The organism is Streptomyces sp. NPDC000348 (assembly GCF_042898795.1).
Lineage (GTDB): Bacteria > Actinomycetota > Actinomycetes > Streptomycetales > Streptomycetaceae > Streptomyces.
In genome coordinates this window covers 255,419-311,193 of sequence record NZ_JBIAZD010000004.1, presented here as the reverse complement: position 1 = coordinate 311,193, position 55,775 = coordinate 255,419, and the positions used below count along the sequence as shown (strand labels likewise).

Below are 55,775 nucleotides of genomic sequence, written 5' to 3'. Positions count from 1 at the left end.
AGCAGGATCAGCCCGTCCGGCGTTCGAGGACGAGGCCCGCAGGGCCGACGGGGGTCCGGGGGGCGCACCCCTCGGGGACGGGAAGGGAAGGGGCGGCGGGGGCGGACAACCCGGCAGCGGTCGCACCGACCGCCCCCTCGGACCGCCCCGTTGGAGTGCCCCCCTCAGACCGCCCCGTCGAAGTGCTCCCCCACCAACGACCGCACCACATCGAGGTCCCCCGCGATCAACGCGTCCAGCAGGGCCGTGTGCTCATGGGCGTCGGCCACCAGCTCCGCCCGCCCGCGCGCGCCGGGAGCACCCCCGACCAGGGGCCACTGCGCACGACGGTGCAGGTCCTCGGCGATACGGACCAACTGCTCGTTGCCGCCGAGCGCCAGCACCGCGCGGTGGAAGGCACGGTCCGCCTCGGCGTACGTCGCCCGGCACCCGGAGGACGCCGCACGGACCGTGGCCTCGGCGAGCGGCCGCAGTTCGGCCCAGCGCTCGGCCGGCACGCTCCGCGCCAGCCGCATCATCACCGGAACCTCGATCATCGCCCGGATCTCGGCGAGCTCGGCCAGTTCCCGCGCGCCCCGCTCGACGACCCGGAACCCCCGGTTGGGCACGACCTCTACCGCGCCCTCCAGCGTGAGCTGCTGCATCGCCTCCCGCACGGGCGTGGCGGAGACGCCGAACCGCTCCGCCAGCACGGGCGCGGAGTACACCTCGCCGGGCCGCAGGTCACCCGTCACCAGCGCGGTGCGCAGGGCGTCGAGGACCTGTCCCCGCACGGAGGACCGCTGGACGGCGGGCCGCGGAAGGGCCGGTTCCCCGTGCGTGTGCTCACCGCGCGCGGCGCCGCCCTCGGCACGGTCCGGCAGGTCCCGCCGGCCCCGCTCCCGCCCGGCGTCCGGCCCCGTCGGCTGGGCGGGCACCCGGAACCGGCCGGGGGCGGCCGGGCCGGTCACCGCGTCCCCCGTCGCTGCGGAGCCCTGCGTGCCCTGCTTCACCAGGTCCTCCTGCGGACGTTTCGGTACTTGAGGTCATTACGGCGGGTTGTCACCTGTCCGTCAAGCACCCTAAGCGCACAGGGGCGCCGGTTCACATCGCCACGATGTTCGGTAAGGTGAGCCTTACCTTTATTGCCCTGCTCCTCAAGATGTGAAGGGGTGGTCCCATGCCCGTGCCCGGTTCGGCCGTCGCGGACGCGTACGCCCGCCTGGCGGAGGCGTTCCCCGCCCTGGGCGTCACCGAGCTCGGCGCCGGCGAGGCGGCGCCCACGGGCGGCGGCTGGGTCGCCGCGTCGGAGCTCGCCGAGGGCGGGGCCGCGCTGGAGCGGTTCCTCGGCTGGGACGACACCCAGGTGCTGCGGGACTACGGGCAGCGGGGCCGTCCGGACGTGATCGCCAGTTTCGGTCTGCACCGCTACGCCTGGCCCGCCTGCCTGCTGATCACCGTGCCGTGGTTCCTGCACCGCCGCGTGCCGCGCTACCCCGTGACGCACGTCTCGTTCGACCGCACCGCCGCCGGCCTCGCCGTGGGCCGCATGGCCGTGCGGCCCGACGGTTTCGCCTGCCTGCCCGGCGACCCCGCCGCCGCGCTGCCCGGCGCCCGGGTGGTGCCCGACGAGGACGCGCTGCGGGCGGAGGTGCGCACGGCGGTCGCCCAGCACCTCGAACCCGTGCTGAACGGCTTCGGCCCCCGGATGCGGCGGCGCGGCCGGGCCCTGTGGGCCATGGCGACCGACGAGATCGTCGAGAGCCTGCGGTACGTCTCCCAGCTGCTCGGCGAGGAGGAGCGGGGCCTGCGGGAGCTGGAGCTGCTGCTGCCGGGCGCGACCGGGCCGTACGTCGGCGCGGCGGTCTTCCGACGGCCGACCGGGCCCGACGGGGAGCCGGCGCCCGTCACCCGGGACCGGGTCAGCTGCTGCATGTTCTACACCCTGCGTCCCGCGGACGTCTGCGCCACCTGTCCGCGCGCCTGCGCCACCGGGCGGACGGCCGAGCGGGCCACCGCCCTGGTCGCGCAGGCCGGCTGACACCACGTCTGACAGCGGCACCCCCGTCCGGCGCGTAAGATCGTCCGCTGAGCACATCGCAGAGGTCACAGGGGCTTCACGATTCTCACACCCGTCGCGGGAACTTTCCGTGGAACCACCCGTACGGGTAGTCTTATTCGAACTCAACTCCCGCCCCTCACGCGGCAGTTCGAGCAGAATGCCGCCCTGTGCACCCCCTCGCACTTCCTTGGCGGCCTCTTGCCCCGAAACCCCCTGAGGGCCGCTGGGATTGGGCCACTATGGCGGGCGTTACACGCCCTATCCCAATGCAAGGGACCCCTTAGATGAGACTGACCGACATATCGCTGAACTGGCTGCTTCCGGGCGCCGTACTGTTCCTGGGCATGCTGGCGGCGGTGGCGGTGCTGGCGCGCGGGAAGCGCTCCTCGGTCAAGAGCACGAGCGCGGACGACTCGTGGGAGCGCAGCGAGGAACGCCGCAGGCGCAAGGAGGCCGTCTACGGCACCGTCTCCTACGTCCTGCTGTTCTGCTGTGCGGCGGTGGCCGCCGCGCTCTCCTTCCACGGGCTGGTCGGCTTCGGCGAGCAGAACCTCGGCCTCTCCGGCGGCTGGCAGTACCTCGTCCCCTTCGGCCTGGACGGCGCGGCGATGTTCTGCTCGGTGCTCGCCGTGCGCGAGGCCAGCCACGGTGACGCGGCCCTCGGCTCGCGGATACTCGTGTGGACGTTCGCCTTCGCCGCCGCCTGGTTCAACTGGGTGCACGCCCCCCGGGGCCTCGGACACGACGGCGCCCCGCACTTCTTCGCGGGCATGTCCCTGTCCGCGGCGGTCCTGTTCGACCGCGCGCTGAAGCAGACCCGCCGGGCCGCCCTGCGCGAACAGGGCCTGGTGCCGCGTCCGTTGCCGCAGATCCGTATCGTCCGCTGGCTGCGCGCCCCCCGGGAGACCTACCGCGCCTGGTCGCTGATGCTGCTGGAGGGCGTGCGCAGCCTCGACGAGGCGGTCGAGGAAGTGCGCGAGGACAAGATCCGCAAGGACGAGGCGAAGCAGCGCAGGCGGGACCAGCAGCGCATGGAGCGGGCCCGGCTGAAGGCGATCAGCCGTGGCCACCGGGGTTTCGTGGGCCGGGGCGGCGGACGCGAGCTGGAGGCGCCCACGGTGGAGCGCGAATCCGACATGGCCTCCGCGGAGCCTGCCCTATCGGCGCCGGAGCCCCTGCCCGTCCGCGCGCGTCCCTCCCTGCAGCCGGTGCGCACCGGCGCTGAACCGAAGACCGTCGACCTCACCGCCGAGGACGACACCCAGGCCCTGCCGCGCCTGGACTCCCTGGAGCGCAAGCTCAAGGACCTGGAGCAGCAGTTCGGCTGACGCCCCGCCGCGGTCCGAGGGGTGCGGTGCGCACCCCTCAGGCCGCGTCCGCGCCGAGTTCGAACCAGACCGACTTGCCCACCCGGTGCTTCCTGACGCCCCATCCGTCGGCGAGGGACTCGACCAGCACCAGCCCCCTTCCGTGCGTGCCGTCGTCGGTGCTCGGTGCCCGCGGCCGGGGCTCCCGGTCCACGAAGTCCCGTACCTCCACCCGTAATCCACGCGGTCCGACGGTGGCCGTCAGGACCGCCTCGTGGTCGGTGTGGAGGAGCGCGTTGGTGACGAGTTCACTGGTGAGCAGTTCCGCCACCTCGGAGCGCTCCGGTGTCCCCCAGTGCCTGAGCAGTTCCCGCAGCGCCCTGCGGGACTCGGGTACCGCCCGCAGATCCGCCCGCCCCAGTGTGCGCCTCAGCCGATCCGCCGAAGCCTGACTCTTCATGGCCCCCGCCCGCGTGCCGATGTCGATTCCCCCTGTGTTCGAACACCTTCACGGGAATCCTTGCCCGGTCACCCACGCGCCAGTCATGGCGGACGGTCACGAACGGTAGTTGGCCGAAGTGCGACGGCCATCCGGATGCGCGGAGGCCCGGTCACGCGCCCGCGTCACGGCCGGGGCACGTTGCGCAGGTTGGAACGGGCCATCTGGAGCATCCGGCCGACGCCTCCGTCCAGCACGACCTTGGAGGCGGACAGGGCAAAACCGGTCACCATCTCCTTGCTGATCTTCGGCGGGATGGACAGCGCGTTGGGGTCGGTGACGACGTCGACGAGGGCCGGGCCCTTGTGCCGGAACGCGGACTTCAGCGCCCCGGCGAGCTCCTTCGGCTTCTCCACCCGCACCCCGTGGGCGCCGCACGCGCGGGCGACGGCGGCGAAGTCGGGGTTCCTCATGGCGGTGCCGTGCGAGGGCAGTCCGGCGACCAGCATCTCCAACTCGACCATGCTCAGCGAGGAGTTGTTGAACAGGACCACCTTCACCGGCAGGTCGTACTGCACCAGGGTGAGGAAGTCCCCCATCATCATGGTGAATCCGCCGTCGCCGGACATCGACACGACCTGCCGGCCGCGGTCGGTGAACTGCGCCCCGATCGCCATCGGCAGCGCGTTCGCCATCGAGCCGTGGGAGAAGGAACCGATCACCCGGCGGCGGCCGTTGGGCGAGATGTAGCGGGCCGCCCAGACGTTGCACATGCCGGTGTCGACGGTGAACACCGCGTCGTCGTCGGCCATCTCGTCCAGTACGGACGCCACGTACTCGGGGTGGATCGGCACGTGCTTGTCCACCTTCCGCGTGTACGCCTTCACCACCCCCTCCAGCGCGTCCGTGTGCTTCTTCAGCATCCGGTCGAGGAACTTCCGGTCGTCCTTGGTGCGGACCCGCGGCGTCAGACAGCGCAGCGTCTCCTTCACGTCGCCCCACACCGCGAGGTCCAGCCTGGAGCGCCGGCCGAGGTTCTCGGGCCGCACGTCGACCTGCACGATCCGCACGTCGTCGGGGAGGAAGGCGTTGTACGGGAAGTCGGTGCCGAGCAGGATCAGCAGATCGCACTCGTGGGTGGCCTCGTAGGCGGCCCCGTAGCCGAGCAGTCCGCTCATGCCGACGTCGTACGGGTTGTCGTACTGGATCCACTCCTTGCCGCGCAGGGCGTGCCCGACCGGGGACTTGATCTTCTGGGCGAACTCCATGACCTCGGCGTGCGCGCCCTTGGTGCCGGCGCCGCAGAACAACGTGACCTTCTCGGCCTCGTCGATCATGTCGACGAGGCGGTCGATCTCGGCGTCGCCGGGGCGGACCGTGGGCCGGGAGGTGACGAGGGCGGTCTCGAGGGGCTTCTCGGGGGCGGCGTGGTCGGCGATGTCGCCCGGGAGGGTGACGACGCTGACGCCGGAGCGGCCGACGGCGTGCTGGATGGCGGTCTGCAGCAGCCGGGGCATCTGCCGCGGGCTGGAGATCATCTCGCTGTAGTGGCTGCACTCGCGGAACAGCTGCTCGGGATGGGTCTCCTGGAAGTACCCGAGGCCGATCTCGCTGGACGGGATGTGCGAGGCGAGGGCGAGGACCGGGGCCATGGAGCGGTGGGCGTCGTACAGGCCGTTGATGAGGTGGAGGTTGCCGGGGCCGCAGGAGCCGGCGCAGGCGCCCAGCCTGCCGGTGATCTGGGCCTCGGCGCCGGCGGCGAAGGCGGCTGTCTCCTCGTGCCGGACGTGGATCCAGTCGATGGCGGCGTTGCGGCGAACGGCGTCGACGACGGGGTTGAGGCTGTCGCCGACGACGCCGTAGAGGCGTTTGACTCCCGCGCGGGTGAGGATGTCGACGAACTGTTCCGCGACGTTCTGTTTGGCCATGGATTCCGTCTGCCCCTCGGGTGTCGAAGATGCCTGACGGGTTCCATGAATTCACACGGCGTGCGCTCACGCCTCCCACACGGCGGCGGCCGTGCGGTCGTCCGCGTACCCCTTGACCCGTACCTGGGTGTCGGCGAGGAACGCGGCGAGGCCGGGCGGTTCGGGGCGGGACCACCGGTCGGCGAGGTGCGCGCGGAGCTCCCGTTCGCCGTGCAGGGGGTCGGCGAGGCCGGTGCCGCACATCAGCAGGGTGTCACCCGGGCGGGCTATGGAGGCACGGAAGCGGAAGGGCTCGCGGGGCGGTTCGGGAACGGGCTCGTACGGGCTCGGGGGCGTGGGGATGCCCAGGTCCATGGTGAGGCGGTCGCCGTCGGGGGTCTCGGGGGGCGGCGAGCCGAACCCGACCACGGGTTCGCCCCTGGCCTCGGTGGGCTCGGGTTCGATGTCCTGCCACGCGCCGTCCCGCAGCCGGAACAGTCCGCCGGGGCCGACGCCGAAGAACACCCGGGTGCGGCATTCGGGGTCGGCGGGCAGGAGGAGGCAGCGCAGGGTGGCCGCGTAGGCGTCGGGTTCGAGGCCCCGCTCGGCCGCGCCGGCCCGGAGCCTGCCGAGGGTGCGGTCGGTGAGGCGGTGCAGACCGGATTTGAGGTCACCGCGCCGGGCGGCCCTGATGTCGTCGACGAGGCGGGCGTGGCTGCGGCCCACCGCCGCGCCGATCCACCGGCAGGCCTCGGCGGCGGCCCGGTGGGTCCCGGGCGCGGTCCGGGCGCCGGTCGCCAGCGCCACGAGGACGAGGGCCCGCTCCCCCGTCCCGAACCGGGCGGTCAGCAGCGCGTCGCGGCGGGGTTCGCCCCGGTAGCGCGCGGAGTCCCCGCGCACGGAGGCGGCGCGCAGGGTGCAGGCCCCGTAGCGGGCCCCGTCCAGCACGGTGTCCGGGACCAGGCCGTCCAGTTCGTCGGGGTCGGCCGGCGGGAGGGCGGTGGGCTCGGCCTCGTAGGTGGGCGGCCGGGGTCCCACGTGGGGGCGGGACGGGAGCGGGGCCGGAAGCGGTCCGAGGCGGGAGGGGCGGGGGGCGGAAGCGTCCGCGGACCCGGGGGCGGGCGGGGCGGTGGAAGGGGGCGGGGGCGCGGTGGCGGGGGTCCAGGGACCGAAGGCCGCACCGGAGGTGGGGGCGGCCGGGGGCGGCGCCGGCCGCGGCTCGGGCGGGGGGAAGGTCACCGGGTCCGCGGCCTCGGCGGGCGGGGGTTCCCAGGGGGCGCGGGGCGGGGCGACGGCGGGCGGGGGCGGGAGGTCCGCCGGCGGGCCGGGGGCCGGACGGGGGCCCGGGACCTGAGGGGCGGCACGTGAGCCGCCCGGGGCCGGCCCGCCCGCGTCCAGCGTGCCGGACGCCGAGGCGAAGCGGTCGTCCAGGGAATCGGGCGCCGGTACGGGGCCCGTGTCGCCGGTGGTGTCGTCGTACAGCTGCCCCCACCAGTCCTCCTCGGGACCGGTGGGCCTTCCCCCCTGCTGGCTCATGCCCCCGATTGTCCACGGCGCGGGCCGGTTGGAAACCGGGCATCGGGAAAATCCCCGTCCCTCGGTGTGCCCCGGACGGCGTGTCGGGTGACCGGCGGGACGGCTGTGCGACGGGTGCCACCGGGGACGTTCCGTCCTGCGCCGTTCCCCGGCCTCCTGCACTCTGGACAGATGGGAGCGTGGGACCTCCTGCTCGCCGGACTGGTGCTCCTGCTCGGACTGTGGGGAGTGCTGCTGCCGGGAGTGCCCGGCTCGTGGCTGGTGTGGGCCGGGGTCCTGTGGTGGGCGCTGAAGGACCCGCGGCCCGTCGCCTGGTGGGTGCTGGTGGGGACGACCGTCGTGCTGTTCCTGTCCCAGGTGGTGCGCTGGGCGCTGCCGCCCCGCCGGCTGCGGGCGCGCGGCGACGACGCCCGGATGCTGGTGTACGCGGGCTGCGGCTCCTTCGCCGGCTTCGTCCTGCTGCCCGTGATCGGCGCGGTACCGGGCTTCCTCGCCGGGGTCTACCTCTTCGAGCGGCTCCGTCTGGGCCGCCGCGGCGGGGCGGTCGCGGCGTCGCGCACGGCGCTGCGCTCGGGCGGGTGGAGCGTGCTGGCGGAGCTGTTCACCTGCCAGCTGATCGTGGCCGCGTGGCTGGGCGCGGTGTTCTGGGGCTGATCCCCTCGGCTCACGGCCGCAGCACGCCCTCGTGGGTGAGCAGCCGCACCTTGCGCTCCAGCCCGCCGGCGTATCCGGTCAGCGATCCGTCGGCGCCGATCACCCGGTGGCAGGGGCGGACGATGAGCAGCGGGTTCGCGCCGATCGCGCCGCCGACGGCCCGCACGGCGGCGCGGGGCGCGCCGATCCGGGCCGCGATCTCGCCGTAGGACACGGTGGCCCCGTAGGGGACGTCGTCGAGCGCGGCCCACACCTTCTCCCGGAACGGGGTGCCGACGGCGCTCACGGCCAGCCGGAACTCCTTGAGGTCGCCGGCGAAGTACGCGGTGAGCTGCCGCTCGGCCTCGCGGAACGGTCCGGGGTCCCGCCGCCAGCCGTCCGCCGGCGTGCGCCCGCCCTTCTGCCCGGGCACGGAGACCGAGGTCAGCTCGCCGGTCGGGGCGGCGGTGAGCAGCAGCGGTCCGACGGGGCTGTCCACCCGCGTCCAGTAGGTGGTCATCATCACTCCAACTCCCCTGCGGCGCGCAGGTGGTTCAGGGCGTACGAGCGCCAGGGGCGCCAGGTGTCGGGAACGCCGGGCCCGGGCGGGGCCACGTCCGGGTCGCCGAGCGCGCGGGTGCGGATCTCGGCGATCGTACGGGCGTCGAGGCCGGGGACGGCGCCGAGGGCGTCCCGGGCGTCGTCCCGGTCGGCGCCGGGTCCGAGGCGCACGGTGCCGTCGGCGAGGGCGGCGGTGAGCGCGCCCAGGGTGCCGTCGGGCTCGGCCCCGGCGAGGACGGCGGCCTCGGGGAACAGGTGGGTGAGGGGGCCGCAGGGGGCGTCGAGCCGCTTGCCGTACCGCTGGACCAGCCGTGCGGCCTCGTCGCGGCCCACCAGCGCGCGCACCGCCAGCTCCTCCGGGTCGGCGGCTCCCGGTGAGCGCAGTCCGGGCCGGGCGGCGACCAGCGGGGCGAGCCGGGCGTCGGCGCCGAGCCGTTCGTCGACGGCGTACGGGTCGGCGTCCAGGTCGAACAGCCGCCGCAGGCGCTGTACGGCGGTGGTCAGATCGCGGAGGTCGGTGAGGTGGACCCGGGCGTCGAGCCAGCCGCCGGGGTGGGCGCCCGGTCCGGTGTGCGGGCGTTCGTCCACGGCGGCGATGCCGGTGCCGTGGGGCAGGCGCAGGGTGCGCCGGTAGGTGCGGGTGCCCGGGGCGCCGCTGATGTCCTCGACGCCGGGGACGGCCTCGCGGTGCAGCAGGTCGAAGACGGGGCCCGCCCGGTAGGGGCCGCGGTGGGCGAGCCGCAGGGGGATCCCGGCGGACGGGGTGGCGGTGCGCGCCCGGCCCCGGCGGGGCGCGGCGGCACGCAGCTCGCTGGGTGTGGTGGCGTAGACGGCCCGTACGGTGTCGTTGAACTGCCGCACGCTGGCGAATCCGGCGGCGAAGGCGATCTCGGTGACCGGCAGCCCGGTGGTCTGCAGGAGCACCCGCGCGGCGTGTGCCCGCTGGGCCCGGGCGAGCGCGACGGGCCCGGCGCCGAGTTCGCCGGTGAGCAGGCGCTGCACCTGGCGGGCGCTGTAGCCGAGCCGTGCGGCGAGTCCGGCGACGCCCTCGCGGTCGACGACGCCGTCGGCGATCAGCCGGACGGCCCGGCCGACGACGTCGGCCCGCACGTTCCACTCGGCGGAGCCGGGCACGGCGTCCGGGCGGCAGCGCCGGCAGGCGCGGAACCCGGAGCCCTGCGCGGCGGCGGCGGTCGCGAAGAACCGCACGTTGTGCCGCTTCGGGGTGACGGCGGGGCAGCTGGGCCGGCAGTAGATGCCGGTCGTCTCCACGGCGAAGAAGAACACCCCGTCGAACCGGGCGTCCCGGCTGCACACCGCCTCGTACCTGCTGTCCTCGTCCTTCACACCGTCCAGTCTCCGCCGGCCGGGGAGCCCCGGCTGGCGGAAATCGGACAGGGAGGTGCGCTACCGCAGGCGGCCCCGCTTGGCCTCCATCGCCGCCCTGCCGATGGCGCCCTTGCGCTTCCAGTCCCTGCGGATCTCCGCGCGGAGCCTGGCGTCGGTCTTGGCGACGATGTACTGGTTCTCCCGGAGCAGCTTGCGGTAGCTCTCCAGGCGGCGCTGCGGCAGGTCACCGGTCTCGATGGCGTCGAGGACGGCACAGCCCGGTTCGCTCTCGTGGGCGCAGTCCTGGAACCGGCAGCGCTCGGCGAGCTCCTCGATCTCGGCGAACACCTGGCCGACGCCGGTGGAGGCGTCCCACAGGCCGACGCCCCTGAGGCCCGGTGTGTCGATGAGGACTCCCCCGCCGGGCAGCGCCAGCAGGTTGCGGGTGGTCGTGGTGTGGCGTCCCTTGCCGTCGACGTCCCGGATGGCCCGGACGTCCATCACGTCCTCGCCGAGGAGCGCGTTGGCCAGGGTGGACTTGCCGGCGCCGGACTGCCCGAGCAGCACCGACGTGCCGCCGGCCGTGATCGCGGTGAGGACGTCGAGCCCGTCCCCGTCCCTGGCGCTGACGGTGAGCACCGGCACGCCCGGCGCGCTGGTCTCCACGTCCTGGACGAGGTGCGCGCGGGTCGCCGCGTCCGGCACCAGGTCGGCCTTGGTGAGGACGACCACCGGCTGTGCCCCGGACTCCCAGGCGAGCGCGAGGAAGCGTTCGATCCGGGCCAGGTCGAGTTCGGCGGCCAGGGAGACGGCGACGACGGCGTGGTCGACGTTGGCGGCGAGGATCTGCCCCTCGGACCGCTTGGAGGAGGTGGAGCGCACGAAGGCGGTACGGCGCGGCAGGTAGGCGCGTACGTAGCGGGGGTTCCCGCCGGGTTCGACGGCGACCCAGTCGCCCGTGCAGACGACCCGCAGGGGGTCGTGCGGGGTGACGAAGGCGGTGTCGGCGCGCAGGGTGCCGCCGGCGGTGACGACGTCGCACTGGCCGCGGTCGACCCGGATCACACGGCCGGGCAGCAGCCCTTCCGCGTCGTGGGGGGCGAACTCGTCCGCCCAGGCGTCGTCCCAGCCGTAGGGGGCGAGCGCGGAGGAGACGGAGGTGGAACTGGAGTTCAAGGGGGTGACCCTTCAGGTGGGTGGCCCCGGCGGCCGCGCGTACGCATCCGTACGCGGACGGGAAAAGGGTGAGGTCAGCCGGTGGCCACGGAGGTGGACGTGATGGATTCCTGAATGCGGGCAGCGTGCAGCGCAATGACAGCCATCGGTCGACACCTCCTCACTCCATGAACGGTCCGGTACGGCGGCGTACGGCCACCGTGTGATCCGTGGTCACAGTAGCCCGCCGCCTCCCCGGCCCGTCAACTTGTTTTCCGGACTCCCGTGTCACACGGTCGCGCAGGTGCGGCCGTTGAGCGTGAAGCCGGACGGCGGGTGGTTCGCGCCGCCGCGGGACGCGAGGAAGCCGAAGGCGAGTTTCCCGCCGGCGGCGACCGACTTGTTGTAGTCGGCGGCGGTGGCGGTGACCCGGGAGCCGTCCTGGTGCGGCGAGGCGTCCCACATCTGGGTGATCCGCTGGCCGTCGGGGAAGGCGAAACCGACGCGCCAGGAGTCGAGGGGGTCGCGTGTGGTGACGGTGACGGTGGCCTGGAAGCCGTCGGGCCACTGGTTGACCAGGTCGTAGTCGGCGTGGCAGGCGGCCGGTTCGCTGCGGGCGGTGGTCGCGGGCGCGGCGGTGGCGGAGGAGGTGCCCTGCGGTTCGGGGTCGGGGTCCTCCCGGTCCGGGGTGCGCCCGGCGGACGGCTCGACGGACGGGGACGGGGTGTCCGGGGAGGCCGTGGGCGCGGACGGCAGGGAGGGTCCGGGGTCGGCCACCGGCTGCCGGTCGGCGTCGGGGCGCGCGGTGCCCTCGTCGGCCGTGTCGCCGAACGGCATCAGGGAGACCGCGAGCGCGAGGAGGGAGACCAGGAGGGCGGCGACCAGCAGGCCGTGCCGGGCGACGCGCGCCCCGCCCGTGCCGTCCGCCGGGTCCCCGCCGTCCGTGTCGGCCCGGTCGGGGCGTCCGGCCCCGAGCCGTACCTCGGCGGCGCGGCGGCGGCGTTCCAGATAGGCGAGGCCGCCCCAGCCGATCACCCCGCCGGCCAGCGCGCCGGGCAGTCCTCCGCCGTGCAGCCGCAGACAGGCGGCGGCCTCGGCGCAGCGGTGGCAGGTGGCGAGGTGCCGGGAGAGGTCGTCGGGGGTGTCCGCGGCGGGCGACCGGGTGACGGCGTCGAGGAGCCGGGCGTAGCTGCGGCACTCGGCGGCCAGGGGCGAGTCGAGGTGGTTGCGGTGGGCGCGGTCCCGGAACAGGCGGCCGACCTGGGCGAGTTCGTCGGCCGCGGTGGCGGGGTCGAGGCCGAGCCGGCGGGCCACCAGGGGCAGCGGCAGGGCCTCCGCCTCGGCCAGCCAGAGCAGTTCGGCGTCCGCGGGCTGCAGATCGCGCAGGGCCCGCAGGGCGACCGGGCGTTCCAGCGGCGGACCGGTGTGGCGGGCGGCCTGGTCGGAGTGGAGCCACAGCCGCAGATCGGGGTCGAGCCTGTGTCCCCGCCCCGCCGCCTCCCAGGCGGCCGCGGTGCTGCGGACCGCCGTCAGCAGCAGGGGTATCCGGGGCAGCCGGGAGGGACGGCGGCCGTGTCCGCGGACGCTGCCCGACTCGGCCTCGCGCAGCTCGCGTATGCCCTGCGCGAAGGCCTCGCGGGCCAGTTCCGCCGCGGCGGCGGACCCGGCGGTGCACAGGTCGGCGTAGGAGAGCGCCGCGTCCCAGCACTCGGTGAACAGCGCCGCCTCGGTGGCGTCCTGGGGGCTCGGCAGGTCGGGCATGTGACTCCCGCATCACGAACGAGGTCAACTCGCCATAGGGGCATTGGAGTTGGGGAAACCTCGCGGCAGTGGCCGAGCTTTTCACGCCGCCGACACAACTGACAAGCGCTTCCCTCACTTTCCGTGGCGGCTTCGCGACCCCCCGCAGGGACGATGTGCGCGGAAGGCCGGAACGTCCTGGTTCCGGCCTTCCGTGTCCGGCGGGGTGCCGGGGCCCCGGCGTCTCAGACCGCCCCGGCGGACTCCTGCGCCGGGAGGCTGTCCATGAAGGAGCTGACCGAGAAGACCGCCTGGCCGGGTCCGGGCGGGCCGTAGCCGGGGGGCGAGGAGAGGCCGAAGTCCTCCATGGTCTGCCGGTACGCCTGGAGCAGCCGGATGTGGTACTCGAGCGGCGCGCCCTGCGGGTTGGCCTTGCCGAGCGGGGTGGTGGGCTCCGGGCACCAGGTGGTGAAGCGGGGCGTGATGCCGTGCGACATGAAGAAGCGCAGGCCCTCGGTGGTGGAGGCGATGGCCTCGTCGACCGTCTTGAAGCCGAAGGGCTCGGCCATCTCCACACCGGCCACGAAGTTGGGGATCACGTTGCGCGCGCCGAAGACCTCCGCCGAGTCGAGGATGCGCCGGTGCCACTCGTCGCGGCCGACGTAGCGCTCCTTGCCGGGGCAGTACATCTTGAACAGGTACTCGTCCCACACCTCGTAGTTGGGGTGGTAGATCTGCACGCCGTAGTCCTTGAAGCGCTGCACGTCGTCCCTGGGCAGCGCCTGGGCGACGACCTTGCCGATCCAGCGGCCGGGGAAGCGCTCCTCGATGGCCTTGGCGTAGTGGCCGTAGAAGTCGGCCTCGTCGCGCCCGGAGACCGTCCTGGTGATGGCGCCGCCGGTGAGGGTGTAGGCCGTGGACGCCTTCGCGGTGTCGTACCGGTCGATGATCTCGAGGGCCTCCAGGACCTCCTCGACGTCCTTCACCCCGGTGTAGGGCCGGCCGGCCGCCTTGTGCTGGCGCCAGTTGTGATTGATGTCGCAGTACTGGCACTCCTCCTTGGCGCCGAAGTACTGGCAGACCCGGAAGACGGTCAGGTAGATCAGGTAGCCCCACTGGATGGTGGGGGCGACCTCCATGACCGACTTCCCGTTGGACAGGGTGTGCCGGTAGTACTCGGGCATGGGCGGCACGCCGACGTCCGAGATCCGCCTGCCGTCGAGGTAGAGGCCGAGCACGCCGTGCTCGTCGGCGGCGACGCGGTAGGGGGAGGCCGGGTTCACGCGGACGGAGACGACCGTGCGGCGCAGGTCGTAGGGGCCGCCGGTGAGGATGATCTCCTCCGGCGGGCGGCGGAGCGCGGCCTCGCCCAGTTCGGGCAGGGTGCCGTGGTCGAAGGAGAAGATGAAGTACGACTTCGGCTTGACCTCGCCGCCCTCGTTGTCGCTGAGCGCGGACGGGTCGAAGGCCACACCGCCGCGCAGCAGGTCCTCCTTGAAGACGGCCTCGCGCGGCACGTGCGGGAACCGCTCCATCAGATCCTCGACCAGCGCGGTACGGCTGCCCATCCCGTTGTTCTCCTCCCGGTTCGGACGTACGACTCCTCACGGTATGCCCCCGCTCGGACGTCCGGGGTGCCGGGTCCCCCCACAGGGCGTGGGTCACTCCCGGGATAGGTTCCGGCCGGGGCCCCTTCCGGCCCCGCCGACCGGGAAGGACGAGGGATGACCGAGAGCGTGACCAACTGGGCGGGCAACATCACGTACACCGCCAAGGAGCTGCACCGCCCGCACGGCCTGGACGCGCTGCGCGCGCTGGTCGCCCGGAGCGCGCGGGTGCGGGCCCTGGGCAGCGGGCACTCCTTCAACGAGATCGCCGAGGCCGGTGAGGACGGCGTCCTGCTGTCCCTGGAGGCGCTGCCCCCGCAGGTGGACGTGGACACGGCGGCCCGGACGGTACGGGTGGGCGGCGGGGTGCGCTACGCCGAGCTGGCCCGGCGGGTCCACCGGCACGGGCTGGCGCTGGCGAACATGGCGTCGCTCCCGCACATCTCGGTGGCCGGCTCGGTCGCCACCGGCACCCACGGCTCCGGCGTCGGCAACGGCCCGCTCGCCTCGTCCGTGCGCGCGGTGGAACTGGTCACGGCGGACGGCTCGACGGTGACCGTGGCACGCGGCGACGAGCGGTTCGGCGGCGCGGTCACCTCGCTGGGCGCGCTCGGTGTCGTCACCGCGCTCACCCTGGACCTGGAGCCGGCCTTCGAGGTCGAGCAGTACGTGTTCACCGAGATGCCGCTGGAGGGGCTGGATTCCGCCACGTTCGAGAAGGTGATGTCGGCGGCGTACAGCGTGAGCCTGTTCACCGACTGGCGGGCGCCGGGCCTGAGGCAGGTGTGGGTGAAGCGGCGCACCGACCAGCCGCTGCCGGACTTCCCCTGGGCGACCGCGGCGACCGGGAAGATGCACCCGGTGCCGGGGATGCCGGCGGTGAACTGCACCGAGCAGTTCGGCGTGGCCGGACCCTGGCACGAGCGGCTGCCGCACTTCCGGGCGGAGTTCACCCCGAGCAGCGGGGCGGAGCTGCAGTCGGAGTACCTGATGCCGAGGGAGTCGGCCGTCGACGTGCTGCGCGCGCTGGACGGCGTCCGGGAGACGGTCGCCCCGGTGCTGCAGACCTGCGAGGTGCGGACCGTCGCCGCCGACGACCAGTGGCTCGGCCCTTCCCACGGCCGGGACACGGTGGCCGTCCACTTCACCTGGGTCGCGGACACGGCGGCGGTGCTGCCCGTGGTGCGGCGGGTGGAGGAGGCGCTGGCACCGTTCGGGGCGCGGCCGCACTGGGGGAAGGTGTTCACCATGCCGGCGGCCCGGCTGCGCGCCCGCTACCCGCGCCTGCACGACTTCCGGGCCCTGGCGCGTGCGGTGGACCCGGCGGGCAAGTTCGCCAACGCCTTCGTCCGGGACGTCCTGGGCGACTGAGGCGCGCCGGTCCGGCCCGGACTTCGTCAAACCCCTTTCCTAACCCCTTGGCGAAAGGTCCGCCTCCCCGTAGCCTTGCCGTGCGCCGGTGCCCGGCCGGCCCGGCGGGGAGGGGACAGCCGCAGGTGAAGCGCACATCGCGGGACATCCGCACGGCCAACCGCTACCAGGTGCTGCGCCGGCTCATCGCCGCGTCGCCCACCTCCCGGCAGGAGCTGGCGGCCGCCACGGGCCTCAGCCTCGCCACCGTCGCCACCCTGGTCGGGGAGCTGCTCGGCCTCGGCATGATCACCGAGGTCGGTTTCGAGGAATCGGCCGGCGGCCGTCCCCGGGGCCTGGTGGCCGTCGACGCGTCGGGGGGCGCGCTGATCGGCGTGGATCTCGCCGAGACCTACGTCCGGGTCGAGCTGTTCGACCTCGCGCTGAATATGCTGGCCCGCGCCGAGGAGGCCGTGCGCCCGGGGGAGAGCCGGCCCGAGCGGGTCGTGGGGCGGGTGGCCGCGGCGGTGGGTTCCGTGGTCGCCCGGGCCGGGGTGGAGGACGCGCGGGTGCTCGGGGTCGGGGTGAGCGTGCCGGGTCAGGTGGACCGGGACACCGGCGTCTGCGCGTACGCGCCGAACTGGGACTGGCACGACGTGCCGCTGCTCGGCCTGCTCGCGGAGCGCATCGCCCACCCCCTGTACCTGGACAACCCGTTGCGGGCCTGCGCGGTGGCCGAGCTGTGGTTCGGGGCGGCGCGCGGGCACGAGGACGCGGTGGTGGTGAACCTCGGGACCGGGGTGGGCGCCGGACTGGTGCTGGGCGGCGGGGTGCACCGGGGGGTGAGCGACAGCGCCGGCGAGTGGGGGCACACCACCCTCGTCCTGGACGGCCGCCCCTGCCACTGCGGCAACCGCGGCTGCGTGGAGACGTACACCGGCGCGCCCGGGATCATGCTGAACCTGCGGGAGCTGAGCCCGGACAGCCCGCTGCTGCGTCCCGGCGACCAGACGGCCACCGTCGACGCGCTGGCCCGGGGGGTGGGCGCGGGCGATCCCGTGGCGGTGAGGGTGCTCCAGCAGACCGCCCGCCACCTCGGTGCCGGGATCGCCGGTCTGATCAACCTCTTCAACCCGGAGGTGGTCGTGCTCAGCAGCTGGGTCGCGGCCGCGTTCGGCGAACCGCTGCTCGACGAGGTGCGGGCGGCCGTCGCCCGGCACGCGCTGCGCCGCCCGCTGGCCGCCGCCCGGATCGTCCTCTCCCCGATTCCGACCGATCCGGTGTGCCTGGGGGCGGCGACGTTCGCCCTGGAGGGCGCGTTGCGGCAGGCCGGGAAGCACACCGCCGGCGGTCGCCGGTGACCGCCGGCCGCGGTCACCCTCATCAGCCGAGCCAGGACCCGATCTAGGAGACCCATGTCATTGCGCACCCCGGAGACCGGCTATGTCGAGGACGTCTCCCCCGGCCGCGGGACCCTGCCCCCGCGCGCCTGGTACGCGTCCTCCGACGCGGCCTCCCTGTCCCTGAACGGCGGGTGGCGCCTGCGGGTGTCCGCCACCGCGGACGCCGAGGACGACTCCTTCGCCGCGCCCGGGTACGACGCCGGGGACTGGGCGGAGGTGACCGTGCCCGGCCACTGGGTGCTCCAGGGCCACGGCGCGCCGATCTACACCAACCACCTCTACCCCTTTCCCGTCGATCCGCCGCACGTCCCCACCGAGAACCCGACCGGTGACCATCTGCGCGTCTTCGACCTGCCCGGGGACTGGCCGGACGGGGGTGCGGCCGTGCTCCGCTTCGACGGGGTGGAGTCCTGCGCCCGGGTCTGGCTGAACGGCACGGAGATCGGGGAGTTCAAGGGATCGCGGCTGCCGCACGAGTTCGCGGTCGGGCACCTGCTGGAGCCGGCCGGGAACGTCCTCGCGGTCCGGGTCCACCAGTGGTCGGCGGGCTCGTACCTGGAGGACCAGGACCAGTGGTGGCTGCCCGGCATCTTCCGTGACGTGACGCTGCTGCACCGCCCGGCCGGCGGCGCGGGCGACTTCTTCGTGCACGCCTCCTACGACCACGTCACCGGCGCGGGCACCCTGCGCGTCGACTCCGACGTCGAGGGACGCCTGACGGTCGAGGAGCTGGGCATCGACGTGGCGACCGGCGAGCCGGTCACCCTCCCGGTCGAGCCGTGGACGGCCGAGACGCCCCGGCTGTACGCGGGGGCGCTGGTGACGGCGGGCGAGCGGGTGCCGCTGCGCATCGGCTTCCGCACCGTCGCCGTCGAGGACGGACTGCTCAAGGTGAACGGGACGCCCCTGCTGTTCAGGGGCGTCAACCGGCACGAGTGGCACCCGCGCCGGGGCCGCGCGCTGGACCTCGCCACCATGCGCGAGGACGTGCTGCTGATGAAGCGGCACAACGTCAACGCGGTCCGCACCTCCCACTATCCGCCGCACCCGGCCTTCCTCGACCTGTGCGACGAGTACGGGCTGTGGGTGATCGACGAGTGCGACCTGGAGACCCACGGCTTCGTCGAACAGGACTGGCGGGACAACCCCGTCGACGACGACCGCTGGACGCCGGCCCTGCTGGACCGGGCCGCGCGCATGGTCGAGCGGGACAAGAACCACCCGTCGGTCGTGATGTGGTCGCTCGGCAACGAGGCCGGCACCGGACGCGGACTGACCGCGATGGCCGACTGGATCCACCACCGGGACCCCTCCCGCCCGGTGCACTACGAGGGCGACCTCGGCTGCCGTGACACGGACGTGTACTCGCGGATGTACCCGTCGCACGAGGAGGTCGAGCGGATCGCGCGGGGCCTGGACGGCGGAACGCACCGCAGGCGGCGACTGCCGCTGGTCCTCTGCGAGTACGCGCACGCCATGGGCAACGGGCCCGGCGGACTGGCCGAGTACCAGCGGCTGTTCGAGACGCACGACCGGCTCCAGGGCGGCTTCGTCTGGGAGTGGATCGACCACGGCGTCGAGCATCCCGGGCTGGGCTACGCCTACGGCGGCGACTTCGGGGAGGAACTGCACGACGGCAACTTCGTCTGCGACGGACTGGTCTTCCCGGACCGCACGCCGTCACCGGGCCTGATCGAGTACAAGAAGGTGATCGAGCCGGTCCGGATCGAGGCGGGCGACACGGACGGCACCGTACGGGTGACCAACCGGTACGACTTCGCGGACCTGTCCCCCCTGGAGTTCGTCCTCTCCCACCAGGTGGACGGCCGGCCGGCGGGGACGCGTCCGCTCACCGTGCCGCCGCTCGCCCCCGGGGAGTCGGCGGAGGTCGGGCTGCCCGAGGCCCCGGACGGCGGGGGCGAGGAGGTGCAGTGGACGGTGCGGGCGGTGCTCGCCGAGGACACGCCGTGGGCCGGCCGGGGCCACGAAGTGGCCTGGGCGCAGCGGACGGTGGCCCGCCGCACCCCGTCACCGGCGGCGGCCGGCGTGCGGCCGTCCGTCGACGGTGACCGGATCACCCTGGGGCCGGCGGTCTTCGACGCCCGCACCGGCGCGGTGCGCACGCTCTCCGGTGTGCCGGTGCGCGATCTGCGCCTGGACGTGTGGCGGGCGACCACCGACAACGACGACGGGGCGGCCTGGGAGACGGGCACCCGGTACGGTCCGCTCTGGCGCGAGCTGGGCCTGCACCGCATGCGGCACCGGCTGGACGCGGTCGAGACCGACGGTGACGCGCTGACCGTACGGACCCGGGTGGCGCCCGCAGGCCGGGAGACGGGCCTGCGGACGGCGTACCGCTGGACGTCCGACGGCACACGGGTGCGGCTGACCGTCTCGGTCGTGCCGGAGGGCGAGTGGCGGGCGCCGCTGCCCCGGCTCGGCGTCCGCTTCGGGCTCGCGGGCACCCCCGGGGACGCCGTCTCCTGGTTCGGCGGCGGGAGCGAGTCGTACCCGGACACCAGGGCCGCGTCCAGGGACCTGCGGTGGGACGCGAGCGTCCGGGACCTCCAGACGCCCTACGTGCGCCCGCAGGAGAACGGCGCCCGTGCCGACGTGCGGTGGGCGGAGATCGGCGGTCTGCGGGTCGACGGCGACCCGGAGTTCTGGTTCACCGCCAGGCCCTGGACCACCGAACACCTGGACGCAGCCCGGCACCGCACCGACCTCGTCCCCGGCGACACGGTCTGGGTCCATCTCGACCACCGGCTGCACGGCATCGGCTCGCAGTCCTGCGGGCCGGGCCCGCTCCCCCGGTACCACCTGTGGCCCGAACCCGCGGAGTTCTCCTTCGTCTTCTCGGAGCCGCGCGGCTGACGGGGCTCAGTGGTCCGCGCAGCAGGGCGTGGGGTCCGGGACCTCGAACGGCACGAGGGTGCCGCCCCGGGCCGGGGTGGCGGCGAGGACGAGTTCGTCCCGCCGCCACTGCGGCCGCACGTGGTCACGGGTCACCATCCGCGTCCGGGGGTCGGGGGGCTCGGGCGTGCCCAGGACCGTCACGCGGGCGATCGCGGAGCCGGCCAGCAGCTCCCCGACGGTCATCGTGCCGGTGAGGGCGGAGACGCCCGGATAGAGCACCGCGCGTCCCACCTCGTCGGGCAGGCCCGGGGAGACGGCCCCGTACTCCGCGAGCCTCTCCCGGAGGGTGTCCGGGAGCGGCCGCGCGGGCAGGGCCAGGGACACGACGACGCGCGGACGGTCGCCGCGCACCAGGTGGGTGCAGCCGTACGCGTCCTCGGGGAGGGCGAGTCCGGCCGCCATCCGGTGCAGCAGGTGGTCGGCGTCGGGCAGGTCCCTGGTGCCCGCGTCCACGGTGAGGGCGTACGGCGTCACGACGGCAGGACCCACACCGGGTTGGAGTAGAACCACAAGTCGCGCCACGGGTCGGCGTCACCGACGACGTCGAGGGCGGGGCCCGCCGGGTCGACCCCGGCGCCCATCGCGCCGACGGCGGACCGGTTGCCGTCGGTGCCGCGCAGCCGGACGTACACCGGGCGGTCGACGCGGCCGAGGTCGAAGGTGACGCGGACGGTGCCGGCCGCCTTGCCGATCTCGTACGACCGGGCGACCTTGGCCGTGGGCGCGGTGAACGTGTCCTGGTCGGCGACCGGGCCGGTGACATCGCCCTGGATGACGTCGACGCGGGCGAGCCTCGGGGTGAACCCGGCCCAGTTGGGGCCGCCGGCGAGGGCGATGTCGGCGGTCAGCGTGACCTTGGTGCCCTTGCGCACGTGCAGGGCGCCGCCGAGGGTGGCCCACCGGCTGCCGCCCGAGACGCGGACGTCGAGGCCGCTGACGAGCTGACCGTGGTCGACCCAGATGCGGCCGGCGCGGATGCCGTCCATGACGGCGGCGTAGGAGAAGCCGTCGGCGCCGACGTGGGTGCGGCTGTACTGGCCGGGCCAGTAGTCGCCCTGGGTGATGTCGATCCGCCCGCCGTAGACGGGGTCGGGGTAGCGGCCGTCGGTGGCGAAGTCCCCGCCCGTGCCGCGGGCGGCGGTGTCGGCGTACACCTGGTGGGAGTCGGAGTTGGCGGTGATCCACCAGGGGCGGCCCTCGGCAAGGAGGCTGTCCCAGAGGCCGCCGACGGTGGCGGTCATCCAGTCGAAGCCGCCCCAGGTGCGGTAGCTCTCCGGCGGGTAGCCGGCGAAGGAGTTGGCGCCGGGGTTGTTGTCGTAGATGCCGCGGGCGCGGCCCATGCCGAGGGGCTGGGGCAGGCCGGCGGCCTGGTGGCCGGGGGCGCCCTCGAAGCCGACGGCGATCTGCGGGTCCGTGCCGGTGGCGTCCCGCCAGGCGCGGATCTCGTGCGGGGAGTCGACACCGCGCCGCGCCGGGTGGTTGGCGAGCATCAGGGCGTCCTTGACCTTGCGCCGCCTCACCTGGTCGGCGAGGAAGTTCAGACCGGCGACGGCGAGGGCCTCGTTGGCGGGGGTGGAGTCGGAGGCGCCCTTGACGCTGCCGTCGTAGTCGGTCTCGAACTGCTTGAGGACGGACACCTCGTTGCGCCCGGGGTGGACGAAGACGGTGCCGTGCTCGGCGGCCGGGATGTTCCACTCCAGGCCCTGGAAGACGAGGGTGTCCTCGTGGGCGGCCCGGGCCTCCTTGATGTCCGGGTTGACCTTGTCGACGCCGATCCTGGCGTGGGTGGTGCTGCCGTGGTCGGTGATGACCAGCCAGTCCATGCCGTGCCTGGCGCCCTGGCGGACCTGGTCGACGACGCGGTACTTGCCGTCGCTGCTGTACTGGGTGTGGATGTGGTGGTCACCGGCCAGCCACAGGAAACCCTTGCTCCTGCCGCGGCGGCTGTCGCCCGCCGCGTGCGCGGGCGTCGCGGCGCCGGAGCCCGCGGGGAGCACGGTGCCGGCCGCGAGACCCGCGCCCAGCAGCCCGGCCCGGCGCAGCAGCGCGCGGCGGGACTTCTGTTCGGGGTTCAGCGCCTCGTCGGGCACGGAGGTGTCGAAGGCGGCGGGCAGCGGAGCCGTCGTCCCGTGCCGGTGGTCGTGTCCGTGAGGGTGGTGATGGTGCCCGTGTGCGTGCCCGTGACCCATGAAAAGTGCCTCCTCGATGCCGCGGCGCGATCACGCCGCGTGTGGAGGATCAAGGCAGCGCATGAACGAGGAACGACGCGCGGATGAGCGGCGCATGCCCCCGACGCGGCGGCTCGCTCACGTCCGCTCGGTAAGCTGGCCGCCTTCCCCGCCCCCCGGGTTCCTTCGGAGGCATCCATCCCGCGCGCCGGACTCACCGCCGACCGTCTCGTCGCGGCCGCCGTCGACCTCGCCGACGAGGCGGGCTACGAGAACGTCACCCTGTCCGCGCTGGCCCGGCGTTTCGGCGTGAAGGACGCGAGCCTGTACGCGCATGTGCGCGGCCTGCGGGACCTGCGCACCCGGATGGCCCTGCTGGCCGGCGGGGAGATGATCGACCGGATCGCGGCGGCGGTCGCCGGCCGGACCGGCGAGGAGGCGCTGACCGCCTTCGCGAACGCCTACCGGGAGTACGCCCTGGCCCACCCGGGCCGTTACGCCGCCACCCGGCTCCCCCTGGACCGGGCCACGGTCACCGACTCCCCCGTCCTGCGCCGCACCGCCGAGATCACCTACGGCCTGCTCCGCGGGTACGGCCTGCGGGAACCCGGCCTCACCGACGCCGTGCGCCTGCTGCGCAGCACCTTCCACGGCTACTGCGCCCTGGAGTCCGCCGGCGCCTTCGGCGACCCCCGGGACGTCCGGGCGTCCTGGGACGCGGTGGTCGGGGCCCTGCACATCGCTCTGGTGAACTGGCCCGGCCGACAGGGGAGTTGACCTTCGGACGCGCGTGCCGGGTACCGTGCCGGGGTCAGCCGGAGGAGGCCGTGCCGTCGCTCCCACCGCGGTCCCGCCGGCTCAGCGACTGGATCTCCCGGTACGACGGTGCCGTGCCCTCCGGTCTCCGGCCCGCCCTGATGCCGGCCGCCGTCTCCACCGCCGCGCCCAGGGCCCGCCGGTAGAGCAGCGAGCCGAGGCTGATGCGGCGGACGCCGAGGTCGGCGAGGCGGGGGACGGAGGGGCCGGTGGGCGAGTAGAGGACGTTGAGGGGGACGCCGTCCAGGCCGCGCACCAGGGCGGCGATCTCCCGGGGATCGGTGAGGCCGGGCACGAACACGCCGTGGGCGCCCGCCCGGACGTAGGCGTCGAGCCGGCGGGTGGTGTCCTCGCCGTCGCCCAGCCAGTACGTGTCGGTGCGGGCGTTCACGAAGAGGCCGGGGACCGCCGACCGGACGGCGGCTATCTTCGCCGCATGCCGGTCGACGGGCCCGAGTCCGTCCTCCAGGTTGATGCCGGCGGCGCCCAGCGCGTACAACTCCTCTGCCAGTCGGGCCACTTCCTCGGGGTCGTCGCCGAAGCCGTTCTCCGCGTCCACGGAGAGCAGGAAGGGCCCCGGGCCGAGGGTGAGCGCGAGCCGCAGCGTCTCCTCGCGGGTGGCGGCGGCCCCGTCGGGCAGCCCGGCCGCCGCGGCGACGGCCAGGCTGGTGGTGCCGACGGCCCGGAAGCCGTGGGCGGCGAGGGCGAGGGCGGAGGCGTGGTCCCAGGCATTGGGGAGGAGCAGGGGTTCGTCCGCGTGGTGGAGGTCGGCGAAGGCGGTCACGACAGGTCTCCGACGGCGTCGGCGTAGTAGACGGACTCGTGGAGGTGGCGGGCGAGTTCGCGGAAGCTCCAGCCCTCGCCGGGCGAGTCGTCGAGCTGTTCGCCGGTGAGCGCGTCGAGGCGGTTGGCCCAGATGCGGGCGAGCCGGGTGAGGCGGCTGCGGGCCTCGTCGAGGTCCTGCGGGGTGAAGGGGGCGAGGTCGGCCTCGGTGGTGACGAGGGAGGCGTGCCAGTGGTCGGGCTGCGGTTCCTCGCCGGCGAGCCGGGCCTCCATCTCCGCGAGGTGGTCGACGAGGTGGTCGGCGACACGGCGGATCGCCTTGTGCGGGGTGTGGACGCGGCCGTCGGCGTGGACGGGTTCGCCGTCCCAGCGGGTCCAGGTGGCGGCCAGCGCGAGGACGTGGTCGACCATGCCGGTGACGGCCGTGGAGGGGGTGGCGGTCCGCGTGTTCTCGTTCATGGGGCAACGCTAGGAGCGGGACGCTTCGGTGCCGGCCGAACCGTCCGGGCGTGAGGGGCCTGGGGCGCCCCGGTTCCGGTCGGGGCGCCCCAGGGGTTCATCCCACCCTGACGGTGCCCTCCGGCACCAGACGCAGGCTCAGCATTTCCTCGCGGACCAGGTCCGCGTACACGGTGGCGCCGTGCACGGAGGTGTGCGTGTTGTCCCGTTTCTCGTTGTAGAGGTACAGCGCCTTGGAGCCCTCCGTGCCGAGGGACTCCACCAGTTCCTTGGTCCGCGCCGTGAGGTCGATCAGCGGGACCCCCCGGTCGGCGGCGACGGAGCGGATGACGGCCGGGTGGTCGACGCCGAGCCCGTTGACCAGCAGGGCGGTGCCGTTGTCCAGGGTGCCGTCGGCGTTGAACCAGCGCCGCACGACCGGGGTCACGAGGACCGGCTCGCCGCCCTGTTCCCGCACGCCCGCCACCAGGGCCTCCAGGTTGGCCCGGTAGGTCGCCCCGTCGGTGGTCTTGTCGTTGTGGGCGAGCTGGATCAGGACGAGGTCGCCGCGCCGGATCAGCGGCCGGACGGTGTCCCAGAGGAGCGGGTTCCCGAGATAGCTGACCGTGCTCTCCCCGGAATCGGCGTAGTTGGCCACGGAGAGCCCCTTGCGCAGGTACTGGGGCAGTTGCTGGCCCCAGCCGGAGTACGGGTCGCCGGGCTGGTCGCAGACCGTGGAGTCGCCGACCAGGAGGATCTGCCGGGCGTGCCGGGCCGGGGTGACCCGGATGCCGGCGAGTGCGGGCGCGGCCCCGCCGACGGTGAGGTCGAGCCCGGGGGTGCCCTCGGCGCCGAGGGGCTCGCCCTCGGGGGTGCGGACGTTCACGGTGAAGCTCCGGACGACGCGTTCCCCGGCCGGTGCGGCGGTCTCCGGGAGGAGGGCGCGCCGGGTCTCGCCGCCGATGGCGGTGCTGGACGCCCGGTCACCGCCGAGGGTGACCCGCACGTCGTAGGTGCCGGGCGGCAGGTCGAAGTGGCAGGCGGTGGCCGTGCAGTTCTCGATGCCGGGGGCGGGCGGGCGTCCCTCGTGCCGCTGTGCCTGGGCGGGTGCGGCCGACAGGCCGATGCCCAGTGCCACGGCCGTCGTCACGGCGGCCCGGCCGAGTGTGCGGCCCCGTCTCATGTTCCGCGTGTCCACTGCTGGTTGGTCCCTCCGTTGCAGGTGTACGTGATGAGCGCGGCGGAGTTGGCGGTGGACGCGCCGTTCACGTCCAGGCACTCGCCGGTGGCGCGGGACATGACGTTGGCGTAGGAGCCCGTGGTGGTGACGGACCACTGCTGGCCGGTCGCGGAGGCGTCGCAGTCCTCCTGCGTGACGGTGGTCGCGTTCTCCTGCACGCACAGGCCGCTGTTGCGCACCACCAGCTGGTGGTGGCCGCCGCCGACGGACTTGAACCAGTACGTCTGGTTGCCGCCGCCGTTGCAGTCGTACTGCTTGATCTGCGCGCCCTGCCACAGCGACTGACCGGTCACGTCGGCGCACTTTCCGCTGTGCCGGGCGATCAGCGTGTGGTAGGTGGCGGTGGTGCCGGTGACCGTTCCGGCGGCCGTGTCGACGGTGACCTCGGGCGACCAGGACATCGACATCGACGTGGACGACGGGAAGGTCAGCGGCAGCCACACGTACCGGGAGTCGTTGACGGTCCCGCCGAAGGAGTTGCCCCAGCGGTCGCCCAGGTAGAGGTACGAGGTGCCCGAGGTGCCCTGCACCGGCAGGACGTACGCGGTCTGCGATCCGTAGGCGGTCGGGTCGCCGACGTCGCGCATCGCCGACCAGGGGCCCGAGAGGCTGGTGGCGGTGGCGTACTTCTGCTGGTTGGGGCTCCAGCCGGTGGCGCCCGAGGTCAGCATGAAGTAGACGCCGTTCCGCTTGAACAGGGCCGGCGCCTCGCGGTGGCCGCCGGGCCAGGGGTTGGCGACCAGGCTCGCGATGCCGGTGTGGTCGGCGGTGAGCCGGTAGATGTGCAGGTCGTAGTTCTCCCGGGCGGCGGAGACCATGTAGCCGGTGCCGTCGGTGTCCGTGAAGACGGTGATGTCGCGGGACATGTGCTGTCCGAGCGGCCGGAAGCTGCCCTGCCAGGTGTAGTCGCCGTCCACGGTGTCGGAGACGGCGACGGCGGCACGGGCCTCGCTGTAGTCGCTGCCGTTCTCCTTGTGCATCCACATCACGAACCGGCCGGTGGACGCGTTGTACATGACCTTGGGCCGCTCGATGTTGGCGGTGGCGAGTTCGGGGTGGCTGTCCTCGGTGAGGACGTGGCCCCGGAACTCCCAGTTCTTCAGGTCGGTGGAGCGGTAGGCGTCGACGGAGCGGAAGGTGTTGTCGGCGTTGCGGTGCTCGCCGAACCAGTAGTAGTACGCGCCGGCCTTGAGGACGCCGCCGCCGTGGGCGTGGACGGGACCGCCCGAAAGATCCTTGAACTGCGTTCCGTTGACGATCGTCCGCGGGGCGGCCTGCGCGGGCCCGGCGGTGGCCAGGGCGCCGGCGAGCGCGAGGCAGAGGGCGAGCAGTACGGCGTGCGCACGTCTCATGTCACGCCCCCTCCCCCGCTGTCGCGGTGTCGGCCACGGGGACGCCGAAGTCGGGGGTGCCGTCCGGCTTCCAGCCGAGCTTCTGGACGCGGGTGTGCCGGTTGGGGTCGTGCAGCGGGTCGCCGGTGATCTCCTTGTACGGGCGGGCGTGGTAGACGAGGACGTCGGTACGGCCGTCCTCGGCGACGGTGAAGCAGTTGTGGCCGGGCCCGTACTGCCCGGTCGTGTCGTTGCCGGTGAAGACGGGGACGGGTGACTTGGCCCAGCTCGCCGGGTCCATGAGGTCGCTGTCCTCGTCGGCGGTCAGCAGCCCCACGCAGTAGTGGTGGTCGGTGGCGCTGGCCGAGTAGGTCATGAACAGCCGGCCGTTGCGGTGCAGCACGTACGGCCCCTCGTTGACCGCGAAGCCGATGCGCTCCCAGTCGTACTCGGGCGTGGAGAGCCGCACCTGGGGACCCGTCAGGGTCCAGGGGTTGGCCATCTCGGAGAGCCAGACGGCGGTGTTGTTGTCCATGCCGGGTTCGTGCTGGGCCCAGGCGAGGTAGCGGGTGCCGCGGTGGGCGAAGGTGGTGGCGTCCAGGGAGAAGGTCTCCCACGCGGTCTTGACCCGGCCCTTCTCGACCCAGGTGCCCTTGAAGGGGTCGGGGTGGGCGTTCTCCAGCACCCAGATGCGGATCGCCCACACGTCCTCGGCGGGCGCGGCGGCGAAGTAGACGTACCACTTGCCGGCGACGCGGTGCATCTCCGGCGCCCAGATGTGGGCGCCCATGTCGCCGGTGGGGTGCGCCCGCCAGATCACGGACTCGGCGGCGTTGGACAGGCCGTTCAGCGTGCGGGAGCGGCGCAGGACGATCCGGTCGTACTCGGGGGCGGTGGCGGTGAAGTAGTAGAAGCCGTCGGTGTGCCGGGTGATGTGCGGATCGGCGCGGTTGAGGACGAGCGGGTTCACGTACGGGGCGGCCTTCGGGGATGCGGCGCGGGCGGTGACGGGGGTGGCGGCGGCCAGGGCGCCCGCGGCGAGGGCGCCCTTCAGCAGGAGTCTGCGGGCGGGGGGCGGGGGCAGGTCGGCGGCGCGGCTCATGCGGTCTGCCTCTCGTGGGGGAGGACCATGCCGTTCACGATGTCGAACGACATCTGACATGACGAACGCCGACAAGGTAAGGGTGTGTCACGGGGAGGTCAACGGGTCCGACGCGACGCGGAGGGACCGGTCCTCACGCGGCGGGTGCGAAGGGGTGCATCTCGTCGCCCTCGGGCTGCACCACGCCGTAGGTGCCCTCGGGGACCGCGTTCCAGGCGCCGGGCAGGTCGCCCAGGGGTTCGGAGACGATGAGGCGGGCGTCGTCGGAGATCTCGCGCAGGAAGGTCACGTCGGGGTGGAGGGAGCGCAGCGTGTCCACGCGGGTGCTGTAGAAGAGCGAGCGCGAGTCCTTCTGGCTGGAGTAGCGGAACGCCCACAGGCGCGCGCCGTCGGTGACCGAGACCGTCATCTGCAGCGGGAACTCCACGCCGTGCTCGTGGCCGACGCGCTCCACCAGGCCGGCCATCCGGGCGACGGCGGCGGGCGGGTCCTCCTCCAGGCCGAGGCTCAGCGCGAGGTAGAACATCAACTCCGAGTCCGTGGAGCCCTCGACGTACGGGAAGAGCGACGGCTCGAGGGACAGCGCGAGGTCGCGCCGGACGCGGTGGAACTCGGCGATCGCCCCGTTGTGCATCCACATCCAGCGGCCGTGCCGGAACGGATGGCAGTTGGTCTGCTGCACCGCCGTGCCGGTCGAGGCCCGGATGTGGGCGAAGAAGAGCGGCGAGACGACGTGCTCGGCGATCTCCCGCAGGTTGCGGTCGCTCCACGCCGGGCCGATGTCCCGGATGACGGCGGGGCTGTCCTTGGCCGGCGCGTACCAGCCCACGCCGAACCCGTCACCGTTGGTCGTCTCGACGCCCATCTTGGAGTGCAGGCTCTGGTCGATCAGTGAGTGGACCGGTTTGTAGAGGATGCTGTCGAGCAGGATGGGAGTGCCCGAATAGGCGAGCCAACGGCACATGTCCACCGCCTTCCCGGTCGCGACCGCGACCGTCGTATCACGGACCGTCCTCCCGCCGTCCCCGCGCGAGCCTCGTCACCCGCGGCCAGTCGGGTGCCCCGCTCCCCCGCCGGGTACGCACCGCGCCGCGCGGAACGCGTACGCGCAGCGCCCCGGGGGCGGTCCGGCACACCACGGGGGCCGGCAGCAGCACGTGTTCGCCGTCCACCCCGGCCGGAACGGCCGGGGTGTCCGCCTCCACGACGACCTCCCCGGCGGTGAGCCGCAGCAGACCGGCCGCGCGGGGACCGCGCGCCATCCCCGCGGCCCGCACCGCGCTCTCCACCCGTACGCCCAGTACCCCCAGCCGTCCGGAGTCCAGCCGCTCCCTGCGCCCCGGCCGGGACGCGTCGACCGCCCGCGGGTACGGGTTGTTGCTGACCAGCAGGGCCTGCAGCCCGTCCGCGCGGGCCCCGTCGGCCCGCATCCGCAGCCGGGGCGCCCCGGGACCGGAGAGCAGCCCCGGCATCATCCGGAGCGTGGTCTGCCACTTCTCCTCCCGGTACGCGGGCTCGCCCACGACCGCCGCGTAGGTGCCGAAGGAGGCGTTGTTGACGAACACCCGGTCGCCGGCGAATCCGAGGTCGACGCGGAGTTCGACGCCGTCCGTCAGGGCGTCGAGGGCCTTCGCCGGATCGTCGCGGTCGAGCCCGAGGTCGAGCGCGAAGTGGTTGCGGGTGCCGGCCGGGATCACCATGAACGGCACGTCGTGCCGGGCGGCCACCTCCGCCACCAGGGCCTGGGTGCCGTCCCCGCCGGCCACCGCCAGCAGGTCGGCTCCGTCGCGCACGGCGTCCTCGGCCAGTGCGGCCACGTCCTGGTGCCCGGCGCCGAGCAGCACCACCCGCACGCCCGCCGCGCGTGCCCGGTCCGCCAGCCGGAAGCGGTCGACCTTGCCGCCGCCCGAGCGCGGGTTCATCACCGCCCAGGGACGGCCGGGCGGCGGGGCGGGCACCGGCTCGGCGGATCCGGGGGCCACCGCCGTCCGCGCCGTGCCCGCGGCCAGCGCCCACAGCGCCAGGGACGCCGCGGCCGGCCCCAGCATCCCGCCCGCGGCGTACAGCGCCAGCACCGTCAGCGGGGCCGCCGCGCAGAGCACCGCGCCGGCGACCCGCACCGCTCCGGAGTGCGCGAGCGTCCACCACAGCCCCACGGCCGCCAGGGCCAGTCCGGCGAGGCCGAGCAGCGCCCAGAGCACGCTGCGCAGACCGGCGGCCACGAGCGGGACCAGCACGGCGGCCACGAGGGCCAGGAGTGCCAGTCGCGCCCGGGCCACGTCCTGCCGGACACCGGTCCGCGCCACGGTGCCGCGGCTCAGCGCTCGGCGCGGGTGCCTGAACGCGGTGTGCACAGCGCCCAGATGATGAACCCCGAGAAGGCGATCATCACGACGGACCAGACCGGGTAGTACGGCAGGGACAGGAAGTTGGCGATGATGAGGAGCCCGGCGATCGTCACGCCGGCGACGCGGGCCCACAGGGCCCCCCGGGGCAGACCGAGGCTGACGAGCACCGCGAGGATGCCGAGCGCCAGGTGGGTCCAGCCCCACGCGGTGAGGTCGAACTTGAAGACGTAGTTCTGCGTCGTGACGAAGACGTCGTCCTCGGCGATGCCCATGATGCCCCGGAGGATGTCGAGCACCCCCACGATCATGAGCGTGACGGCGGCGAAGACCGTCAGGCCTCCCGCCCACTGCCGCTTCGCCGACGGCGCGTGCGCGCCGTGCGTCGGGTGTGTCGCTGCCATGAGGATGCCTCGATTCGGTGTCGTGCGGTCAGCGCCCTGCGGACGAGGCGAACGGACCCGTGTGCTGCGCCGGGCCGTGGCCGCTCAGGACCAGTTCCTTCGCCCTGCGGAACTCGTCGTCCGAGATGTCGCCGCGGGCCTTGATCTCGGACAGCCGGGCGAGTTCGTCGACGCTGCTGGCGCGGCCGTCGGCGCCCCTGGCGGTCTCGCGGACGTAGCTGTCGAACGCCTCCTGCTGCGCGCGCGCCTGTGCGATCTCACGGCGCCCCATGTTCTTGCCGCGGGCGATCACGTAGACGAAGACGCCCAGGAAGGGCAGGACGATCGTGAACACCAGCCAGCCCGCCTTGGCCCAGCCGCTCAGGTCGTCGTCGCGGAAGATGTCCATGACGACCCGGAAGAGCAGGACGAACCACATGACCCACAGGAAGAAGACCAGCAGGGTCCAGAAGGCGCTCAGCAGCGGATAGTCGTACGCGAGGTACGTCGCACCACTCATCTCACTCCTCCGTTCCGGGCCCCCCGTGCCCGAATGCCGTTGTGTGCCGACTTCAGCGTGTACGCGACGAGGGACCGCCGCCTCACCCGGGGCGGGTGAAGTGCCGCCCCGGGCCGGGCGTCTCAGCCGGTCCCCGCGGGGCGGCGGGACGGCCCCGCGGCGCCCGGCCCGCGCTGCGCGGCCCGCCGGGCCAGGGCGACGGCCGCCTCGACCAGTCCGAGGAGGACGAGCCACAGGCCGAGGAGCCGGGTCAGCGCGCGGGCCGACTCCGCGGGCAGGGCCAGGACGACGATCCCCGCGACGACGGCGAGCAGCGCCGCGCCGAGGACGGCACCGCGGTGCGGCAGGTCCCGCGAGGCGACGGCCGTGAAGAGGGTGAGCATCCCCGACACCAGCCAGAGCGCTCCGACGATCAGGGAGAGGGCGGCGACGGTCTGCAGCGGGTCGCGCAGGCAGAGCACTCCGGCCAGGACGTACAGCACCGCCGACAGGAGTTCGGGCAGCCGTGCCCCCTGCTCCTCCCGGCCGAGGAGACCGACGAACCGGAACGCCCCGGTCACCAGCAGGTACAGGCCGATGAGCACCGCGAGGACGTGCAGCGTGGTGTCCGGCCACACCAGCACGACGACGCCCGGCACGAGGGTGGCGGCCGCGGAGGCGAGGATCCACTGCCAGGAGCGCCCGGGCGTCCCCGGGAACCCGGCGAGGCCGTCCGGCAGGCCCGGGGCCGCGCCGTCGTGCGGGTGCGTCCGTCCGGGGCCGGGTGCCGGACCGGGTGTCGTGCTCATGGCTCCTCCTCCCGCGCGGCGCGCCCGTGCCGCGGCGCGGGCGCGGGCGCGGGACCAGCCTTCCGCCCGGCCGCCGTCGCCGGGTCACCCGCGACGGGTGATCCGGCCGGGGCGCGGGCGCGGTGGGATGACGGCGAGCAGTCGTCGTTCGCGGTGCAGGCGGGAGACAGCGATGGCCGTACCGAGCGCGTTCGGAGCCGCCCTCTCCCCGGCCGAGCGGGCCGCGCACGGCAAGGAGGCGCGCGGCCGTGCGCCACGCTCGTCCCACGGGCGGTTCGAGGCGGCCCCGGACCGGCCGGACCCCGTCGGCGTGATCGAGCGGCAGTCGGCGACCCGGCTGCCCGAGCTGGTGCCGGTCCGCCACGGCCGCATGCTCGAGTCCCCCTTCCGGTTCTACCGGGGCGCGGCGGCGCTCATGGCGGCGGACCTCGGGCCGCTCCCGGACACCGGCCTGACCGTGCAGCTCTGCGGTGACGCCCACCTGCTGAACTTCCGTCTGCTGGCCTCCCCGGAGCGCCGTCTGGTGTTCGACGTCAACGACTTCGACGAGACGCACGCCGGTCCCTTCGAGTGGGACGTCAAGCGGCTGGCGGCGAGCTTCGCCCTGGCCGGCCGGGCAGGCGGCTTCACGGTGGCGGAGCAGGACGGCGCGGTGCGCGCCTGCGTGGAGGCGTACCGGCGGCGCATGCGGGAGTTCGCCGGGATGCGCACCCTCGACGTCTGGTACGCGCAGGACGACGCCGACCGGCTGCGGGAGCTGATGGCCTCGTCGATGGACCGCGCGGCCCGGCGCCGCACCGCCGGGGCGACGAAGCGCGCCCGGACCCGCACGCACCTCCAGGCCTTCGCGGCGCTCACGCGGGCCACGGCCCGGGGACGGCGCATCGCCCCGGACCCGCCGCTGGTCACGCCGCTGGCCGACCTGGTGGACGATCCCTCGGCCGAGGAGAAGGCCCTGTACGAGGTCCTGGACGGGTACGCGCGCTCGCTGTCGTCGGAGCGCCGGCATCTGCTGGGGCGCTACCACCTGGTCGACGTGGCCCGGAAGGTGGTGGGCGTCGGCAGTGTCGGCACCCGCTGCTGGATCGTGCTCCTGCTCGGCCGGGACGACGACGATCCCCTGCTGCTGCAGGCCAAGGAGGCGCAGGAGTCGGTGCTCGCCCCGTACGCGGAGGGCGAGCGGTACGACAACCAGGGCCGCCGGGTGGTGGCGGGGCAGCGGCTGATCCAGACGACCAGCGACATCCTGCTCGGCTGGACGCACGCCGTGGGCCTCGACGGACGCCCCCGGGACTTCTACGTACGGCAGCTGCGCGACTGGAAGGGCATCGCCCGGCCGGAGACCATGGACCCGGGGCTGCTGCGGCTGTTCGCCCGGCTGTGCGGGGCGAGCCTCGCCCGCGCCCACGCCCGTTCCGGCGATCCGGTCGCCATCGCCGCCTACCTGGGGCGCGGCGACCGCTTCGACCGGGCACTCGCCGGATTCGCGCAGGACTACGCCGACCGCACCGAGCGGGACTTCGAGGCACTGGGCGAGGCCGTGCGGTCCGGCAGGGTGCGCGCCGAGGGGCCGTGACCCGCCCGCCAGGGGCGCTACTCCGGCACCTGGCGCATCTCCAGGACGCGCAGGCCCAGGGACTGGCAGCGGGCCAGCAGCCCGTACAGGTGCGCCTCGTCGACGACGTGCCCGAACAGCAGGGTCTGGCCGGACATCGTCACGTGGTCGAGTTCCGGAAAAACCTTGACCAGCGGTTCCGAGAGATGCCCGTCCACACGGATCTCGTAGCGCATGAGCCGCTCCCCGGGTGGCCTGGAACAGGCGGGCCGTGCCCGTACCCTGCGATCGTCCGCCGCCGGGCGGCGGCCCGGCTCACCCGGTACAGGTGAGAGGCCGCTCGTCTCAGCGCTTCAGCCAGAGCTTGCACGAGAGGATCACCAGGCCGAGTACGAGGTTCACCGCCGCCGACAGGGCCATCAGGCGCCGTCCGGCGCCGGCCCGGCGGGCGGCCGCCACCGACCAGCCCACCTGCCCCGCCACCGCGACGGACAGCGCGAACCACTGGGTGCCCTGCAGACCGAGGCCGAGTACGGGGCTGACGGCCACGGCGGCCGCCGGTGGCACGGCGGCCTCGACGATCGTCCACTCCTCGCGGCACGCCCGCAGCACGACGTGCCGGTCCGGACCGTGCTGCGCCAGCCGCGCGCCGAACAGCTGCGCGTGCACGTGCGCGAGCCAGAACACCCCGCCGGTGAGCAACAGCAGCAGCACCATCTCCAGACGCGGGAACGGGCCGAGCGTGCCGGCCCCGACGATCACCGAGGCCGCGAGCAGGGATCCGTAGACGCCGCCCGCGCAGTCGGCGTGCGCCTCGCGCCCGGCGGCGGATGTCACGGCCTCCTCCGGCCGGTTCCGTTCCGCGCGCCGGGCCGGGCGCGGTCGGGCGGCGGGCCCGGAAGCCGGGGCGTGACCAGGAAGCTGGCGAAGGTGATGCCGCCGGTGGCGAGGATGGCCGCCCGCAACCCGTCGAGCTGCGCCGACGCGTAGGTGTCCGTCAGGGCGTCCACTTCGGCCGGCGGCAGCCCGGCACGGGTGGCCGCCGTGCGCACCTGTTCGGTGGGCACGAAGGTGACCCCGGCCTCCAGGGCGATACCGACCTGCTCCCGGGCCTGCTGCGACAGCCGGGGGTCGTCCTCCACGTCCGCGGTGAAGGCGTGCGCCAGGGAGCCGATGAGCAGTGAGCCGATGAGCGCGGTGCCCAGGGCCGAGCCCAGGTTCTGCGCCGTGTACTGGAGTCCGCCGACCTCGCTGCGTTCCTCCTCGGCCGCGCCGGACTGGACGACGTTGCCGAGCTGCGAGGCGAACAGCCCCATGCCCACGCCGAGCAGGGCCATCGCCCCGGCGAAGTTCGCGTCGTCGATGACCGGGTCGATGGTGGCCAGCAGCCAGACGACGGCCGCCGCCACGGTGACCAGGGCCAGCCGGACGACCCGCCGGGGTCCGGCCCGGCGTCCCAGCCGGGCCGCGCCCAGGGAGGTGACGAGCATCGTCGCGGAGACCGGCAGCAGCCTGAGCCCCGTCTCGAAGGCGTCGAAACCCTGCACGACCTGGAGGTACAGCGGGATGGTGAAGAACAGCCCCAGCAGGATCAGGTTCTGGCTCACCAGTGACATCAGGCCGGAGCCCAGGGCGGGCCGGCGCAGCAGGGACAGGTGCACCAGCGGGTCGTCGCCGCGCTCGTCCCGGTGCCGCTCCCACCGCTGGAAGAGCGCGAGGAGGGCCACCCCGGCGGCGACCACGAACAGCGTCGGCGCGAAGCCGAGGACGGTGAAGGGCGGGTTGCGCGGCTCCACCCAGCCCCAGGTGCCGCTCTGCAGCACGCCGAGCACCCCGAGGGCCAGCCCCGCCGCGGAGAGCACGGCGCCGACGCCGTCCAGCCGGGGGCGCGTCCCCGATCCCGGTGCCTCGGTGATCGCGCCGCGCAGGAGGAGGACGGCCAGGACGACCACGACCTCGCCCGCGAAGACCAGCCGCCACGTGAGGTACGTCGTCACCCAGCCGCCCAGCAGGGGGCCCACCGCGATCCCGGCACCGGCCAGCCCGCCGACGACGCCGTAGGCGACGGCCCGGTCGGGGCCCCGGTAGGACTCGGCGACGAGGGCCGCCATGGCGGGCAGCACCAGTGCGGCGCCGAGCCCCTCGACGACCGACCAGCCGAGGACCAGCACCCACAGGGTGGGCGCGACGGCGGTCAGGGCCGAGCCGGTGGCGTAGACGACGAGACCGCCGAGGAAGACCCGTCGCCGTCCGAGGATGTCCCCCAGCCGCCCCCCGGTGATCATGAAGGCCGCCATGACCAGCGCGTACAGGGTGATGACGGCCTGGATGGCGGTGACCTCGGTGTCGAAGTCGTCGACCAGTTGGCTGATGGAGACGTTCATGACGGCCGTGTCGAGGACCATCAGGAACTGTGCCGTCCCCAGGACGATCAGCGCCCGCCAGTGCGTCACGGCCTCCCCCTCGTCACAGCAGGTCCAGTTCGCGGGCGCGGCGCACCGCCTCGTTGCGGCGGTTGACCGACAGCTTCCGGTAGGCGCTCTTGAGGTGGGTCTTGACCGTGTTCACGGACACGTACAGGTCGGCGGCGATCTCCTCGGTGGACATGGTCAGGGCCAGGCGCCGCAGCACGTCGCGCTCGCGCCCGCTCAGCTCCTCGACGACGGGGGGCGGCGGCTGCGGCGGCCGTGCGGACGCGCCGCCGCCGGGTGCGGGCCGGCCGGCCGCCGGCCGGGGCGGCGGGGCCGTGCCCAGGTAGCGCCGGATCCACGGCCCGGCCTCGGCGAAGGGCCGCCGCAGCCGCTCCCGGCGCGCCTCCGCCAGCGCCCGCGCCACCAGTGCGCGCGCGGTCACGCCGTCCCCCGCCTCGTCCGCGGCCTGCGCCCGCACCAGCAGGGCCCGGACGGTCACGGCGGGACCGGCCCGCCCCTCGGGGCGCGTCCGGTCGAGCAGCCGTACGGCATCCGCGGCCCCGCCGGTGGCGAGCCGGACCCGGGCGGCCCCCACCGCGCACGCCGGCTGTTCGTCGGGCACCTGGGGCAGCAGCCCGGCGGCCGTCCGCACGCGTCCCTCGGCGAGGTGCGCGGCGGCCGCGACGAGCGCCGCCTGCCCCCGCGCCCACGGCGAGACCGCGTCGGCGGGCACCCCCGGTTCCACCGCCTCGAGCGCGGCTCCCGGATCGCCGCACGCCAGGTGCAGGCGTGCGGTCGTCAGGGCGCGCCCGGCCTCCAGCACGGGGTCCCGCATCGCGGGGTGCGAGTCGGCCGCCGCGTCGAGCAGGGCCCGGGCCCGCCCCAGTTCGTCGCGGTCCAGGGCGACGGCGGCCAGGACGAGCCGTTCGACCCCGGAGCCGGAGGGCCGGGGCAGCCCGAACCGCTCCGTCTCGGCGAGGGCCTCGAGCGCCTTGCGTTCGGCCCTGCCGAGCCAGCCGTCCAGGTAGTCGATCAGGGCGAGCCTGCCGAGCGAGTCCTCGCGCGGAAGTGCCGTGGCCGCTCCCGGGGCGGAGTCCGCCACCGTGGACAGTGCGGCCCGCGCCGTCGCGAAGTGCCCGGCCCACAGCCGTGCCGAGCCCACGTGGTCCAGCAGCAGCGCGGTGAGTTCGGGGTGCCGGTCCAGCAGTTCGGCGGGGACCGCCTCCCGCAGTCCCTCGGCCGCCCGCGCCGCGTCCTCCGCCCGGTCCGGCGCACCGGCCAGCCGGGCGGCCAGCGCCTCCAGCAGGGCGCAGCTCAGCCGGGCCGCCGCCGCGTCCGCCGTGCCGTCGTACCGCGCCAGCTCGTGCTGTGCGCGACGCAGATGGGCCAGCCCGCCGTCGAGTTCGCACCGGGCCAGCCGGCCGGCCGCCCGCACCAGCTCCGGGGCGGGTCCCGTGCCCTCCTGCCCCATGCGGGAGAACAGTCCGGCCACCGCGTCGGAGCGCGGCCCGGTGAAGAACTGGCCGATGGCGAGGTCGTCGACCAGGGCGCCCGCGGTGAACTCCCAGTCGCCGGCGGCGGCCCCGTGCCCGAGCGCCTCCGTGAGGCGTCCGGACCGCCGCAGCCACGCGGCGGCCCGCCGGTGCAGCCCGGGTTCCAGACCGGGCAGGCGCATCCGCAGGTGGGCGCGGAGGATCTCGGCGAACAGGGGGTGGAGGCGGTGCAGGCCGTGCCCGAGGTGCTCGACGAAGGCGTTGTCCCGGCTCAGCCGGGCCAGGACGGCCTCGGCGTCGTCGCGCCCCGTGACCGCGTTGGCCAGGCCGGGACAGAACCGGTCGAGCACGCTCACCCGCAGCAGCAGGTCCTGGGTCCCGGCGTCCTGCCGCTTGAGCACCTCCGCCAGCAGGAAGTCGGCGATGGTGCTGTGCCCCGCCTCGAACTCCTTGAGGTACGCCTCCGGATCCGGGCTCTCCCCCGCCGCCAGGGCGCACAGCCGCAGCCCGGCGGCCCACCCCCGGGTGCGCTCCACGAGCGCGCGCACGGCGGCCGGGGGCAGCCGCAGCCCGTGCAGCTCCATCAGCTCGGCGGCCTCGTCCGGGGTGAGGGCGAGCTCGGCGCCCCTGATCTCCGTCAGCTCGCCCGCGGCCCGGTAGCGGTGCAGGGGCAGCAGCGGCTCGGTACGGGTGACGAGGACCAGCCGCAGCCCCGGCCCGGCGTGGTGCAGGACGAATTCCAGCTGCTCGGCGATCTCGGGGGCGGTGACCCGGTCGAACTCGTCGAGCACCAGGACCACGGGCCGCTCCCGGACGCTCAGCCCGGCGGCGAGCCGGGACTGCAGGGCGGGGCTCACGCGGTGCGCGTCCGCCGGGAACCCGATGCCGTCGGGCAGCGGGACACCGGCGGTGCGCAGGGCGCGCAGCAGGTACGCCCAGAACATCCCGGGCCCGGTCCCGGCCGACTCGGTGGTGAACCAGGCGACGGGCAGCCCCTCCAGCCGCTCCGCCCAGTCCGCGACGAGCAGGGTCTTGCCCGCGCCCGCCGCACCGTTGACCATGGTCAGCGGAGTCCGCAGGCCCTGGTCGAGGTGTCTGTCCAGCCGCTCCCGCCGCAGGTACGTCGCCGGTCGCGCGGGCACGGCGAACCGGGTCCGCAGGAACGGGTCCCCGTGCGGGTCGGCGAGGGGTTCCGCGGCGGACGAACCGCCCTCTTCAAGCCCGGTCATGGCGCTCACCGCCCCTGTTCGGCCGTGCTCCCTGCTCCTCTCAGCATCCCAGCACCGTGCCCGGGAGGCGCGCCGTGACCGGCGTCTGGGCTAGCGTCGCCGGTATGAGCGCCCCTCCCGCCCTCGCCGAGGCACTCGCGCACGGCACGGTCGTGCTCGACGGCGGCCTGTCCAACCAGCTCGCGTCGGCCGGCCACGACCTGGGCGACGAGCTGTGGTCGGCCCGGCTGCTGGCCGAGGACCCGGAGGCGGTGACGGCGGCCCACCTCGGGTACTTCGAGGCGGGCGCGGACGTGGCGATCACGGCGAGCTACCAGGCGACGTTCGAGGGCTTCGCGCGGCGCGGCATCGGCCGGGAGGAGGCGGCCGGACTGCTCGCGCTGAGCGTCGGATGCGCCCGTGAGGCGGCCCGGCGGGCACGGGTGACGCGCCCGCTGTGGGTGGCGGCCTCGGTCGGCCCGTACGGCGCGATGCTCGCGGACGGCTCGGAGTACCGGGGCCGGTACGGGCTGGGCGTGGCGGAGCTGGAGCGCTTCCACCGCCCGCGCATGGAGGCCCTGGCCGCCGCCGGCCCGGACGTGCTGGCCCTGGAGACGGTCCCCGACACGGACGAGGCGAAGGCCCTGCTGCGTGCGTTGCGCGGTCTCGGCGTACCGGCCTGGCTGTCGTACTCGGCGGCCGGCGGCCGCACCCGCGCGGGCCGGCCGCTGGAGGAGGCCTTCGCGCTGGCGGCGCGGGCGGAGGAGGTGATCGCGGTCGGCGTGAACTGCTGCACCCCGCAGGACGCCGACCGGGCCGTCGCCCTCGCCGCCCGCGTCACGGGCAAACCGGTCGTGGTCTACCCCAACAGCGGGGAGACGTGGGACGCGGGGGCGCGGGCCTGGACCGGCCGGCCGACGTTCACCGCCGGACGGGTGACGGGCTGGCGGGAGTCGGGGGCCCGGCTGATCGGCGGGTGCTGCCGGGTGGGGCCGGAGACGATCTCGTCGATCGCCGAGGTGCTGCGGGAGCGGCCGTAGCGACCCCGCGTCGGCCGGGCCCTTCTCTCTCCTCCCGCACGAATTCCGCCCGCCCCTCGGTCAGCGGCCGGTGTCCGGACCGTCCGGCCCGTTCGGCCCGGGCACGCCGAGCAGGAGCAGGGTCACGTCGTCGTCGTGGTCGGCCGGGGCCGTGATGAGGGCGCCGATCAGCCGGTCCGCCGCCTGGTCGAGGACCTTCGGGTCGGCGCAGGCTCCCCTCAGCTCGACGTCGGCGGCGCGGGCGAGGATGTCGATCCGCGCCTCGATGTCGGTGCCGGGCCGTTCGACCAGCCCGTCGGTGTACAGGACGAGGACGCTGCCCGGCGGCAGCGGCCGGGTAGCCTCCTCGAACGGCACCCCGCCGCCGCCCGGGTCGTTGACCCCCAGGGGCACGCCGACCGGTGCCCGCAGCCGGCCGGGGGGCCCGCCGGGAGGCAGCACGATGACGGGCGGGTGGCCCGCCGAGCAGACGGCGACCTCGCACGCGTCCTGGTCCAGGACCAGGTAGAGGCAGGTGACGAGCTGGCCGGCCAGGTCGCCGACGAACGCGTCCAGTGCGGTCATCAGCCCGCTGGGCGTCGCGCCCGTACGGGCCAGCGCGTGGGAGGCGGCCCGCAGCTGCCCCATGACGGCCGCCGCCTCCAGTCCCCGGCCCATCACGTCGCCGATGACGACGCCGGTGCGGCGGCCGCCGAGGGGGACGACGTCGAACCAGTCGCCGCCGACCCCGGGGTCCTGGACGGAGGCCAGGTACCGGTGCGCGCTGGGCAGGTGTGCGAGGGTGGGCGGCTCTCCCATCAGGCTGTGCTGCAGCGTGTAGGCGATGTGCCGGTGCTGCTCGTAGCGTTCGGCGCGCTCGGCCTCCGCCCGCCTGCGCCCGGTGATGTCCCGTACGGACAGCACGGCGAGGGTCTCCCGGTCGGCCTGGAGACTGCTGACGCTGACCTCCACGGGGAAGGGGGAGCCGTCTCCGCGCAGCCCGTAGAGGTCCCGGTCCGCGACCGCCGGCTGCGGGTCGCGCCGTCGCAGGTAGGCGTCGAGGAGGGCGCCCTGCCGCCGGCGCGTCGACGCGGGCGCCAGGTCGGCGGCCCGGGTGCCGACGAGGTCGCCCGGCAAGCGGCCGAACACGCGTTCCACCTGCGCGTTGGCCATGACGATGGTGCCGCTGCCGTCCGTGATGAGGGTGGCGTCGGGCGCTGATTCCAGCAGCGCGCGGAACCGCCGGTGCGCCCGCTGCACCTCGCGCTGGGCGGCGACGCGTTCGGTGACGTCGGTGACCACGCCGCAGACGGCGTAGGGGGCGCCGGACGCGTCGTTGAGCGGGAACAGGGTGGTCAGGAGCTCCCGCGGACCGTCGGGAAGGGTGAGCAGCTCCTCCCGCTGCACGGGCCCGCCCCCGGCCAGCATCGCGAGGTCGGCGTCCCGCGCGTGACGGGCGAGGCCGGCCGGCATGACGTCCAGGTCGCGGCGGCCCAGCACCCGGTCGCGGGCCAGGCCGAGGCTCTCCTCGAACGTCGTGTTGACCGCCAGGAAGCGGCCGTCCAGGTCCTTGATGAACACCGCCGCGGGCGTGTGGTCCATGAAGTCCTGCAGCAGTTCGTTCTGGCGCACCTGCCATTCGAGGCGGGCGTGGGACACCTCCACGCGGCGGCCCACCGCCAGCACCGCGAAGATCACCACGGTGAGGGCGGCCACATGGCCCCACACCAGCAGGGCGGTCCCCAGCCGCGGCCCGAACAGCCCCGCGTTCTCACCCGCCAGGACGCCCCAGCCCAGCAGGGGCGGCACGACCACGGCGGTGACGAGCAGACGGCGGCCCAGCGCGCCCGTGGTGCCCGCGTTCATCAGGAGCCCGGTCAGTCCCTCGTCCGGCCGGGTCAGGAAGGCGGACGCGCCCAGGAGGACCAGGGCCGGCGCGGTGTGCAGGGCCATCCCCGTGTAGGCGCCGAACCGCTCCAGTTCGGGCACCGCGTAGGCGGCCCCGTACAGCCGCAGCATGCCGGTGGCCCCGACCACCAGCCCCATGGCCTGTCCGGTCCACGCGGGGACCCGGCGCGTGCTCGCGCACAGGGAGGCCGCACCCGCGAGCGTCACGGCCACGGCCGTGTTCGGCCCCATCCGCCCGGGCGTCCCCGTCTGGACGTCGGCGGTGTCGTCCTCGAAGAGGAGCTCGTCGATGCCCAGGCCGGCCCCGGTGACGTACTCCGCGAGCGTGAGGGCCCCGATCACCATCGCCGGGACCGCCGCCGCACGGGCCGCCGCGGTCGTCCGCGGGCGGACCGGGTCGCGGGCGACGAGGAACAGCGAGACGCCGAGCGTCACGAGGGCCACGGCGGCGTTGGCCTTCATGGACACCGCGACACCGGGCTGCACGCTCTTCAGGACGTCGGCGCCGGTGATCCACCCGGTCAGGCCCACCAGGCCCAGGAGGGCGGCGAGCAGCGCCGCGCCCCGGGCCGCCGCGCGGGCGGCGGCCAGAGCGGGCGGGTGGAACGGCAGGCCGTCGGCCCGCTCCGCTCGTGGTGCGCCGGGCAGCCCGGGCGCCTGCTGCTCTCTCGTCACCGCGTTCCCGTCCCGGACGGATGGCAGACCCATCGCATCCATCGGCTCATATCATGCTAAGTAACACGTCAGGCATGGGCATGTGCCCGGCGCGCGTGCGGGGCGGGTGCCATCGGAGCGCTGTGACCGGGGCGGAGGTCACGGGAAGTGCGTGACCGGCCGTCGACCGTCGCCGCCCCGCCCCGCCCCGCCCCGCGCATGACGCGCGGTCGCGGGCGAAGAACGGTAGAAGTGGTAGGAGGGGGCGAGACGCCGGGCGCCGGGAATCGGCGGGACGGGATCGCCGCGGCGGGCGGTCCGCGGCACCACGGGTGTCCCCGGCCGAAGGCGTCGGCGGCCCCGAGGGCAGAACGGGCGATGATCGACATGGACGACGCCATCCCGCTCGGCGGCGATGCCGGCGGCCTCCCGGACCGGGCGGCCCCGGTCACGGCCGTCATCGACGACCGGGGCGTCGTGGCGGGGTGGAGCCCGGGCGCCGAGCGCATGTTCGGCTACCCGCCCCGGGCGGCCATCGGGCGCCCCGTGGACCGTCTGCTCGGTGCGGACGCCGGTACGGACACCGGGGCGGGGGTCCGCGCGGCCCTCGACGGACGGCGCGCGACGGCCCTGCTCAGGCACCGGGACGGCCGGCGGCTGGAGGTGCGGCTGCGGGCCTATCCGTGGGTCGACGGCGAGGGCCGCGCCCAGCGGCTCGTCGTGGCCACGCCGCCCGGGCGGCCGGACGCGGACCCGACGGAGGAGGCGGCGTTCGCGCAGTGCCGTCTTCCGGTCATGGTGTTCGACTCCGCGCTGCGGGCGGTACGGGCGAGCGCCGGTGCCCAGCGCGAGCTCGGCCAGAGCGAGGAACGGATGGCGGGCCGGCGGGTCACCGACATCCTGCCTCCCCACGTCTGCCGGGAGGTGGAGGACAGCATGAGCCGGGTGCTCGGCACGGGCGAGACCGAGCAGTTCCGCGTGCGGGGCAGGGCCCGGCCCGCGTCGCGGGAGAGGATCTGGTCCGTCACCGTGTCCCCGCTCAGGGGCCCCGACGGCCGGGTACGGCAACTGGAGCTGTCCGCCCTCGACGTCACCGAGCAGTACCTCGCCCGGGAGCGGCTCACCCTGCTGAACGACGTGAGCACCCGGATCGGCACCACCCTGGACGTGATGCGCACGGCACAGGAGATGGCCGACCTGGTGGTGGGCCGGCTGGCCGACTTCGTCACCGTCGACCTGCTGGACTCCCTGTTCCGCGGGATCGAGCCGCGGCCGTCCCCCACCGGCACCGTCACACTGCGCCGGGCGGCGCAGCAGTCCGTGCTGCCCGGGATGCCCGAGGCGCTGGCCCGGCCCGGCGACCTGAACGACTACCCCCGGTCCACGCCTCCCGCCCGCTGCCTGGCCACCGGCGAGGCCTCGCTGCACCGCACCATCGACCCGGCCATCAGGGCCTGGCAACGGGCCGACGCGGCACGCGCGGGAATGCTGCGGAACTCCGGGGTCCACTCGATCATGATCATTCCGCTGCGGGCCCGCGCCGTCACCCTCGGCGTGGCGCTCCTCTTCCGGCACCGGCGCGAGGAGCCCTTCACGGAGGACGACCTGGTACTGGCCGAGGAGATCGGCGCCCGGGCCGCCGTGGCCGTGGACAACGCCCGCCGCTACACCCTCGAACGCGAGACCGCGCTGGCCCTGCAGCGGAGCCTGCTGCCCCGGCGGATCGCCGCCCAGGAAGCGGTCGAGGTGGCCCACCGCTACCTCCCGGCCCGTACCCGGGCGGGGCTGGGCGGCGACTGGTACGACGTGATCCCGCTGTCGGGCGCCCGGGTCGCACTGGTCGTGGGGGACGTGGTGGGCCACGGGCTGCGGGCCTCGGCCACCATGGGGCGCCTGCGGACCGCGGTCCGCACCCTGGCCGACGTCGACCTGCCCCCCGACGAACTCCTGACGCAGCTCGACGACCTGGTCACCCACGTGGCGTCCGAGGAGGAGACGCCGCCGCCCCGCGGGCACGACCTGGAGGTGCCCACCGACCTCATCGCCACGTGCCTGTACGTCGTCTACGACCCGGTGTCGCGCCGCTGCACGGCCGCCGCCGCCGGCCATCCCCCGCCCGCGGTCGTCACCCCCGCCGGCACGGTGGACTTCGTCGGCCTCCGTCCCGGTCCGCCGCTGGGCCTGGGCGGGCTGCCCTTCGAGACCTTCACCTGGGACATGCCGCCGGGCGGCCTCCTCACCCTGTACACGGACGGGCTCGTCCAGGGCGCGAGCCACGACCTGGGCAGCGGCCTCGCCCGGCTGCGCCGGTACCTGGAGCGGCCCGCCGAATCGCTGGAGGCCACCTGCGACGACCTGTTCCGCACGCTGCTGCCGACGCGGCCCCAGGACGACGTCGCCCTGCTCCTCGCCCGCACCCTGGCCTTCGACGCGGGCCACGTCGCCACGTGGGACCTGCCGTCCGACCCCGCCGCGGTGGCCGACGCCCGTGCGGAGGTGGCGGCGCGGCTGGCCGCGTGGGACCTGGAGGACGTGGCGTTCACCGCCGAGCTCGTGGTGAGCGAACTCGTCACCAACGCCCTCCGCTACGGGCAGCCGCCCGTCCAGCTACGGCTGATCCGCGGAGCGTCGCTCATCTGCGAGGTGTACGACAGCAGCGGCACCTCCCCGCACCTGCGGCGGGCCCGTACGTTCGACGAGGGCGGCCGGGGCCTGCTGCTGGTCGCCCAGTTCGCCCGGCGCTGGGGCACGCGCCACCGTGCCGAGGGGAAGACCATCTGGGCGGAGGTCGAACTGCCCGGCCGCGCCGCGTGACGGCACGGCGACCGTGTCCGCGTGCGACGGCACGGCGACCGCACCGGCGCGGGCCGGAGGGTCCCGTCGGTCGCGGGGCGCCGCGGAGGCCGTGGCGAACTCGCACCGGACGGCCTTGCCCGGGTCGCGCTCCCGCACGCCCCACGCGTCCGCCGGCCCGCCGCCATCCACATCCGCGACTCCAAGACCCCGGGCCCCCCACCTGACCGTCACCCCGAAGGCCTGGACCGCATTCCTCGCCGTAGGTCCGTCGGCGGAGGGCTGACGGAAACGGCGCCATGGCCGGCGTCGTCGAGCTGACGTGGGGAGGGCCCGGCCTGTGGGGCACCGGCCGGTGTGCGGGGGTTCAGCCGTAGACCACCGACCACGGGCGCGGGGTGTCGTCGGGCGGGTGAGGGGTGTGCTCGCGTCGTGGGGTGGCGGTGTGGTGGCGGGCCAGGACCCCGGCGGCGAGTTCGGCGAAGCGGCGGGCGGCCGGGTGGGCTCCGCGGCCGGCGGGCCAGGCGCCGCCGACGCGCAGGGTGAGGGGGCGGCCCGCCAGGGGGGACCAGGCGACGCGGGGTTCCCTGCGGGCCGCCGGTCCCTGGTCGAAGGCGACTCCGTGGCCCGCCGTCACGAGGGCGAGCAGGAACTCGGGGTTGGAGGCGTGGCGGAGGCGGCCGGGGACGAAGCCCTCGGCGCGACACACGTCGAGGACGCGGTCGTACCAGCCGGGCGCGTGTGCGCGGGGGAAGAGGACCAGGTCGTGGCCGGAGAGGTCGCCGAGCGTCACCTCCGGCAGCCGGGCCAGGGGGGAGGTGCGGGGCAGGACGACACCCAGGTCCAGTGGGACGGCGGGGCCGAGCCGCAGTTCGGTGGCGTCGACGGGGTGGTGCACGAGTCCGACGTCCAGGCCGCCGGAGGCCAGCAGCCTCACCTGCTCCGCGGTGGTGACCTCCTGGAGGTCGACGGAGAGCTCCGGAGCGTGTTCCGCGCAGGCGGAGAGCAGCGCCGACAGTACGGCGGCCGTGGTGTCGGGCGGCACTCCCGCGCGCAGGGTGCCGAGGCTGCCGTCGGCGGCGCGGCGGGCCAGGGTGCGCAACCTCTTCTCCCGGGCGAGGAGTTCGTGGGCCTCCTCCAGCAGCGCCGCTCCGGCGGCGCTGAGCCGGACGCCGCGCTGGGAGCGGTCGAACAGCTCGGCTCCGAGTTCCCTCTCCAGCCGGCGGATCGCCTGGCTGAGCGGCGGCTGGGCCATGCCCAGCCGCTCGGCGGCCCGGCTGAAGTGCAGCTCGTCGGCCACGGTGACGAAAAGACGCAGGTGGCGCAAGAGATCCACGATCAAGGATCCTATGCGGAGGCCGACTTGAGGGGGCTGCCCGGTCGGCGGACCGACGACGGGGGCGGCGATGTCCGAGGACGAGCGGTGACGAGCACGCGAACAGCGGCCGAGGACCGGATCCGGCAGGTCTTCGCCGAGGCGGGCGCGCGGGGGCAGGTGCACGCCGTCCCGGTCCGTGCGGGCGCGCCGGCCGCCGGGGAGGGCGACGGCGGGCGGGAGGCCCGTGAGGTCGCCGTGGGCGCCGACGACTCCGTCGTCATCGCTTCGCTCTTCAAGGTGCTGCTGGTGCTGGAGTTCGCCCGGCAGGTCGTGGCCGGCCAGCTCGATCCGCGGGAGCGGGTGCGGGTGACCTCGGCCGACCGGCTCGGCGGCTGGGGCACCGCCGGCTGCCTGGACGACGTCGAGCTGTCGCTGCGCGATCTGGCCTACTTCGCGATGTCGGTCAGCGACAACTCGGCCGCCGACCTGCTGCTGGACCGGGTCGGCCTGGACACCGTGCGACTGCTCGCGAAGGAACTCGGCCTGCACCGGACACGCGTCGTGGGCGGCCCGCGGGACCTGCTGGAGTCGATGCTCGCGGAGGTCGGGGCACGCGACGAGAGGGAGTTCGCCGTGCGTTACCCGGCCCTGCCGGACGAGCGGAAGAGACGGCTGGCGGTGCTGGACCCCCGCCACACCACGGCCGGCACGCCCCGTGAGATCACCCGGCTGCTCCAACTCGTCTGGACCGATGCCGCCGGGCCGCCGGAGGCCTGTGCGTTCGTACGCGACCTGATGGGCAGACAGGTCTTCCGTCACCGGCTGGTGTCGGGCTTCCCGGACGACGTGGCGGTCGCGGCCAAGACCGGCACCCTGCCCGGGCTGCACATGGAGGCGGGCGTCGCCCGGTACCCGGACGGCGAGTGCTACGCGATCGCCGTGTTCGCGCGCACGCACGAGCTGACCGCCTCCCGTGCCACGGTGGACGCGGCGATCGGCCGGGCCGCCGGAATCGCGGCCGCCTTCCTCCGCGGTGACGGGCGCTGACCGGGGCACATATGCGTTCGCGTATCGGAGGTGCCGTACTCCGGTCTTGGACAAGGGAGTTCACCCCTTGGTCTGCTGGCGCCATGACCCAGGACACACACACCTCGGAGCGTGCGGACCGTGCGGGCGACTCCCCCGGCCGCGGGCTCGGTCGCCGTACGGTGCTGCGGGGCGCCGCGCTCGGTGCGGCGGCCCCGCTGATCCCGGCCACGGCGGCGACGGCGGCCACGACGGCCGCGCCCGCCGGCCACGGCCGGAGCGGTGAACGGGCCGCCCGTTCCGTGTCGTTCCGCTGGCTCGGCACCACGGGCTGGCGCATCGACGTGGGCGGCCGCACCGTGCTCTTCGATCCCTACCTCACCCGTTTCCCCACCGGCCTGTTCGACGGCGGCTTCGACCCGCGGACCGAGCTGAGAACGGACCCCGCCGCCGTGGACGCGCACATGGGCCGTCCCGAACTGGTACTGGTGAGCCACTCCCACTGGGACCACCTCGGTGACGTCCCGTACATCGCCAGGACCACCGGCGCCCGCGTCATCGGCACCGAGACCACGTACCACCTGCTCACCGCCCTCGGAGTCGACCCGGGGCAGATCTCCGTGGTGAAGGGCGGCGAGGTGCTGGACGTCGGCGCGGTCACCGTCGAGGTCGTGCCCGGCCTGCACAGCCGCAACAAGAACTGCTCGTACTTCGCCCCGGGCACGCTGAACGCCCCGCCCGCGGCGGTTCCCCGCACCATCGCGGACCTGCCCGAGGGCGACACCCTGGCCTTCCAGGTCACGGCCGGAGAGGGCGGCCCGTCGGCGTTCCTCATGGGGGCCAGCGACTTCGCCGAGCGGGCGGTGCGGGGCCTGCGCCCCGACCTCGCGATGGTCGCCGTGCCCGGCGCCACCGGCACCACCCACCGCTACGTGCCCCGGCTGCTGGACGCCCTGGACTCCCCCGGTGTCGTCGTCCCCGTCCACTGGGACAACTTCGAGCGGCCGCTGGAGGGTTCACCGGTCCGCGACCCGGCGATGGACCTCGACGCCTTCCTCGCCCGGGTCGAGGAGGCGTCCCCGGCCACCCGGATCGTCGTCCCGGACTACCGCACCGTGTACGACGGCGACATGCGGCCCGCGAGCCGGTAGACGAGACCCGCCGGGCCGGTCCGTGGCCGTCGGCCCGGCCCCGGGCGTATCCCGTGCGGCCCGTGGGCCGGCCGGCGGCGGTCCCCCTACCTCGTGCCCATGTCCAGCGTCCAGTAATGGCCCCAGGGGCCGCCCTCCTGGTGGCCCAGGCCGGCCTCCCGCGTTTCGGACCGGAGGATGGCGTTGCGGTGCCCCCAGCCGAAGCGCTCGTCGTCCTGCATCCAGAAGCGCAGCGCCTCCTCCGCCGTGGTGAAGCCCACGGCCACGTTCTCCGCCCGCCAACTGTGGTAACCGGCCTGGTCCATGGGCTCGCCGGCCTCCCAGACCAGTTTCCCGCTGGGGCCGCGGTGCATGTTGTCGCCCGTGACGGCCCATTCCCTCGGGTGGTCCTTCAGGAATTGGTTGTGGGCGTTGGCCGCGTCCGTCAGCTGCGGCGAGAAGTCGAAACCCCTCGCGCACGCGGTCATGGCCGCGCCCCCGGCGTTTCCGTGCGGCGGGTACTTCTCCGGGTGCTGTCGCGCGTCGTTGATCAAGTCGAGACTCACCTCGGGCTCCTCACGTGAAGGCAGGCCTGCCCCGGTGCGACCGAACCGGCCGACCAGGATGAGTCGGCCCTTTCCTCGATTGTCCCGGACGGGCGGCACCCCGGCATCTCGTGTGCCGGGGGCCCGACTTGCCCCTCGGGAGGGCCCGCCCGGGTCAGGTGCGGCGGAGTGCGCCGGCGCGGCGCAGGCGGCGTACGACCGAGCGGAGTTCGGCGGGCGGAGCCTGTTCGGGACGGCCGGGGGGAGGAGTGGTCCACAGGGCGAGTTCGCGGTCCCGGGGGCCGTGTTCGACGTGCGGGTCGCCGTCGCCGTAGACCTGCACCGGGTGGTGCGTGTCCCAGCGCTCCCAGCCCGGCGAACCGTCGGTGACGAAGCGCACCCACGCCCCGTGCATCGCGTCGGCCAGGTCCTGCGGCGCGCCCTCGCCCGCGAGCTTGCGGGCGTCCGGCTCGGCGCCGCTGTCGAAGACGAAGCCGAGTTCCAGGGCGTGGCAGGCGCCCAGGCCGGGGCGGTTCGAGGGCCAGGCGAACTCGTAGACGTACGAGGGGTCCCGGCGGCCGTCGGCCAGGCGGTGCAGCGGGACGCGCAGGAGGTGGTCGGTGACCAGCTGGCCGACGAGTTCCGCGGTGCCGGCGTCCGGGCGCAGGTCGCGGTAGCCGCGCGGGACCTCGCCGCCGCAGCGGCAGCGGGCCATCGCGCCGGCCAGGGCGACCGCGCCGAGGCGGTCGACACGGTCCACCAGACCGCCGGGGACGAGCCACAGGCGGTACTCGTCCCGGGTCCAGCCGGTCAGCAGCTCCACGCCGGGGGCCACGCCGTCGGTGAGCGCCTCCAGGGGGTCGCGCGGGACCAGGTCGCCGTCGGCGACGATGCCGAAGGCGGGGCCGCCGAGTATCGGGCCGCCGAGGCGGCCGACGTCGGCCTGGACGCGGAGCAGCCGGTCGCGGTCGACGGCGGCGAAGGCCTCGGCGGTGGCGGGGATCCTGAGCCGGTTCGCCATGCGGCGGACCATCCGGCGCGCCTTGTCGCGGTCCGTGGTCTCGGGCGGGCCGCTCTGCAGGACGGCCCGGCGGACCAGTCCCCGGGCCTGCGGGGCGGCGAGGAGCGCGCCCGTGCTGATCGCCCCGGCGGACTGGCCGCCGAGGGTGACGCGGTCCGGGTCGCCGCCGAAGGCCCCGATCGACTCGTGGACCCAGTGCAGCGCGGCGAGCTGGTCGCGCAGGCCGGGGTTGGCGGGGGCGTCCGGGAAGAGTCCGTAGCCCTCGACGCCGAGGCGGTAGTTGACCGACACGAAGACCACGCCGTCACGGGCGAAGGTGTGACCGTCGTAGACCGGGACGGCGGAGGAGCCCCTGGTCAGGGCGCCGCCGTGGAGCCAGACGAGGACGGGGAGGCGGGCGCCGGGGGCGGGGTCGGGGGTCCACACGTTGAGGTTGAGGCAGTCGTCGCCGGGGACGGCCGGGTCGGACAGGTACTGCGCGAAGGCCTCCGAGTACGGGGGCTTCGGGGCCGTCGGCCCGAAGGCGGCGGCCTCGCGCACGCCGTCCCAGCGGTCCGGCGGGGCCGGCGGGCGGAAGCGGCGGGCGCCGAAGGGGGGTGCCGCGTAGGGGATGCCCCGGAAGACGGCCACGTCCCGCTCCCAGCGGCCGCGCACGGCTCCGTACGGGGTTTCGATCACGGGGTCGCCCCGGTCCGCCGTCATGTGCCCACCAGCCCTTCACCGCGCCGCACCGCCCCGCGCACCGGACGGACCCGCCGGTGGCACGGGAGCGCCGCGACGCTCTTCGGTATTCCCGGGTCCGTGTGAGAGTCCTTCCCGCCCCGGCGTACCGGATCTACAGTAGGAAGCGCTTTCTATCCGGCGGAGAGGTGGATTTCCTATGGTCCGTGCGGGAAGTGCCGGTGTGACGGCCGGGCCGACGCTGGCGGTGGTGGCCCGCGAGGCGGGGGTGTCCGTGCCGACCGCGTCCAAGGTGGTCAACGGCCGCGAGGACGTGGCGCCCGAGACCCGCCGCCGCGTCACCGAGGCACTGGACCGGCTCGGGTACATCAGGAGACCCCGGTTCGACGCCGGGAGGGTGCCGCGCCTGGTGGACCTCGTGGTGCACTCGCTGACGGCCTCCGGGTCGGGCGCGGTGCTGCACGGCGCGGAGGAGGCGGCGGACGACGCGGGGCTGGAACTCGTCGTCTCGGCGGCCCTGACGCGCAGCCGTGCGGAGCGGCCGGAGCGGGGCTGGCTGGACAAGCTCGTCCTGCGGGGTTCGGCAGGAGTGCTGTTCCACCTCGCCGAGCTGAGCGGGCAGCAGTACGCCTGGCTCGCCCAGCACCGCATCCCGTTCGTGATGATCGACCCGGTGTTCGAACCGCCGCCGGGTGTCGTCTCGGTCGGGGCGGCGGACTGGCGGGGCGGGATGACGGCGACCGAGCACCTGCTGGCCCTGGGGCACGAGCGCATCGCGGTCGTCGCCGGACACCGGCACACGCTGTGCGCCGACGCGCGGGTCGCCGGCTACCGCTCGGCCCTCGCCGCGGCGGGGGTGCGGCACCGCCCCGAGTACGTCCGGCACGCCGGTCCGGGTGAGGGCGCGGCCGGCCGCCGCATGCGCGAACTCCTCGATCTGCCCGAGCCGCCCACGGCCGTCCTCGTCTGCTCGGACCGGATGGCGCTGGGGGTCTACGAGACCCTGGCCGAGCGGGGTCTGCGCGTACCGGACGACATGAGCGTGGTCGGCTACGACGACCTGCCCGAGGCCCGCTGGCTCACCCCGGCCCTGACGACGGTCCGCCAGCCCCTGTCCGAGATGGCGGCGACGGCGCTGCGGCTGCTGCTGCGCATGATGGACGGCCACCGCCCGGAGAGCACCCGCACGGAACTGTCGACGCGCCTGGTGGAACGCGCGAGCACGGCGCCTCCCGGGCCCCGTGCGGGCGGTCGCGGCTGACGGACGGCACCGTTCCGCGGCACGGCCACGCCGCGGCGTCCTGCGGTACGGCCACGCCGTGACGGCCTGCGGGTACGGCGTCCGCCCGGCGGCGGAGCCCGGGGGGGGACGGCCGGGCGGGACCGCGGGACGGCGCCCCGCCCGGTACGGCGTGACACAGGTCACGGCGATGCGCGGCTCGATCTTGGAATGCCCGGCTCGCCGTCCTTGCTGCACCCCTTATGGGCTTTCCCTGTCCCGGGGTGCGCCGGGCAAGGGTGCCCGGCGCGACCGGCCACGAGAGCCGGGGACGACCTCGGTCCCTCCCCCCGGCCCGATCCGGCCCGCCGTCTTCGAAAGGTTCCTCCGCACCATGCCCCTGGCTCTGCTGGCCCTGGCCGTCGTCGCGTTCGGCCTCGGCACGACCGAGTTCGCCACCATGGGGCTGCTGCCCCAGATCGCCGACGGGGTCGGCGTCTCCGTGCCGGACGCCGGCAACCTGGTCTCGGCCTACGCGCTCGGCGTCGTCGTCGGCGCCCCCGTGCTGACGGGCATCGGCGCGCGCGTGCCCCACAAGCGGCTGCTGCTGCTCCTGTCCGGTCTGTTCGTGGTCGGCAACGTCGCGTCCGCGCTCGCCCCCACCTACGGCCTGCTCTTCGGCGCGCGTTTCCTGACGGGGCTGCCGCACGGGGCGCTGTTCGGCGTGGGCGCCGTGGTGGCCTCCCGGCTGGTCGCCCCCGAGCGGGCCGCGCGCGCGGTCTCGAGGATGTTCCTCGGACTCACCGTCGCGAACATCGTCGGCGTCCCGGCCGGCACGGCCCTCGGCCAGCACCTGGGCTGGCGGTCCGCCTTCCTCGCGATCGCCGTCATCGGCCTCGCCGCCCTCGCCGCGCTGACCCTGTTCGTCCCCCACCAGCCCCGCGGCGGGCAGTCCGGCGTCCGGCACGAGCTGCGGGCGATGGGCAACCGGCAGGTCGCCATCGGCCTGGCCGTCGCCGTGGTGGGATTCGGCGGCTTCTTCGCCGTCTACAGCTACCTGGTGCCCATCCTGACGAACGTGACGGGCATCTCCGAGTCCTCGACCACCCTGGTCCTCGCGCTCTACGGCGTCGGCATGACGCTCGGCACGCTGGTCGCGGGCCCGCTCACGGACCGCGCCCTGCGCCCCACGCTGTACGCGGGGCTCGCGCTGCTCGCCGCGGCGCTGGTGACGTTCTCCTTCACCGTCCACAGCACCTGGCCCGCCCTGGTGACGATCACCTTCATCGGTGCGCTGGGCTCCTTCATCACCACGCCCGTCCAGATGCTGCTCATGGCCAAGGCGAAGGACGCCCCGACGATGGCGGCGGCCTCCAACCACTCCGCCTTCAACCTGGCCAACGCCGGCGGCGCCTGGCTCGGCGGGCTGGCCCTCTCGGCGGGCTGGGGCTGGACCTCCCCCGCCCTGGTCGGCGCCGCCCTCGCCGTGGCCGGCCTCGGTCTCGCCCTCACGGGCGGCCTGCTGAACCGGGAGGACCGCCGCTCCGAGGTGATCACTTCGTCCTCCGCCGGGACCCCCGCGGAGGCCGGCCGGGTCACGGCGGCCCACCGCCCGGACTGACCTGCCCGCCCGCCCCGGTCTCCAGGGGACCGGGGGCCGGCGCCCAGGAGCGCGGGGCGGCCGCCCAGGTGATCCCGCCGCGCAGGTGGGCGCGGAAGGCGGGGTCGTCATAGGCCTCGGCGGCGTGGCCGAGCGCGGTGTAGAAGACCCGCCCGGCGCCCTGGTCGCGGCACCACGCCAGGGGGTGGTCGGGGCCCATTCCGCCTCCCTCGTACGACGACTCGTCGGCGCGGAGCAGGACCCGCACGCCGGCCGCACGCGGGTCGGTGCGGAAGTCGTACCACTCGTCGGTGAACTCCCAGACCGGGGGCAGGTGCCGGGTCGCCGGGTGGTCGTGGTCCTCGGTCACGGCGCGGCCCGGCTGAAAGGCGGGGTGCCGGTCGAAGCGGGCGCCGAGGAGTTCGCCGTAGTACGGCCAGTCGTACTCCGTACAGGCGGCCGCGTGCACCCCGACGAACCCGCCGCCCGCCTCGACGTACGCCCTGAGCCGCTCGCGTCCGGCCGGGGTGAGCACCTCGCCGCTGGTGGAGAGGAAGACGACGGCGGCGTACCGGTCCAGCGGTTCCTCGAGGGCGGCCGGGTCCTCGGTCGCGTCGACGGTGAGGCCGCCGAGCGTGCGCAGGGCCGCGACCCCGGCGGGGATGGAGTCGTGCCGGTAGTCGGTGGTGCGGGTGTACACGAGGAGTGCGGGGCGTGCGGGGGCGGTCATGCGCATGAGCCTATGCGGCGGGCCGAGGGCGGACGGGGCGGTTCCGCGGAGCCGCCCCGTCCGGACCCGCGGGTCCGATTCCTTCAAGACCGTCGTAGGGGTGCGGTCCTACGGTGGGCCGCATGAGCGCACGATTCGATGCCATCTCAATGGTCGTCTCGGACATGGCCGCCTCCGTCGCCTTCTACCGGCGGCTCGGGTTCGCCTTCCCGGAGGGGGCCGGGACGCGGGGACACGTGGAGGCGGAACTGCCGGGCGAAATCAGGTTGTTGCTGGACACGGAGGAGGTGGTCCGGTCCTTCCACGCGGAATGGGAGCCGCCGTCGGGCGGGGGCAGGACCTCCCTGGCGCTGCGGTGCGACAGCCCCGCGGAGGTCGACGCCCTGTTCGCGGCGACGGCCGGGGCCGGGGGCCGCGTCGGACTGAAGCCGTGGGACGCGGTGTGGGGGCAGCGGTACGCCGTCGTCCTCGACCCGGACGGGAACGGGGTGGACCTGTTCGCTCCGCTACCCGCGGGCGAGTAGGCCGCCCAACGGCATCCCCGTCAGCCGCTTCACCTCACGGGCCAGATGGGGCTGGTCCGCGTAACCGGCGCGGATCGCCGTCTGCGCGAACGGGACGCCCGAGCGGGCCAGGGCCAGGGCACGGCGCAGGCGGAGGATGCGGGCCAGGGTCTTCGGGCCGTAACCGAACGCCGCGAGGGAGCGGCGGTGCAGCTGACGTGCGCCCAGGCCCAGTTCGTCCGCGGTCGCGGCGACCGGGCGGCCCTCGTCGAGGGCGGCCACGAGACGGCCGAGCAGGGGGTCGGGCGGGGCGGTCTCCACCGCCCGGCGCAGGGCCAGGTCCTCCAGGCCCCGCGCCGGGTCGTCCGCGGCGTTGACGCGGGCGGTGTGGCGCCGTACGGCCGCCGCCGGCCACAGGTCGGCCAGGTCGACGCGGCGGTCGCGCAGTTCGTGGGCGGGGACGCCGAGCAGGGCGGGCGCGGTGCCGGGGTGGAAGCGGATGCCCGCCCAGGTGGCCGGCGGTCCCCCGGCGGGGTGCGCGCGGGTGTCGGGGCCGGCGACCAGGAGGCGTCCGTCGTGCCAGAGAAGGTCCATGCAGCCGTCGGGCAGCACCGCGCCCTGCCCGTCCCCGGACGGGGTGCTGGTCCACACCACCGCGCCGGTCAGCCGTGACGCCCGCTCCCTGTACACGCCCCCAGGCTACGCCGCGCGGGTCCGCCACTCCTGGGGGCCGGCGTCGTAGGTCCGTTCGAAAGCGGCGGAGAGCGCGAAGGCGCTGCCGCAGCCGACCTGACGGGCGACGGCGCCGAGGGGGTCATCGGTGGCGCGGAGGCGGTCCGCGGTGAGGGCGCGGCGCCGGCCGGTGAGGTACGTCATCGGGGGTTCGCCGACGAGTGCGGTGAAGCGGCGGGCCGCCGGGTGGCACGGGCCGCCGAATGGCGCGGGCCGCCGAATGGCGCGGGCCGCCGAATGGCACGGGCCGCCGAATGGCACGGGCCGCCGAATGGCACGGGCCGCCGAATGGCACGGGCCGCCGAATGGCACGGGCCGCCGAATGGCACGGGCCGCCGAATGGCACGGGCCGCCGAATGGCACGGGCCGCCGAATGGCACGGGCCGCCGAA

At 74.7% G+C, this 55,775-nt stretch carries 46 protein-coding genes and 1 pseudogene; 15 read left to right on the top strand and 32 right to left on the bottom strand.

The annotated features are described in order from the left end of the window. Positions 1-164 precede the first annotated feature (164 nt). Positions 165-992, bottom strand: a complete 828-nt coding sequence (locus ACFY3N_RS10995) for a GntR family transcriptional regulator (protein WP_390816313.1) — start codon at positions 990-992, stop codon at positions 165-167. A gap of 167 nt (positions 993-1,159) precedes the next feature. Here ACFY3N_RS10995 and ACFY3N_RS10990 point away from each other — a divergent pair, with 167 nt between their 5' ends. Both ACFY3N_RS10990 and ACFY3N_RS10985 read left to right on the top strand, forming a co-directional pair. Continuing rightward, positions 1,160-2,020, top strand: coding sequence for a (2Fe-2S)-binding protein (locus ACFY3N_RS10990; RefSeq protein WP_390816312.1), 861 nt, complete (start codon positions 1,160-1,162; stop codon positions 2,018-2,020). 305 nt (positions 2,021-2,325) lie between these two features. After that, positions 2,326-3,369 (top strand): DUF2637 domain-containing protein, encoded by a 1,044-nt coding sequence (locus ACFY3N_RS10985; protein WP_390816311.1) that lies wholly within the window; start codon positions 2,326-2,328, stop codon positions 3,367-3,369. A gap of 37 nt (positions 3,370-3,406) precedes the next feature. Here the strand turns inward: ACFY3N_RS10985 and ACFY3N_RS10980 are convergent, their stop codons facing one another. The 3 genes from ACFY3N_RS10980 to ACFY3N_RS10970 all read right to left on the bottom strand — a co-directional run bounded on the left by ACFY3N_RS10980 (position 3,407) and on the right by ACFY3N_RS10970 (position 7,230). After that, positions 3,407-3,808, bottom strand: coding sequence for an ATP-binding protein (locus tag ACFY3N_RS10980; RefSeq protein ID WP_390816310.1), 402 nt, complete (start codon positions 3,806-3,808; stop codon positions 3,407-3,409). A gap of 164 nt (positions 3,809-3,972) precedes the next feature. Continuing rightward, positions 3,973-5,715, bottom strand: coding sequence for a pyruvate dehydrogenase (locus ACFY3N_RS10975; RefSeq protein ID WP_390816309.1), 1,743 nt, complete (start codon positions 5,713-5,715; stop codon positions 3,973-3,975). A gap of 66 nt (positions 5,716-5,781) precedes the next feature. Continuing rightward, positions 5,782-7,230 (bottom strand): protein phosphatase 2C domain-containing protein, encoded by a 1,449-nt coding sequence (locus ACFY3N_RS10970; protein ID WP_390816308.1) that lies wholly within the window; start codon positions 7,228-7,230, stop codon positions 5,782-5,784. Between the two features lie 171 nt (positions 7,231-7,401). On the opposite strand from ACFY3N_RS10970, the gene ACFY3N_RS10965 reads away from it, so the two are divergent. Beyond that, on the top strand, positions 7,402-7,884 hold the full coding sequence (locus ACFY3N_RS10965) for a DUF456 domain-containing protein (RefSeq protein ID WP_390816307.1): 483 nt from the start codon (positions 7,402-7,404) through the stop codon (positions 7,882-7,884). Positions 7,885-7,894: 10 nt separating this feature from the next. Here ACFY3N_RS10965 and ACFY3N_RS10960 read toward each other — a convergent pair whose 3' ends face one another. The 5 genes from ACFY3N_RS10960 to ACFY3N_RS10940 form a co-directional block, all read right to left on the bottom strand. Beyond that, positions 7,895-8,386 carry a methylated-DNA--[protein]-cysteine S-methyltransferase gene (locus tag ACFY3N_RS10960; RefSeq protein ID WP_390816306.1) on the bottom strand — a complete coding sequence of 164 codons (492 nt, stop codon included), beginning with the start codon at positions 8,384-8,386 and terminating at the stop codon, positions 7,895-7,897. Then, the gene (locus ACFY3N_RS10955) at positions 8,386-9,771 is read right to left on the bottom strand and encodes a bifunctional transcriptional activator/DNA repair enzyme AdaA (protein ID WP_390816305.1); all 1,386 of its coding nucleotides are present in this window, start codon (positions 9,769-9,771) and stop codon (positions 8,386-8,388) included. Before ACFY3N_RS10955 ends, ACFY3N_RS10960 begins: the two co-directional genes overlap by 1 nt. A 60-nt stretch (positions 9,772-9,831) precedes the next feature. Beyond that, positions 9,832-10,929 (bottom strand): ribosome small subunit-dependent GTPase A, encoded by a 1,098-nt coding sequence (gene rsgA / locus ACFY3N_RS10950; RefSeq protein WP_390816304.1) that lies wholly within the window; start codon positions 10,927-10,929, stop codon positions 9,832-9,834. Between the two features lie 267 nt (positions 10,930-11,196). Then, positions 11,197-12,669, bottom strand: a complete 1,473-nt coding sequence (locus ACFY3N_RS10945; protein WP_390816303.1) for a cellulose binding domain-containing protein — start codon at positions 12,667-12,669, stop codon at positions 11,197-11,199. A 224-nt stretch (positions 12,670-12,893) separates the two neighbouring features. Beyond that, on the bottom strand, positions 12,894-14,216 hold the full coding sequence (locus ACFY3N_RS10940; protein ID WP_390816302.1) for a radical SAM protein: 1,323 nt from the start codon (positions 14,214-14,216) through the stop codon (positions 12,894-12,896). A gap of 156 nt (positions 14,217-14,372) precedes the next feature. On the opposite strand from ACFY3N_RS10940, the gene ACFY3N_RS10935 reads away from it, so the two are divergent. The 3 genes from ACFY3N_RS10935 (at position 14,373) to ACFY3N_RS10925 (ending at position 19,882) form a co-directional block, all read left to right on the top strand. Next, positions 14,373-15,626, top strand: coding sequence for a D-arabinono-1,4-lactone oxidase (locus ACFY3N_RS10935; RefSeq protein ID WP_390816301.1), 1,254 nt, complete (start codon positions 14,373-14,375; stop codon positions 15,624-15,626). A gap of 125 nt (positions 15,627-15,751) precedes the next feature. Beyond that, on the top strand, positions 15,752-16,966 hold the full coding sequence (locus ACFY3N_RS10930) for an ROK family transcriptional regulator (protein ID WP_390816300.1): 1,215 nt from the start codon (positions 15,752-15,754) through the stop codon (positions 16,964-16,966). A gap of 54 nt (positions 16,967-17,020) precedes the next feature. Then, on the top strand, positions 17,021-19,882 hold the full coding sequence (locus ACFY3N_RS10925) for a glycoside hydrolase family 2 TIM barrel-domain containing protein (RefSeq protein ID WP_390816299.1): 2,862 nt from the start codon (positions 17,021-17,023) through the stop codon (positions 19,880-19,882). Positions 19,883-19,888: 6 nt separating this feature from the next. Here the strand turns inward: ACFY3N_RS10925 and ACFY3N_RS10920 are convergent, their stop codons facing one another. Both ACFY3N_RS10920 and ACFY3N_RS10915 read right to left on the bottom strand, forming a co-directional pair. Continuing rightward, positions 19,889-20,398: a hypothetical protein gene (locus ACFY3N_RS10920; RefSeq protein ID WP_390816298.1), complete on the bottom strand. Its 510-nt coding sequence runs from the start codon at positions 20,396-20,398 to the stop codon at positions 19,889-19,891. Next, complete coding sequence (locus ACFY3N_RS10915; protein ID WP_390816297.1) at positions 20,395-22,113, bottom strand: PHP domain-containing protein; 1,719 nt, start codon at positions 22,111-22,113, stop codon at positions 20,395-20,397. The genes ACFY3N_RS10920 and ACFY3N_RS10915 overlap by 4 nt, the downstream gene beginning before the upstream one ends. A 177-nt stretch (positions 22,114-22,290) precedes the next feature. Here ACFY3N_RS10915 and ACFY3N_RS10910 point away from each other — a divergent pair, with 177 nt between their 5' ends. Then, positions 22,291-22,869 (top strand): TetR/AcrR family transcriptional regulator, encoded by a 579-nt coding sequence (locus ACFY3N_RS10910; RefSeq protein WP_390816466.1) that lies wholly within the window; start codon positions 22,291-22,293, stop codon positions 22,867-22,869. Positions 22,870-22,903: 34 nt separating this feature from the next. Here the strand turns inward: ACFY3N_RS10910 and ACFY3N_RS10905 are convergent, their stop codons facing one another. From ACFY3N_RS10905 to ACFY3N_RS10860, 10 genes are all read right to left on the bottom strand, one after another. Next, a complete protein-coding gene (locus ACFY3N_RS10905) occupies positions 22,904-23,692 on the bottom strand; it encodes an isocitrate lyase/phosphoenolpyruvate mutase family protein (RefSeq protein ID WP_390816296.1) in 789 nt (262 codons plus the stop codon). Next, entirely contained in the window at positions 23,689-24,150 is a 462-nt protein-coding gene (locus tag ACFY3N_RS10900; protein ID WP_390816295.1) for a hypothetical protein, read from the bottom strand. Before ACFY3N_RS10900 ends, ACFY3N_RS10905 begins: the two co-directional genes overlap by 4 nt. Before the next feature lie 97 nt (positions 24,151-24,247). Then, entirely contained in the window at positions 24,248-25,312 is a 1,065-nt protein-coding gene (locus tag ACFY3N_RS10895) for a rhamnogalacturonan acetylesterase (RefSeq protein ID WP_390816294.1), read from the bottom strand. Then, the gene (locus tag ACFY3N_RS10890; protein WP_390816293.1) at positions 25,309-26,721 is read right to left on the bottom strand and encodes an RICIN domain-containing protein; all 1,413 of its coding nucleotides are present in this window, start codon (positions 26,719-26,721) and stop codon (positions 25,309-25,311) included. The genes ACFY3N_RS10895 and ACFY3N_RS10890 overlap by 4 nt, the downstream gene beginning before the upstream one ends. 1 nt (position 26,722) lies before the next feature. After that, entirely contained in the window at positions 26,723-27,802 is a 1,080-nt protein-coding gene (locus ACFY3N_RS10885) for a family 43 glycosylhydrolase (protein ID WP_390816292.1), read from the bottom strand. Between the two features lie 133 nt (positions 27,803-27,935). Then, on the bottom strand, positions 27,936-28,766 hold the full coding sequence (locus ACFY3N_RS10880) for a class II glutamine amidotransferase (protein WP_390816291.1): 831 nt from the start codon (positions 28,764-28,766) through the stop codon (positions 27,936-27,938). Positions 28,767-28,803: 37 nt separating this feature from the next. Further along, on the bottom strand, positions 28,804-30,108 hold the full coding sequence (locus ACFY3N_RS10875; RefSeq protein WP_390816290.1) for a diacylglycerol/lipid kinase family protein: 1,305 nt from the start codon (positions 30,106-30,108) through the stop codon (positions 28,804-28,806). An 11-nt stretch (positions 30,109-30,119) separates the two neighbouring features. Then, positions 30,120-30,551, bottom strand: coding sequence for a hypothetical protein (locus ACFY3N_RS10870; protein ID WP_390816289.1), 432 nt, complete (start codon positions 30,549-30,551; stop codon positions 30,120-30,122). A 28-nt stretch (positions 30,552-30,579) separates the two neighbouring features. Continuing rightward, positions 30,580-31,050, bottom strand: coding sequence for an SHOCT domain-containing protein (locus tag ACFY3N_RS10865; protein WP_390816288.1), 471 nt, complete (start codon positions 31,048-31,050; stop codon positions 30,580-30,582). Between the two features lie 122 nt (positions 31,051-31,172). Then, the gene (locus ACFY3N_RS10860) at positions 31,173-31,838 is read right to left on the bottom strand and encodes an HdeD family acid-resistance protein (RefSeq protein WP_390816287.1); all 666 of its coding nucleotides are present in this window, start codon (positions 31,836-31,838) and stop codon (positions 31,173-31,175) included. 172 nt (positions 31,839-32,010) lie between these two features. Between ACFY3N_RS10860 and ACFY3N_RS10855 the strand changes: the two genes are divergently transcribed. After that, positions 32,011-33,414, top strand: a complete 1,404-nt coding sequence (locus ACFY3N_RS10855; RefSeq protein WP_390816286.1) for a DUF2252 domain-containing protein — start codon at positions 32,011-32,013, stop codon at positions 33,412-33,414. 17 nt (positions 33,415-33,431) lie between these two features. On the opposite strand, the gene ACFY3N_RS10850 is transcribed toward ACFY3N_RS10855, so the two are convergent. The 4 genes from ACFY3N_RS10850 to ACFY3N_RS10835 all read right to left on the bottom strand — a co-directional run bounded on the left by ACFY3N_RS10850 (position 33,432) and on the right by ACFY3N_RS10835 (position 38,526). Next, positions 33,432-33,629 (bottom strand): hypothetical protein, encoded by a 198-nt coding sequence (locus ACFY3N_RS10850; RefSeq protein ID WP_390816285.1) that lies wholly within the window; start codon positions 33,627-33,629, stop codon positions 33,432-33,434. A gap of 109 nt (positions 33,630-33,738) precedes the next feature. Continuing rightward, positions 33,739-34,230 carry a hypothetical protein gene (locus ACFY3N_RS10845; RefSeq protein WP_390816284.1) on the bottom strand — a complete coding sequence of 164 codons (492 nt, stop codon included), beginning with the start codon at positions 34,228-34,230 and terminating at the stop codon, positions 33,739-33,741. Further along, positions 34,227-35,846 (bottom strand): MFS transporter, encoded by a 1,620-nt coding sequence (locus ACFY3N_RS10840; RefSeq protein ID WP_390816283.1) that lies wholly within the window; start codon positions 35,844-35,846, stop codon positions 34,227-34,229. The genes ACFY3N_RS10845 and ACFY3N_RS10840 overlap by 4 nt, the downstream gene beginning before the upstream one ends. A 13-nt stretch (positions 35,847-35,859) precedes the next feature. After that, complete coding sequence (locus ACFY3N_RS10835; RefSeq protein WP_390816282.1) at positions 35,860-38,526, bottom strand: LuxR C-terminal-related transcriptional regulator; 2,667 nt, start codon at positions 38,524-38,526, stop codon at positions 35,860-35,862. 104 nt (positions 38,527-38,630) lie between these two features. On the opposite strand from ACFY3N_RS10835, the gene mmuM reads away from it, so the two are divergent. Next, positions 38,631-39,545 carry a homocysteine S-methyltransferase gene (gene mmuM / locus ACFY3N_RS10830; RefSeq protein ID WP_390816281.1) on the top strand — a complete coding sequence of 305 codons (915 nt, stop codon included), beginning with the start codon at positions 38,631-38,633 and terminating at the stop codon, positions 39,543-39,545. A gap of 60 nt (positions 39,546-39,605) precedes the next feature. On the opposite strand, the gene ACFY3N_RS10825 is transcribed toward mmuM, so the two are convergent. Continuing rightward, positions 39,606-42,140, bottom strand: coding sequence for a SpoIIE family protein phosphatase (locus ACFY3N_RS10825; protein ID WP_390816280.1), 2,535 nt, complete (start codon positions 42,138-42,140; stop codon positions 39,606-39,608). Positions 42,141-42,473: 333 nt separating this feature from the next. On the opposite strand from ACFY3N_RS10825, the gene ACFY3N_RS10820 reads away from it, so the two are divergent. Continuing rightward, a complete protein-coding gene (locus ACFY3N_RS10820) occupies positions 42,474-44,900 on the top strand; it encodes a SpoIIE family protein phosphatase (protein ID WP_390816465.1) in 2,427 nt (808 codons plus the stop codon). Positions 44,901-45,246: 346 nt separating this feature from the next. Here ACFY3N_RS10820 and ACFY3N_RS10815 read toward each other — a convergent pair whose 3' ends face one another. Next, on the bottom strand, positions 45,247-46,215 hold the full coding sequence (locus tag ACFY3N_RS10815; RefSeq protein ID WP_390816279.1) for a LysR family transcriptional regulator: 969 nt from the start codon (positions 46,213-46,215) through the stop codon (positions 45,247-45,249). An 87-nt stretch (positions 46,216-46,302) separates the two neighbouring features. Here ACFY3N_RS10815 and ACFY3N_RS10810 point away from each other — a divergent pair, with 87 nt between their 5' ends. Then, positions 46,303-47,244 (top strand): serine hydrolase, encoded by a 942-nt coding sequence (locus ACFY3N_RS10810; RefSeq protein WP_390816278.1) that lies wholly within the window; start codon positions 46,303-46,305, stop codon positions 47,242-47,244. An 83-nt stretch (positions 47,245-47,327) separates the two neighbouring features. Beyond that, on the top strand, positions 47,328-48,374 hold the full coding sequence (locus tag ACFY3N_RS10805; protein WP_390816277.1) for an MBL fold metallo-hydrolase: 1,047 nt from the start codon (positions 47,328-47,330) through the stop codon (positions 48,372-48,374). Positions 48,375-48,460: 86 nt separating this feature from the next. On the opposite strand, the gene ACFY3N_RS10800 is transcribed toward ACFY3N_RS10805, so the two are convergent. Both ACFY3N_RS10800 and ACFY3N_RS10795 read right to left on the bottom strand, forming a co-directional pair. Continuing rightward, the gene (locus tag ACFY3N_RS10800) at positions 48,461-48,919 is read right to left on the bottom strand and encodes a CAP domain-containing protein (protein ID WP_390816276.1); all 459 of its coding nucleotides are present in this window, start codon (positions 48,917-48,919) and stop codon (positions 48,461-48,463) included. Between the two features lie 154 nt (positions 48,920-49,073). Further along, positions 49,074-50,621 (bottom strand): carboxylesterase/lipase family protein, encoded by a 1,548-nt coding sequence (locus tag ACFY3N_RS10795; protein WP_390816275.1) that lies wholly within the window; start codon positions 50,619-50,621, stop codon positions 49,074-49,076. Positions 50,622-50,799: 178 nt separating this feature from the next. Between ACFY3N_RS10795 and ACFY3N_RS10790 the strand changes: the two genes are divergently transcribed. Together ACFY3N_RS10790 and ACFY3N_RS10785 are read left to right on the top strand one after the other, a co-directional pair. Further along, the gene (locus ACFY3N_RS10790; protein ID WP_390816274.1) at positions 50,800-51,861 is read left to right on the top strand and encodes a LacI family DNA-binding transcriptional regulator; all 1,062 of its coding nucleotides are present in this window, start codon (positions 50,800-50,802) and stop codon (positions 51,859-51,861) included. A 352-nt stretch (positions 51,862-52,213) separates the two neighbouring features. Further along, entirely contained in the window at positions 52,214-53,440 is a 1,227-nt protein-coding gene (locus ACFY3N_RS10785; RefSeq protein WP_390816273.1) for an MFS transporter, read from the top strand. Here ACFY3N_RS10785 and ACFY3N_RS10780 read toward each other — a convergent pair. Next, positions 53,415-54,149: a ThuA domain-containing protein gene (locus ACFY3N_RS10780; protein ID WP_390816272.1), complete on the bottom strand. Its 735-nt coding sequence runs from the start codon at positions 54,147-54,149 to the stop codon at positions 53,415-53,417. The two genes, ACFY3N_RS10785 and ACFY3N_RS10780, sit on opposite strands and share 26 nt — an antisense overlap. Before the next feature lie 122 nt (positions 54,150-54,271). On the opposite strand from ACFY3N_RS10780, the gene ACFY3N_RS10775 reads away from it, so the two are divergent. Next, positions 54,272-54,673: a VOC family protein gene (locus ACFY3N_RS10775; protein ID WP_390816271.1), complete on the top strand. Its 402-nt coding sequence runs from the start codon at positions 54,272-54,274 to the stop codon at positions 54,671-54,673. Here the strand turns inward: ACFY3N_RS10775 and ACFY3N_RS10770 are convergent. Both ACFY3N_RS10770 and ACFY3N_RS10765 read right to left on the bottom strand, forming a co-directional pair. Then, positions 54,656-55,342, bottom strand: a complete 687-nt coding sequence (locus tag ACFY3N_RS10770) for a helix-turn-helix domain-containing protein (protein ID WP_390816270.1) — start codon at positions 55,340-55,342, stop codon at positions 54,656-54,658. The genes ACFY3N_RS10775 and ACFY3N_RS10770 overlap by 18 nt on opposite strands. Positions 55,343-55,351: 9 nt before the next feature. Further along, positions 55,352-55,564, bottom strand: a pseudogene (locus tag ACFY3N_RS10765) (helix-turn-helix domain-containing protein); the annotation flags it as partial. Between the last annotated feature and the right edge of the window lie 211 nt (positions 55,565-55,775).

What these genes read in the sequence shown, in the direction of transcription:
- ACFY3N_RS10990 (WP_390816312.1), top strand. Translation starts at nt 1,160, where the DNA reads ATGCCCGTGCCCGGTTCGGCCGTCGCGGACGCGTACGCCCGCCTGGCG.
- ACFY3N_RS10985 (WP_390816311.1), top strand. Translation starts at nt 2,326, where the DNA reads ATGAGACTGACCGACATATCGCTGAACTGGCTGCTTCCGGGCGCCGTA.
- ACFY3N_RS10980 (WP_390816310.1), bottom strand. Translation starts at nt 3,808, where the DNA reads ATGAAGAGTCAGGCTTCGGCGGATCGGCTGAGGCGCACACTGGGGCGG.
- ACFY3N_RS10975 (WP_390816309.1), bottom strand. Translation starts at nt 5,715, where the DNA reads ATGGCCAAACAGAACGTCGCGGAACAGTTCGTCGACATCCTCACCCGC.
- ACFY3N_RS10970 (WP_390816308.1), bottom strand. Translation starts at nt 7,230, where the DNA reads ATGAGCCAGCAGGGGGGAAGGCCCACCGGTCCCGAGGAGGACTGGTGG.
- ACFY3N_RS10965 (WP_390816307.1), top strand. Translation starts at nt 7,402, where the DNA reads ATGGGAGCGTGGGACCTCCTGCTCGCCGGACTGGTGCTCCTGCTCGGA.
- ACFY3N_RS10960 (WP_390816306.1), bottom strand. Translation starts at nt 8,386, where the DNA reads ATGATGACCACCTACTGGACGCGGGTGGACAGCCCCGTCGGACCGCTG.
- ACFY3N_RS10945 (WP_390816303.1), bottom strand. Translation starts at nt 12,669, where the DNA reads ATGCCCGACCTGCCGAGCCCCCAGGACGCCACCGAGGCGGCGCTGTTC.
- ACFY3N_RS10940 (WP_390816302.1), bottom strand. Translation starts at nt 14,216, where the DNA reads ATGGGCAGCCGTACCGCGCTGGTCGAGGATCTGATGGAGCGGTTCCCG.
- ACFY3N_RS10935 (WP_390816301.1), top strand. Translation starts at nt 14,373, where the DNA reads ATGACCGAGAGCGTGACCAACTGGGCGGGCAACATCACGTACACCGCC.
- ACFY3N_RS10925 (WP_390816299.1), top strand. Translation starts at nt 17,021, where the DNA reads ATGTCATTGCGCACCCCGGAGACCGGCTATGTCGAGGACGTCTCCCCC.
- ACFY3N_RS10915 (WP_390816297.1), bottom strand. Translation starts at nt 22,113, where the DNA reads ATGGGTCACGGGCACGCACACGGGCACCATCACCACCCTCACGGACAC.
- ACFY3N_RS10900 (WP_390816295.1), bottom strand. Translation starts at nt 24,150, where the DNA reads ATGAACGAGAACACGCGGACCGCCACCCCCTCCACGGCCGTCACCGGC.
- ACFY3N_RS10895 (WP_390816294.1), bottom strand. Translation starts at nt 25,312, where the DNA reads ATGAGACGGGGCCGCACACTCGGCCGGGCCGCCGTGACGACGGCCGTG.
- ACFY3N_RS10890 (WP_390816293.1), bottom strand. Translation starts at nt 26,721, where the DNA reads ATGAGACGTGCGCACGCCGTACTGCTCGCCCTCTGCCTCGCGCTCGCC.
- ACFY3N_RS10885 (WP_390816292.1), bottom strand. Translation starts at nt 27,802, where the DNA reads ATGAGCCGCGCCGCCGACCTGCCCCCGCCCCCCGCCCGCAGACTCCTG.
- ACFY3N_RS10880 (WP_390816291.1), bottom strand. Translation starts at nt 28,766, where the DNA reads ATGTGCCGTTGGCTCGCCTATTCGGGCACTCCCATCCTGCTCGACAGC.
- ACFY3N_RS10870 (WP_390816289.1), bottom strand. Translation starts at nt 30,551, where the DNA reads ATGGCAGCGACACACCCGACGCACGGCGCGCACGCGCCGTCGGCGAAG.
- ACFY3N_RS10865 (WP_390816288.1), bottom strand. Translation starts at nt 31,050, where the DNA reads ATGAGTGGTGCGACGTACCTCGCGTACGACTATCCGCTGCTGAGCGCC.
- ACFY3N_RS10860 (WP_390816287.1), bottom strand. Translation starts at nt 31,838, where the DNA reads ATGAGCACGACACCCGGTCCGGCACCCGGCCCCGGACGGACGCACCCG.
- ACFY3N_RS10855 (WP_390816286.1), top strand. Translation starts at nt 32,011, where the DNA reads ATGGCCGTACCGAGCGCGTTCGGAGCCGCCCTCTCCCCGGCCGAGCGG.
- ACFY3N_RS10850 (WP_390816285.1), bottom strand. Translation starts at nt 33,629, where the DNA reads ATGCGCTACGAGATCCGTGTGGACGGGCATCTCTCGGAACCGCTGGTC.
- ACFY3N_RS10835 (WP_390816282.1), bottom strand. Translation starts at nt 38,526, where the DNA reads ATGACCGGGCTTGAAGAGGGCGGTTCGTCCGCCGCGGAACCCCTCGCC.
- mmuM (WP_390816281.1), top strand. Translation starts at nt 38,631, where the DNA reads ATGAGCGCCCCTCCCGCCCTCGCCGAGGCACTCGCGCACGGCACGGTC.
- ACFY3N_RS10825 (WP_390816280.1), bottom strand. Translation starts at nt 42,140, where the DNA reads ATGGGTCTGCCATCCGTCCGGGACGGGAACGCGGTGACGAGAGAGCAG.
- ACFY3N_RS10820 (WP_390816465.1), top strand. Translation starts at nt 42,474, where the DNA reads ATGGACGACGCCATCCCGCTCGGCGGCGATGCCGGCGGCCTCCCGGAC.
- ACFY3N_RS10805 (WP_390816277.1), top strand. Translation starts at nt 47,328, where the DNA reads ATGACCCAGGACACACACACCTCGGAGCGTGCGGACCGTGCGGGCGAC.
- ACFY3N_RS10795 (WP_390816275.1), bottom strand. Translation starts at nt 50,621, where the DNA reads ATGACGGCGGACCGGGGCGACCCCGTGATCGAAACCCCGTACGGAGCC.
- ACFY3N_RS10790 (WP_390816274.1), top strand. Translation starts at nt 50,800, where the DNA reads ATGGTCCGTGCGGGAAGTGCCGGTGTGACGGCCGGGCCGACGCTGGCG.
- ACFY3N_RS10785 (WP_390816273.1), top strand. Translation starts at nt 52,214, where the DNA reads ATGCCCCTGGCTCTGCTGGCCCTGGCCGTCGTCGCGTTCGGCCTCGGC.
- ACFY3N_RS10780 (WP_390816272.1), bottom strand. Translation starts at nt 54,149, where the DNA reads ATGACCGCCCCCGCACGCCCCGCACTCCTCGTGTACACCCGCACCACC.
- ACFY3N_RS10775 (WP_390816271.1), top strand. Translation starts at nt 54,272, where the DNA reads ATGAGCGCACGATTCGATGCCATCTCAATGGTCGTCTCGGACATGGCC.